Genomic DNA, 53995 nt, shown 5'->3' with positions numbered 1-53995 from the left:
AGGATCTGGTGCGCCCCATGGTCACCGGCTGGAAGCGCCTGCCGGCCGCCATTGCCGCGCCGCGCTTGGCGCCGGTGCCGCTCGCCCTCGTGCTGCTGGCCCTGGCCGCCGCCGGCGTGTTCGCCGTGACCCAGCTGGGTGGCTGACCCACAAAACAAAACCGGGCGCCCCATAAGGAGCGCCCGGCCTTTTCCCAGAGCGTTTCGCAGCGAAGCGGGAACCCGCCTCGCGTGAAGGAAACGCCCAGAACGAATAGACAGGCTGTTTCAGCGTTTCTGTGAAAACTGAGACAGCCTGAGCCTCGACCGACCGCAGCAGCCCGGATCAGCGAGACTTGTAGGTCTGATGGCAGGAACGGCAGTTCTCGGCCACGGCGGCGAAAGCGGTCTTGAAGCCCGCCTCGTCCACCACGCCCTTGGCCGCATTCTCGGCCACGGCCTGATTGAACTTGGTGATGGCGGCATCGAAGCCCGCGCGATCGCTCCACACGGCGGCGGTGGCCTTGGTCTCGCCGGCATCGGAGCCAGGCGGGAACAGCTTCTCGAAGCCGACCATCTTGTCCTTGTAGGTCTGGAAGATCAGCTGGGCCTTGTCGGTGCTGAACGGCACCTTACCCTTCAGGATCGAGGCGCCGATATCGGTCTGCTCGCCGATCGCCTTCATCGCCGCGCGGCGCTGCTGGATGACATTGCCCTGGGCGTAGGCGGCGGTGGCTGCAACAAGGCCACCGACAATGGCGGCGGTCACGAAAAGACGCATCTTCTGCTCCAAATGCGGATTCGGAAGAGGCCACACCCTACAAATATTCCAACCAGACGATACCGCCCAACGCTCACGCTTGCGCGAGGAGAGCGGCGGCCAATTGCCGCTCTCGACTTTCGGCGCAGCTTCCCTTGCGATACCGGCGAAGCAAGCCCAGGGGTTCAGCGGCTTTCCACCGCGGCCGCCACCATGGCCCGCACCTCGTCCGCAACGGCGTCGACCAGCGCAGCTTCGCGCGCACGGACCACAAGATGAGTCTTGAAGCGCCCGTCCTCATCGCGGAATGGATAGGAGCCGATGATGGTATCTGGATGACGTCGCGCGATATCCGCCAGCGGCGCGGCAATATCGCCCTCCTTCGCGTCCGCCAGGACGGTCTGGGAGAGCATGGGCCGGCCCTTGTCCAGATCGGGCAGCACCGCCTCCAGCATGGCCTGCATGATGCGCGGCACGCCGGCCATGACGATCACGTTGCCGATCCGGAACCCGGGCGCCTTGGAAACCGCGTTCACCACCAAAGACGCACCGGCGGGAATCCGGGCCATGCGCAGGCGCGCCTCGTTCAGATCCTTCTCCGCGATATATTCGAGCAACATGGCCCGGGCGCGCGGGTCCACGTCTATGCTGACGCCGAATGCCTTTGCGATCGAATCAGCGGTAATGTCATCGTGGGTGGGGCCGATGCCTCCGGTTGTGAAGACATAGGTGAAGCGATGACGCAGCGCGTTGACCGCGGCAACGATGTCCTCTTCCACATCCGGCACGATGCGGACCTCGCGAAGGTCGATGCCCACCTCCGTCAGCCGCTCGGCGATGTGGCCGATATTTTTGTCCTTGGTGCGCCCCGAGAGAACCTCGTCGCCAATGACGACCAGCCCCGCGGTGACCATTTGCGCGCCGTCTGCCTCGCTCATGACGCATCACCTGCCTTTTTCAGCGGCAACATGCTTCCGTTTGCCCATTTTGCGAACACTCGTAAAACGAGAGCGTCGCTGCAGGGAAGCCTTTTCCCTTTATCACTTCTTTGGCACGATGTTTGTAGTGTTCTGAATCTGAGATCTGCGGACGTGGAGTGACAGTCCCAATGCGGCAAGCGTTCGACGAAATGTCCAGCACGGATGGGCATGTGAGACCGGCCTACGAAACACTGAAGCAGTGGCTCGGCGGCGTTCCTCAAGACGTGCTCAACCACCGCCGCAAGGAAGCGGAATACATCTTTAGGCGGATAGGAATCACCTTTGCCGTCTATGGGGAGCAGAACGCCCAGGAGCGCCTGATTCCCTTCGATATCGTGCCCCGCATCCTCACCAAGGATGAGTGGGGGCGCCTGTCCACCGGCCTGGAACAGCGCGTCAAGGCGCTCAACATGTACATCCGCGACGTTTATTCGAAGCGGGAGATCCTGAAGGCGGGCATCGTGCCCGAGGATCTGGTGTACAAGAATCCGGCCTTCCGCCCCGAGATGAACGGCCAGCGGGTGCCGCACGACCTTTATGTGCACATCGCCGGCATCGACATCGTCCGCACCGACCCCGACACCTTCTACGTGCTGGAAGACAATGCGCGCACGCCGTCCGGCGTCTCCTACATGCTGGAGAACCGGGAGATCATGCTGCGGCTGTTCCCCGAGCTATTCTCCATGCACAAGGTCGCGCCGGTGGAGAATTACGCCGACGACCTCCTGGCCACCCTGCGCTCGCTCTCGCCCCAGAGCGGGCATGAGCCGAACGTGGTGATCCTCACCCCCGGCATCTACAATTCGGCCTATTACGAGCACTCCTTCCTGGCCGACAAGCTGGGCGTGGACCTGGTGGAAGGGCGCGACCTGTTCGTGAAGGACGGCATCGTCTTCATGCGCACCACCGAGGGGCCGAAGCGGGTGGACGTGATCTATCGCCGCCTCGATGACGACTTCCTCGACCCTCTCGCCTTCCGCCCCGACAGCGTGCTGGGCGTGCCCGGCCTGATGAGCGCCTACCAGGCCGGCAACGTGACCCTCACCAATGCGGTGGGCACCGGCGTCGCCGACGACAAGGCGGTCTATTCCTACATGCCGGACATCATCCGCTTCTATCTGGGCGAGGAGCCGCTGCTGCCGAACGTGCCCACCTGGCGCTGCCGCGAGGCCGACCACCTGAAATATGTGCTGGAGCACCTGCCCGAGCTGGTGGTGAAGGAAGTGCACGGCTCCGGCGGCTACGGCATGCTGGTGGGCCCCACCGCGGACAAGGCGCAGATCGAGAAGTTCCGCGAGAAGCTCATCGCCGATCCGGCCAACTTCATCGCCCAGCCGACTCTGGCGCTCTCCACCTGCCCCACGCTGGTGGAAAAGGGCATCGCGCCCCGCCATGTGGACCTGCGGCCCTTTATTCTTTCCGGCTCCGACAAGGTGCGCATCGTGCCGGGCGGGCTCACCCGCGTGGCCATGAAGGAGGGTTCGCTGGTGGTGAATTCCAGCCAGGGCGGCGGCACCAAGGACACCTGGGTGCTCGACGCATGAGCCTGCCGCCCAACGCATGACCGCGGTCGCGGCCCGGCCCCGGCCGTGACCCTTGAACACATCGCCGGCAGGTGCCACGCCACGACGCCTGCCCGCTTCCTCCTCCTCCGGATGGGTTCTCCATGCTCTCCCGCACCGCTGACAATCTCTACTGGCTCAGCCGATACGTTGAACGCGCAGACTGCCTGGCGCGCATCCTCGATGTGTCGCAGCGGCTCGCCTACACCCCCGTCACCTATGGCGGGTCCACCAATGAATGGGGTTCGGCGGTGCTGACCGCCGGGGTCGCCGACCTGTTCACCGAACGCTACGGGCCGCTTGAGGAGGCCAAGGAAGAGCAGGTGGTCTCCTTCCTGGCCTTCGAGGCGGAAAACCCCTCCTCCATCCGCAATTGCTTCGAGGTGGCCCGCACCAATGCGCGCTCCGTGCGCACGGCGCTCACCTCGGAAATGTGGGAGGTGATCAACACCGCCTGGATCGAGCTGCGCAACTTCCCCAACCGCGCGCTCACCCGCGACGAGCTCTCCCGCTTCCTGGCCTTCGTGAAGGAGACCTCGCTGCGGTTCGATGGCGCGACCTTCCGCACCATGCTGCGCAACGACGCCTATTGGTTCTCCCGCTGCGGCGCCCAGCTGGAGCGCTCGGACAACACGGCCCGCATTCTCGACGTGAAGTACCACGTGCTGCTGCCGGAGAAGGAGCATGTGGGCGGGCCGCTCGATTACTTCCAGTGGGCCTCCATCCTGCGTTCGGTCTCGGCGCTCACGGCGTTCCACTGGGTGTATCGCGACAGCGTGAAGCCCTGGCTGGTCGCGGATCTTCTGATCCTGAACCGGCAGATGCCGCGTTCGCTCGCCGCCTGCTACGACAACCTGGCGCGCAACCTCGACGACATCGCCTCCGCCTATGGCCGCCAGGGACCTTCCCAGCGCCTGGCGCGTTCCATGCTGGCGCGGCTCACCAACCGCAACATCGAGGACATCTTCCAGACCGGCTTGCACGAGTTCATCTCGGGCTTCATCTCCGACAACAACAAGCTGGGCGCGGAGATCAAGGAGCAGTACCTGACCTGATGGATGACGAGGGCGCCCGCGGGCGCCTTCCGCCCACCATTCCGCAAAAGTGTTCTGGGTCCGGCAACTTTCAAGGTCCGATCATGCGTGTCCGCATCCGCCACGAGATCACCCAGCGTTTCGAGCCCGGCAGCCGCAACCTGTCGGTCACCGTGCGCCTCACTCCCCGTTCGCACGAGGGCCAGTTCATCCAGCGCTGGACCCTCGATCTCGACAGCGATTGCCGGCTGCATCCGCAGGAAGATGCCTTCGGCAACATCTGCCACGCTTTCAGCGTGGAAGGCCCCACCGATCATGTGACCGTGGTGGCCGAAGGCGAGGTGGAGACGTTCGACACCACCGGCATCGTGCGCGGCTCGGTGGAGCCCTTTCCGCCGGCGCTCTATATGCGCGAGACGACCCTCACCCACCCTGTCGCGAGCCTGATCGCCTTTGCCGACGCCGCAGTGAAGGGCGTGCCCGAGGATCCGCTGACCCGGCTGCACGCCCTCATGGTCCGCGCGCACGAGACCCTGACGGAGGTCGATCCCACCGGCTCCACCATGCCCCTCTCGGCCGAGGCGGTGCTGGAGGCGAAGTCCGCCTGCGCTGGCGGCATTGCTCATGTGTTCATCGGTGCGGCGCGCCATCTGGGCATTCCGGCGCGCCACATTTCCGGCTATCTGGCCCTGGACGACGAAGGCGCGGCCCGCCACTGGGCGGAGGCCTATGTGCCGAAGATCGGCTGGATCGCGTTTGATCCCGGCCGCAATGTCTGCGCCACCGAGAACTACGTGCGGCTGGCGGTGGGCCTCGACGCGTTCGGCGTCGCCCCCATGCGCAGCACGGGCTTTGAATGCCGCGAGAGCGTCTGCGCGGAGGATGGGCGCACGCCGCCCCGCATGGCCCAGGCCCAAAGCCAGGGTCAGAACTGAAAATCGCGCGGCGGGACGGAACAAAGTGCCGCCATGTGCGGCCTCTGTCATAAAGACACGGTGAACGACCTCCATGATGTGATCTTTCAAGACCACACGGAGGGCGCACGCCGTGTCCAAGCACGTTTCAACCGAGGTCGAGGCGAACGCCCACAGCGCCAGCATGCACGCGCCCACCCCCGCGGCGCAGGCCACCGACACCAGCGCCCAATCCGCCCCGCCCGGCACCCCGCCGGTGAAGATCGAGGTCCGCCACCTCGACTATTATTATGGCGAGCGGCGCGCCCTGCATGACGTTTCGGTTCGATTGTACGCCAACCGCATCACTGCGCTGATCGGCCCCTCGGGCTGCGGCAAGTCCACGCTGCTGCGCGTCTTCAACCGCATGTTCGAGCTTTATTCGGACCAGCGGGTGGAAGGCGAGGTGCTGATGGATGGTCGCAGCATCCTGGCGCCGGAAGTGGATGCCGCCGCCCTGCGCGCCCGCGTCGGCATGGTGTTCCAGCGGCCGACGCCCTTCCCCATGTCCATTTTCGACAACGTGGCCATGGGCATCCGCATCAATGAGGCGCCGCCCGAGGATGAGGTTGCGGCACGGGTGGAGGACGCGCTGCGCCACGCCGCCTTGTGGGACGAGGTGAAGGACCAGCTCAAGGCCAGCGGCCTCAGCCTCTCCGGCGGGCAGCAGCAGCGCCTGTGCATTGCCCGCACCATCGCCGTCCGGCCCGAGGTGATCCTTTTGGACGAGCCCTGCTCTGCGCTCGACCCCATCAGCACCGCCAAGATCGAGGAGACGATGCTGGAGCTGCGCGCCCGCTACACGCTCATCATCGTCACCCACAATCTGCAGCAGGCGGCGCGCATCTCCGACTTCACGGGCTTCATGTATCTCGGCGAAATGGTGGAATTCTCCTCCACGGACCACATGTTCACCCGGCCGAAGGACAAGCGCACGCACAACTACATCACCGGCCGCTTCGGCTGAGGATTGTCCCGCATCCGCGAGGCCATGGCGGCTGCCGCAAGGGCGCCCGCGTAAGCGCGGCCGTGATCCACCCCTGCCCCCTTGACCCATTGGCCCACCCCTGCAATGTCCTTGGCTCAAACAGGAGGAAGCCCACAATGTCCCACGCGCCGGCGTATGACCCCGACAACATCTTCGCCAAGATTCTTCGCGGCGAACTGCCGGCGCAGAAGGTCTATGAGGATGATCGGGCGTTCGCGTTTCTCGATATCATGCCGCGCTGCCCCGGACATACGCTGGTGATTCCCAAGACTCCGGCGCGCAACATCCTGGACATCGATCCCGAAGATCTCGCCCATGTGGCGAAGATCGCGAAGAAGATCGCCATCGCCGGTAAGCAGGCCTTCAAGGCGGATGGCGTTACCGTCCAGCAGTTCAACGAGGAAGCGGGCGGCCAGGTGGTGTTCCACCTCCATGTCCACGTCATTCCCCGCCACCTTGGCGTGCCCATGAAGCCGCCGGCGAGCGAAATGGAGAGGCCCGAGGTGCTGGCCGAGCACGCCGCGCTGCTGCGCGCCGCCCTCGGCCAGTGAGCGGCGCGCGCGCGTCCGCGCTGAGCATCAGGGCTCCCGCGCGGCTTCATCTCGGCTTTCTGGACCTTGGCGGCGCACTCGGCCGCCGCTTCGGCAGCCTGGGCATCACCCTCGACCGGCCGGTGACGGCGGTGACGGTGGCCCGCGCCGATGCCGATAGCGCCACCGGCCCCGATGCCGTCCGCGCGGCACAGGTGCGGGACAGGGTGCGGGCCGCTCTCGGCATCGAGGGGGCCTTTGCCGTCAGCGTCGATTCCGCCCTTCCGCCCCATGGCGGGCTTGGTTCGGGAACACAGCTCGCCATCGCGATCGGTATCGCGGTCGCGCGTCTGGGCGGGCACGATTTGGATGCACGGCAGGCGGCCACGCTGCTCGGGCGCGGGCTGCGGTCCGCCATCGGCATGGAAGCCTTTACCCAGGGCGGCGTCATTCTCGACGGTGGCAAGCCCGTCGGCGCCGCCGGGATCGGTTCCGCGCCTCCCCCTTTGCTCTCCCGCCTGCCCTTCCCAGAGGACTGGCGCATTCTCCTGGCATTCGATTCGAGCCGGGAGGGGCTGAGCGGCGACGCCGAAACCCGCGCGATGGCCGAGCTGCCGCCCTTTCCCGAAACCCTGGCGGCGCATCTGTGCCACCTCATCGTGCTGAAAGCACTGCCGGCGCTGGCGGAGGGCGATGCCATGGCCTTCGGTGCCGTCATCGGCGAATGGCAGCGGGCCTTGGGCGACCATTATGCGGCGGCCCAGGGCGGCGGCCGCTTCTGCAGCCAAGATGTAGCCCAAGCCATTGGTTTCGTTGAAGCACAGGGCGTCCCCGGCGTGGGCCAGAGCTCGTGGGGGCCCACGGGTTTCGCCATTGTGGGCAATGCAGCACAGGCGGAAGATCTGCTGCAGGCCTTGCGCCAGCGCTTTGCATCGTCCAAAAATCTCACGTTTGATTGCGTGGCGGGAAACAATAGCGGCGCCGAAATCCGGGCGCTCGGGGCAAGCCTCGCCTGACCGCCGCCACCAACTTCGCGACCGGGCGCAAAGCCGGGTCTTGGACCAGGTCGAAACCGCCCCAGGCTACGGCTGTGCCGAACAAGCGGGCGGGCTCACAAACAGGCAGGCCGACTAGCCATGGATCTTGCTCTCATCGCCCTTTCCGCGCGCCCGCTCGCCGCCGCCGCCGCGCGGGCCGGGTTCGCCGCCCTGGCGCTGGATCTGTTCGCGGATCTCGACACCTGCGCCCATTCCGCGCGCTGCGTGCGCGTGCACAAGCGCAATGGATATGCCTTCGACGGGGACGACCTGATCCAGGCCCTCACCAGCCTTTCCCCCGCCGGCCTGCCGGTGATCCTCGGAAGCGGGCTGGAGGATGATCCGGACCTCATGGCCCGCATCGCGGTGCGCAATCCCATCCTCGGTAATTCGCCGGAAACCGTGCGGGTTCTGAAGGATCCGCTCGCCCTTGCCGGCATTTGCAGCCATCTCGGCGTGCCCTTCCCGGAAGTGACCATCGAGGCCCCGGTTCCGGGCGCGTTCGGCGGTGCGCCCATTCTGGTGAAGAAGATCGGCGGTGCCGGCGGGGGCCACATCCGCCGCCGCGCGCCCGGGGACCTCTCCGCCCCCGCCGCCGGTGACTACCTCCAGCGGGAGGTGAAGGGGGAGCCTTATTCCCTGCTGCTGCTAGCCAATGGCCACAAGGCCGTGGTGGTGGGCGCCTCGCAGCAGTGGCGCGACGATGATTGCGAGCATCCGTTCCGCTATGGCGGTGTCGTCGGCCCCGTCGCCCTGCCGGCGGCCCACGCCGAGGCTATGCGTGAGGGCGCCACGCGCTTGGCCCTTGCCTGTGGGCTGGTGGGCCTGATCTCCATGGACTTCGTGGTGGGCGAGGATGGCTGGTTCCTGGTGGAAGTGAACCCCCGCCTGGGCGCGACCCTCGACATTTTCGATGTGGACCCGCTGCCGCCTTTGCTGGGCCTGCATCTGGCGGCCTGTGGCGGCCGCGTGCCGGCGAGCATCCCGGCCCCCGCCGAGGTTCATGCGAGCCAGGTGCTGTACGCAGAGACGGACCTTCTGGTGCCCAACTGCGCGCTCCCGCAATATGTGGCCGACCGGCCGGCAGCCGGCGCCGCCATTCCGCGCGGCGCACCGGTATGCACCGTGCGCGCCAGCGGACCCACCGCCGAGATCGTGCGGGCCCGCCTTGACGTACTGGTGGCCGAAGTCCGCGCCGAACTCGGCTTCGCTTCCCTGGCCGAGCCGGCGGCCTGACACCCCGAGCTGAGCACGCCCATGCCTGAGCGCGAGATGCCTGAGCGCGAGAGGGCCGAGCACGCCGCCGCCTGCTTCCTGGCGGCGTGCCGAGCGGAGCTGCAGGCGCTCAAGCCCGGCAACGTGCATGTGTTTGCACCCGGACACGGCATGGAAGTGCGTCACTTCGAGCAGGCGGCGCAAGCCGCCGCAGACGTGATCGCGCGGCCGGGCATCCAGGTGGGTGTTCGCATTCGGCGCGCGGTGGACGCCTCGCTGGCCGTGGCCGGGTGCAACACCAATCTGGGCATCATCCTGCTTGCGGCGCCGCTCATCGCGGCGGCGCTGGCTCCGGAGCCGGGTAGCCTGCGCGCCCGTTTGGCGCAGGTGCTGGCGGGCCTGACCCTCGACGATGCAGAGAATGCGTTTCGCGCCATCGCCACGGCCAAGCCCGGCGGCTTGGGGGATGCTGCCGAGGGCGACGTGCATGCCCCAGCGCCATCGGATCTGCGCACGGCCATGAGCCTTGCGGCGCATCGCGACAGCATCGCCCGCCAGTATGCCACCGATTTCGCCGACGTCTTCGCCATTGGCATGCCGGAGCTGGAAGCGGAGCCCTGCGCGCCCTACGGCGTGGAGAATGCCTATCTCGCTTTGCTGTGCGCCTTTCCAGACAGCCACATTGCCCGCAAGTTCGGCAACCAGACCGCGGAAACGGTGCGCGAGGAGGCCCAGCAGCTCCGCCAGGCCGTGGCCGGGGCCGATGAATCGCAGCGGCATGCCCTACTGGCGGAGTTCGATGCCAGCCTGAAGGAGCGGGGCATTAATCCCGGCACCACCGCCGACCTCACCGTCGCCAGCATCCTCGCCGCCCTGCTCGCGGCCTAAGGGCCAGCACGGAGGCGCTTTCGAGCGGAGCCGCAGCGACCCGCAGGGTGAAAACCTGCCACCGCGCCGTGTGCGCGTGCGCCGTGTGGGAGCATTCCCCGCGCCGTGGAACGGGGAATGCTCAAGGCCACCTGCCTGCCATCAAGCCCAGGGTCAGAACTTCACCGACAGCACGCCACGGCCCGCATTGGAGGTGACGCCGTCGCCGAAATTGCCGTCATAAGCGAGCCCCAGCGTCACGCCATTGACAAGGCCGAGGTCCAGCCCACCCGTGACCACCACGCTGTCCGTCGCCACCGGCACGCCTTCCACCAGGAAGGAAGTGCCCAGGCCGATGAAGGTCAGGCTCTCGGTTGGCGTGACATCGCCGAAGGCATGACGCCAGCCGGCGGAGGCATAGGGGGTGAGGCGCATGCCCTCTTGAAGGGTGAAGCTGCCCGCCGCGCGCAGACCCAGGGTGGAATAGGGCGTGCTCATGGTGGCGCCATCCGAGCGCAGGCCGGACACCGGCGCCCCGGTCTCCGAGAAGCTGCCGAAATCCGCATAGCTCCAGGCCATGCCGGCAAACGGCTCCAGCGCGACCGGCCCCATGGTCAACGTGTAGCCCACCTCGCCGAACAGGTTGGCGGACGTCGCGCCGTAATCCGCCTGCGGTCGCTCCCCGGTCAGGGCCACGAAACGGGAGGTGGACAGGCTGCTCCAGCCGATATCCGCACCCGCGCGCAGCTTCCAGGCGTCGAAGCTGGCGCCCGCATAGCCGGCCACGCGCGCCGTATCGGCATCGGACGAGGCATTGGCCACATCCGTGGAGCTCGACGAATAGCCCACCGCGAAGCCGTAGGTGAGGTGACCATCGGTGGCATCCAGACCCACCAGCGCACCGCCGGCCTTGGTGGTCACATCCTGCGCGCCGGCGTTGGAATCCACCCACTGGCCATAGCCCTGCGCCCAGGCGGTGAGCACCGGGCCCGAGGCTTGCGCCTTCGTTGGCATCGCCTTGAACGGCCCGGCCTCAACTTGGCGCGGCTCAGCGTAGGCACTCGCCGGCCCGCCGAAGCCCAGCGCGGCCTGCGCGCCCGAGCTGCCCGCATAGCCCGCCTGACGCAGGCGGCCCAGCAGGGTGTCGTTGACCAGCGTGTTCTCGCTGAAGATCGCCGCGCCCTGAAGGGTCGCGTGGATTCCGCCGGAAAGTTCGGTGAGCGCGGTGCGCACGGTGCCGGCGGAAGTCTGCTGCAGCATCAGATCATAGAGCGCCCCGAAACCCGGAGTAGCTCCGGCGCCGTAGAGATCCAGCGCATTGGCCACCGCCAGCTCGTTCGCCCCCACCGCATAGGCCGAGAACTGCGTGCCGTTGCGATCGAGGCTGAGGATGATGGCATTGGCGTCCGCGCTGAGGTGCGGGGTGAGGAAAAGATAGCCCGCCGTTTCGCTCACGCTGCCGAAATTGCCGGTCACGCCGCCGGTGGCGATCAGAATGGCGTAGTCGGTGCCCCACTCCAGATGTCCGGTCTGGGTGTTGAGCACCACCTGCGCTCCACTGTCGACGCTGGCTGCGCCGCCGGCCGCGATCAGGTCCACCGTCCCGGCCGCCGAGGTCTGCAGCTGGTAGGCGGAACCCGCCTCGAAGGTGACGTTCCCCGCCACAGCCAGGGTGCCCGGAGCCCCGGTGCTGCCGGGCGCGACGAGGCCCCCCGCCCCGACGCTCAGGGAGCCGATGGCGCCGGTGCCCAGCAGGCTGCCCGCGAGCCCGCTCGCCGTGTCGCCGGCAACGCGGACCGAGGCGCCGGACAAGTCGGCACCGGCCAGGCGCAAGGTGGCGCCGACAACGTCCGCCGAACCGGCAAAATCTGTGGCTCCGGAGACCAGCCAGTTTGAGCCGATGGAAAGGCTCAGCCGCTCGAAGCCCTGATAGGTGGCGCCATCGCCCAGCAGGGAGAGATCGAAGGCGCCGTCCACCTCGCCGAGCCGCAGGGTGTCGGTGCCGCCTTCGGCCCGCACCGCGCCGACCACCTGGGAGCCCGCCTCATAGACGAACTGGTCGTCCCCATCCCCCATCGCCACGGCATAGGTGGTACCGGAGATGGTGCCGTAATTGATGATGGTGTTGCCGAAGGTGCCCGCGGTGTTGACAATGCGGATGCCGAACCCATCCTCGCCGCGAATGGTGCCGTAATTGACCACCGAAAGGGCGCTGAAGACGTCGCCATTATTGCTGTCGTCAGCCAGGATGCCGTTATTGGCGCCGGAGATGAGGGCGCTCGTCACCTCAGCATCGCCATTCAGGATCGCGCCGCCGCCGATGGCGATGCCCTCGCTGGTGCTGGGCTTCAGCTCGCCTGGCTTGGTGCCCTTGGAGCCGAGACCGGAGATGGTGCCGTAATTGACGATGGTGCCGGCCTGGTCGAAATCCACGCCGTCGCCATCGCCGAAGCTGGCGGCCGGATCAAAGGTGCCGGTGATCGTTCCGTGATTGACCACGACGCCGCTGCCGTTCGAGTTCACGCCCGAGCCGTTGCGGCCCTCGATGGTGCCGTAATTGCGCACATCGAGAAAGTCCTCGGGGCCGGACGCCTTGATGCCATGATAGGCGCCGGAGATGAGGCCGCCGGCCATGTTGGTGATGGTGGCGCTCATGCCGCCGGCCATCCCCTCGCCATCGATCTTGATGCCGGAATTGTTCTGGGTATCGGCAGTACCGGCCGCGTAATTGGAGATGATGCGCCCGTAATTGGTCACATCCATGCCGCTGGCGCCCTGGATGGCGTCATCATCGGCGGCCGTAATCAGGCCCGTCTCGGAATTGTTGATGGTGATGATGGCGTTCTGCGAGGCGATGCCACCAAGGTCGATCGCCTGGCCATCCACGGTGGAGCGGATGGTCCCCGAATTGGAAATGGAGATGAGGGGCGACGCGGTGCTGGCACCATCGGATGAAAGCTTAATGGCGTCGTCCGTGCCGGAAATGACACCACCTTCCTCATTGGCGATGGTCAGGGCCAGCAGGGTCTCGAAATTGGCGGGCGTATCCATCTTGATGGCGCGCTTGCCGCTGGCCGTGGTCTCCAGGGTCCCCGAATTGGAGATCACCACCACCCCGCCGCCAAGGCGCACCGCATCGCTGCCCTGGGATCGGATGGTGCCGCTGTTGGAGACGAAGACGACCGCGCCGTCGCTATCCGCCTTGTCGAAATCCAGGGCCTGCCCCTCCGCCGAGGAGATGACGCCGCCATTGATGACTTCCAGGAAGCCCCCGTCGAAGGTGCCCTTGATGCGCAAGGCATCGTCGGTGCTGGCCACGGTTCCCGTATTGGTCAGCGTGAAAAAGCCGCTGACATCGGAAGCCGTGTCGATGCCGCGGTCCGTGGAGGTGATGACCCCCGCATTCTGGATATCGACGCCGGTCCCGGTCGCCGGCGCGCTCCAGGTGATGGCGGCATCGGAGCCCCCATCCAGGGTTGCCCCGGCCGCGATGGTGCCCGTATCGGTACCCGAGACGCTCTGCGGACCAGACGCCGGCGGAACGGTGAACGAGCCGGCCAGGGCGGCATTCCCCAACCCCGCGCACACCAAGGCAAGAACGAGCGAGCTGGCGGAGGAGCGCAGAAGATACATTGGCCTGAGGTCCTGGCGGTAAGGGAAGGAGTAGGCCCTTCGTAGGGGCTCCCCTGCGACACTACCATGACACAGCAGGCGGCGTCGTGCGCGGTGCCGCCTTTTGGCCCCAATCGCGGCATTTGCGCCACCGATTCACGGGTGCCACGTTCACTCGATGGGAAAATCGAAGTAGGTGTCGGGAAATGGCTCGTTCGCCAAAGTGAAGTGCCACCACTCCTGCTCTATGGGCTTGAAGCGGTGCGTCTCCATGAGTGTGGCCAGCAATTGCCGATTCGCCTTCTGCTCCGCGCTCACCTCCTTCGAGGCCGGCCAGGACCGCGCGCTGAAGAGATCGAACGGCGTGCCCATGTCGAGCTCAGCGCCGGTGGCGGCGTTCACCAGGGTGAGATCCAGGGTGGAGCCCCGCGAGTGCCCGGAGCGTTCGGCGATATAGCCGAGCGCGAACAATTGGGATTTGTCCACGTCCGGGTAATAGACCGCCTTCGTGCGGGTGTCGGAAAGATCGGCCGCCCAGCGGGCGAAGTGGGCCACGGCGCGCGCTGGCCGGTAGCAATCGAACAGCTTCAGCTTCAAGCCCTTGGCGTGGGCATCCCGCGCCACGCCGGCCAGCGCCTGGGCCGCCGGCCTCGTCAGCAGGCAGCGCGCGGCGCCATAGCCATCAACAGGCGCACCCACGAAATTCTGCGTGCCCGCATAGCGCACATCGAGAACCACGTCGGGCACGATTTGCGTCACGTCCACGAACAGGTCCGGACGTTCCGCCCGGACCTCGGTGGCCAGGCTGAGGCCGGCGATGCCGAGGGCGATCGCGGCGGGTTTCACGAACTTGTCCATCAGGCGGCGGGGCATTCCATCATCCAAAGCAGCGTTTGAATGTAGCGTGCTCCCGCGTCGCAGCAAAGGGAAGGCCGCCGGTGCTCCCGGCGGCCGAACTCCCACCCAGGCTTCAGGAGAAGAAGCTGGTAATGGTCTGCCAGATGCTCTTGCGTGGCGCCGCGGCGAGATCGGCCGCGGCGGGCTTGGCATCGGGGCTCGCAACCTCGGGGCCCGACAGGGACTTTTCAACCGCCGCAGGGGTGATGACCGTTGAGAAGGCCGAAATCTTGGCCAGGGTGACCGGGCCGGCCATGCCGTCCGCATCCAGCCCATTCTTCGCCTGGAATTCGCGCAGCGCCTTTTCCGTCCCGGCGCCGAACACGCCGTCAGCGCCCACGCCCAGAGCGGCCTGCAGCTTCTTCACCGCCTCGCCACGGCTGCCGGTGGCCAGCAGGATGAGCTCGGGCAGCTCCAGGGTCAGGAAGGTGTCCGGGCCCGCCACGCCGTCGACGGCAAGGCCATGGGCCTTCTGGTAGGCCTTCAGGGCCTCCTCGGTCGCCGGGCCGAACTGACCGTCAGCAACCACCCCCAGCTTGGTCTGCAGAATTTTGACCGGCTCTCCAGCCAGTCCGCGCTTCAGCACTGCCATGGTCGCTCCTCCGATGCGATCGGTGCCCGGGATTTTCGGGCCTGCGGAAAGTCCCCAACTGCCTATAACAGAATACCACGGCAGAGGTACATGCGCTCCGACATAAGAAAAATGCCGGGCCCAGTTACGGACCCGGCAAGTATCGCCGCTAAGCGGCGAACCTTCCAGAGGGGAACAGCTGAAGCATCAGTCATGATGCGATCAGCGCATGTGCAAACTGCACGCTCTTTAGGCATAAATCAATGGCAATTGACTGCATGTCAGGCATGCGCCGCACGCGGGCCTATTCCCACCAGCCCTGCGTAAAACGTCACACGAACGATAAACTTCAGTAATTCCAACGCTGTGCCTTGGAGATCAGGAAGTCACGGAAGACCTGGATGCGGGCCACCGAGCGCATTTCCTGCGCATAGGTAAAATAGGCCTCCAGCTTCGGCGTCTCCCGATCCGTGAACAGCTGAACGAGAGAGGTGGCGTCATCGGTCAGATAGTCCGGCAGGGTACCGATGCCGACGCCGCGCTCCACCGCCCGCTTCAGGCCCAGCACACTGTTCACCTCGAAGGCGGGGATGCGCGGCACAGTTCCATCCCGCCCGGCATGCTCAAGCCAATTGAGGCCCTGGAAATAGGAGGGAATCGGCCCACCGAGCAGCAGGATGCGATGGCGGTCCAGCTCGTCCAGAGTGCGCGGCTGCCCATGCCGCTTCAGGTAATCCACCGAGGCATAGGCGTGAAAATGCACGGTGAAGAGCTTGCGCTGCACCAGATCCGGCTGCACCGGCTGGCGCATGCGAATGGCCACGTCCGCCTCACGCATGGCAAGGTCCAGCTCTTCATCGGTCAGAATGAGCTGAATGCGGATATCCGGGAACAGCTCCACGAACTCGCCCACCCGCGCGGTGAGCCAGTGGGTGCCCAGCCCAACCGTGGTGGTCACCCGCAATTCCCCATTGGGCTTCTCGCGGCTGTCGGACAGCTGGGCCCGGGCCGATTCCAGCTTCAGGAACACCTCATGCGCGGTGCGGTAGAGCAGCTCGCCCTGCTCCGTGAGAATGAGGCCGCGGGCATGGCGGTGAAACAGGGGCACCTTCAGCTCGGCTTCCAGTGCTGACACCTGCCGGCTGACCGCCGATTGCGACAGCCCCAGCGTCTCCCCGGCATGGGTAAAGGAGCCCGCTTCAGCAGCGACGTGGAAGACCTTCAGCTTGTCCCAGTCCATTGGGGCCCCGGCATGTGCGGCATCCGGCGGAATGCGGGATGCGTCGAGTGCGATGGTTTGAAATGGAAAGGGCGCCGCACGGCTGCGGCGCCCAAACACCTATTCGGCGGCTTCGGCCATGGCTTGCGCCAGGAAGCGCTCGGCCTCCAGCGCCGCCATGCAGCCCCGGCCGGCGGCGGTCACCGCCTGGCGGTAGACATCGTCCGCCACGTCGCCGGGCGCGAATACGCCGGGCACCGAGGTGGCGGTGGAATCCGGCGCGGTCCAGACATAGCCCGAGGGCTTCAGCTTGAGCTGATCCTTCACCAGCTCGGTCGCCGGCGCGTGGCCGATGGCCACGAACAGGCCGTCGGCCTTGAGTTGGCGGGTCTCGCCAGTCCGCGTGTCACGCAGCGTGACGCCGGTCACGTGGGTGGGCTCGTCGGCGCCCAGCACCTCCGTCACCTCCGCGTTCCACACCACGTCCACCTTCGGGTTGGCGAACAAGCGATCCTGCAGGATCCGCTCGGCGCGGAAGCCCTCGCGCCGGTGGACCACAGTGACCTTAGCCGCGAAATTGGTGAGGAAGAGCGCTTCTTCCACGGCGGTATTGCCGCCGCCCGCCACGATGACGTCCTTGCCACGATAGAAGAAACCGTCACAGGTGGCGCAGGCGGAAACGCCGAATCCGCGATAGGTGTTCTCGCTCTCCAGCCCCAGCCAGCGCGCCTGGGCGCCGGTGGCGAGAATGACCGTGTCCGCCGTGTAGGCCACGCCCGACTCGGTGACGAGCCGGAACGGGCGCTGGGACAGATCGAGGCTGGCCACGTGGTCAGCCACCAGCGTGGTTCCCACATTCTCCGCCTGGGCGCGCATCTGCTCCATCAGCCAGGGCCCCTGCACCGGCTCGGCGAAGCCCGGATAATTCTCCACCTCAGTGGTGATGGTGAGCTGCCCACCGGGCTGGATGCCCTCGAACAGGATGGGCTGGAGCATGGCACGGGCGGCATAGATGGCCGCGGTGAAGCCCGCCGGCCCGGAGCCAATGATCACGACTTTGGTATGCTGGACACTCATAACGTCCTCGACGCGCTCGGCCCCTCGGGGCGAACACGCTGCGGGTGGCGCAGGCGGGGGATCCCCGGCCATGCCCCAGCGCAGCGTAAGCTATGCGCAAATGTAGGGGCTCCACCGCATCGCCACAAGGCATCGCCGCGGTGCCCGCGCCCATCTTTCGAGTCCATTGTGCACTGGATCTGTGGCGAAAGATTATTTCGTTGCGTTGCCGCAATCGCGCACTAAGGTGCCGGTGCGCCGGACATCGGCGACCTGCCCACCGGGAGCACGCCTTGACCGTTCGCCTTGATGCTGTCGATTGGAAGATCCTCGACGAGCTCCAGCGCGACGGGCGCATGACGAATGTGGAGCTTTCCCGCCGGGTCGGCATCTCCGCCCCACCCTGCCTGCGCCGCGTGCGGGCGCTGGAGGATGATGGCATCATCCAGGGCTACCGGGCACTGCTCGACGAAAAGCGCCTCGGCTACGACCTGATGGCCTTCGCCATGGTCCACCTCATCAGCCAAGCGGAAACCGACCTCGCCGCCTTCCAGGAACGCATTGACCAGTGGCCGCTGGTGCGCACGGCCTGGATGCTCTCGGGCGATGTGGACTTCATGATGCTGTGCGTGGCGCCGGACCTGCGCACCTTCCAGAACTTCGTGCTGGAGATCACCGCCACCCCGAATGTGCGCAATGTGAAGACTGCGCTCACCCTGAAGCAGGTGAAGAACGCCCCCGCGGTGCCGCTGGAAGCCGGCCTGCCGCGCCTTTGAGCCCGGGTGCATTTTCCGCGACCCAGAAGCGGTGAACGACTCCAACCTCTTGAGTGCCTGCAGCGCTCGCGCGAAGCGGAATCCGCTCCGCCCGAACATGGCCTAACGCTCCCCCCGCTCGGCGCGCAACCGCGCCCAATAGTCCATGCGCTTCCGGATCTCGCGCTCGAAGCCACGCTCCACCGGGTGGTAGAAGCTCTGGCGGCCCAGCGCCTCGGGGAAGTAATTCTGCCCTGAAAAGGCATCCGGCTCGTCGTGGTCGTAGCGATAGCCCTGGCCGTAGCCTTCCTTTTTCATCAGCTTCGTCGGCGCATTCAGAATATGCTTGGGCGGCGTAAGCGACCCCGCCTCCTTTGCCAGACGCTGGGCCACCTTGAAGGCCATATAGACCGCGTTGGACTTGGGCGCCGTAGCCACGTAGACGACCGCCTGGGCCAAGGCCAGCTCGCCTTCCGGGGAGCCCAGGAAATCGAAGGCATCCTTCGCCGCGCTGGCCACCACCAGAGCCTGCGGATCGGCATTGCCAACATCCTCGATGGCCATGCGCACGATGCGCCGCGCCAGGAAGAGCGGGCTTTCCCCCGCATCCAGCATCCGCGCCAGATAATAAAGCGCAGCGTCGGGGTCGGAACCGCGCACGGATTTGTGCAGCGCGGAAATCAGGTTGTAGTGGCCATCCTCGCTCTTGTCGTAGATGGGCGCGCGGCGCTGCACCACATCCGCAAGGCCGGCCACGTCGAACACCTCGCCGGGCCGCGCGGCGCGCCACACTTCTTCCGTCAAGGTCAGCGACGCGCGGCCGTCACCATCGGCCATGTTCACCAGCGCCAGGCGGGCCTCCGCCGTCAGCGGCAAGGGCTTGTTCTCGATCTCCTCCGCCCGCGCCAACAGGCGGCCGATGGCATCGGCGTCCAGAGCACGAAACACCAGCACCCGCGCCCGCGACAGCAGCGCCGCATTCAGCTCGAACGATGGGTTTTCCGTGGTGGCGCCCACCAGGGTGACGGTGCCATCCTCCATCACCGGCAAGAAGCTGTCTTGCTGCGCGCGGTTGAAGCGATGGATCTCATCCACGAACAGCAGCGTGGATTGCCCCACCCTCCGCCGCGCCCGTGCCTGCTCGAACACCTTCTTCAGGTCCGCGACACCGGAAAAGATGGCGGAGATCTGCTCGAAGTGAAGGTCCGTGGCCGATGCCAAAAGCCGGGCCACGGTGGTCTTGCCCGTGCCCGGCGGCCCCCAAAGGATGAGGGAGCCCAGCGAGCGGCCCTCCAGCATGCGCGTGAGCACCCCATCCGGGCCCACCAGATGGTCCTGGCCCACCACCTCCGCCAGAGTCGTCGGCCGCAGCCGATCCGCCAGGGGGCGAGAGCCGCCCTCCCCCGCGCCGGCAGGCACGCCCGCCGCTTCGAACAGGTCGCTCATTTCACGCCTCAGCCCGGCAGCAGCGCCGAAATCGCGCGGCCGCCGCGAATGACCACAATGCGCCACGCGCGCATGGGGGTCTGGGTCAGCGTCTCAAGCTCGCGCGTGCGGCCGATCTTCTCCCCGTTGACCTCCACGATCACGTCGCCCGGCTTGAAGCCGGCCATCGCCGCCGGCGTGCCATCCGCGATCTCTGCGATCACTACACCCGTCGACGCCCCATCCACCCGCATCTCTTCCGCAACCGCCGGCGAGAGGTTCACAATGGTCGCGCCGCCGAAGGGCGAACGCGAACGCAGCAGCACCTCATCACGAGCCGGCGTTTCCGGCGCACTTTCCAGCACCACGACGACGCTCTCCGGGCGCCCGCCGCGATTGAGGCCCAGCGCAGCGCGGCTGCCGATGGGCCGGGTCGCGAGCCGGTAGTTGAGCGACTCCGGATCATCGATCCCCTGGCCCTCCACGGCAACGATGAGATCACCCACCTTCAGCCCCGCCTTCGCAGCCGGACTACCCGCCGTCACTTCCCGCACAAGGGCGCCCGACGGCCGCGGAAGGTTCAGGCTGTCGGCAATCTCCGGCGTCACGCGCTGCAGTTTGGCGCCGAGCCACGGCCGCCGCACCGCCTTGCCGCCCGACTTCGCCTGCTCCAGCACCACCCGCACCATGTTCACCGGAATGGCAAAGCCGATGCCGATCGAACCGCCCGAGCGGGAATAGATGGCGGTGTTGATGCCCACCAAATGCCCCGACATGTCCACCAGCGCACCACCCGAATTGCCGGGATTGATGGCGGCGTCAGTCTGAATGAAGAACTGATAGTCGGACACACCAACCTGCGTGCGCGCAACCGCGGACACGATGCCCTGCGTCACGGTCTGCCCAACGCCGAAGGGATCGCCGATCGCCAGGACCAGGTCCCCGACCGCGAGCTCGTCCGAATTGCCCAGGTCCAGCGAGGCGAAGCTCTCCTTGCCCTCCGGCTTGATGCGCAGAATGGCAAGGTCGGTCCGCTGATCGCGTAGCAGGACCTCGGCCTCATATTCGCGCTTATCGTTGAGCGCCACGCGGATCTCATCCGCCCCTTCGATCACATGGTAGTTAGTCACCACCAGCCCAGAGGGATCGACGATCACACCTGAGCCCAGCGAACGCTGCATCCGCTCCGGCGCACCCAGGCCGGGAACGCCCCCGGGGGCGCCGAAGAAGCGGCGGAAGAAGGGATCATCGAAGAACGGGTTAGCCCGCTGCTGCGCGGTCTTCATCGCATAGACGTTCACCACAGCCGGAGCCGTGCGCGCAACGACCGGCGCAAACGACAGCTTCACTTCCGCCTGCGAGACCGGCACGCGCTGCGCCTGCGCGGATGCGCTCCCTGCGCCAAACGCCGTCGCCAGCGCCACGGCCCCGGCGGCCAAACAGAGCGAAAGCCGTCTCAGCATCCCGTCACCCTTCTTGCTTACTCATGGTCCCAACGCGCCAGTCCGCACATCTCGCAGATTCGCGCGGCTCGGCCACCTCTGGACGAAAAAAAGGGCGGCCCGAGGACCGCCCTTTTTCAATTCATCGCGTGCGCAAAAAGCTCACGCCGCAGCGGCTTCACCGGCCTCGGCCTCGACGCGGGCGCGATCGGCGGCGCCCTTGGCGTCCTCGTCGCGATCCACGAACTCGATCACGGCAACGGCGGTGTTGTCGCCATAGCGGAAGCCGGCCTTGATGATCCGGGTGTAGCCACCCGGACGCGCCGCATAGCGGGGCGCCAGCACGTCGAAGAGCTTCTTGACGACCGTGAGGTCGCGCAGCTCGGCAACGGCCTGACGACGAGCGTGCAGATCGCCCCGGCGAGCCAGGGTCACCAGCTTCTCGACCACGGGACGCAGGTCCTTGGCCTTCGGCAGGGTGGTGACGATCTGCTCATGGGTGATGAGCGCGCCCGCGAGATTGGAGAACATCGCCTTGCGATGCTCCGCCGTGCGGTTGAATTTGCGGTGTACCTTGCCGTGACGCATGACGGCGAACTCCTGAAAGATGACGGCGGCGAGCCGAAAGGTTGCGCGGCTCGAGCCGCTTATGGGTTCAGTAGTGTTCCTCGAAGCGCTTCGCGAGCTCTTCGATGTTCTCGGGCGGCCAGCCGGGCACTTCCATGCCCAGGTGCAGACCGAGGGAGGCGAGCACTTCCTTGATCTCGTTGAGCGACTTACGGCCGAAATTCGGCGTGCGGAGCATCTCCGTCTCGCTCTTCTGGATCAGGTCGCCGATATAGACGATGTTGTCGTTCTTCAGGCAGTTCGCCGAACGGACGGAGAGCTCGAGCTCGTCCACCTTCTTCAGCAGGGCCGGAGAGAACGGCAGCGTCTGGATCGCGGTCGTCTCGCTCTCGCGCTTGGGCTCTTCGAAGTTCACGAAGATCTCAAGCTGATCCTGCAGGATCCGCGCGGCATAGGCGAGCGCATCCTCCGGAGAGATCGAGCCATTGGTCTCGATCTGCATGGTCAGCTTGTCATAGTCGAGAATCTGGCCCTCACGGGTATTCTCGACCTTGTACGAGACCTTGCGCACCGGCGAATACAGGCTGTCGATCGGAATGAGGCCGATCGGGGCATCCTCGGGACGGTTGCGATCCGCCGCCACATAGCCCTTGCCCGTGTCCACCGTGAACTCGACCCGCAGCTCCGCGCCCTCATCGAGGGTGCAGATCGCAAGGTTCGGGTTCAGAACCTGAACGTCGCCCACGGTCTGGATGTCGCCGGCATAGAGAACGCCGGGACCAGTCTTCTTCGCCACCATGCGCTTGGGGCCATCGCCCTGCATCTTGATGGCGACATCCTTCACATTCAGGATGATGTCGGTCACATCCTCGCGGACGCCGGGGATGGACGAAAACTCGTGCAGCACCCCGTCGATGTGGATGGACGTCACGGCCGCCCCCTGGAGGGACGACAGCAGGATACGCCGCAGAGCATTGCCCAGCGTCATGCCAAAGCCGCGCTCCAGCGGCTCCGCGACAACGGTGGCCAGGCACTTCGGATCGCTACCCGGGCTCACCTGCAGCTTCTCGGGCTTGATCAGCTCTTGCCAGTTCTTCTGAATCACTTGCATCACCTTGCTTTCTCGCCGGGCTGACACGGCTACCGGGGCTTTGAAGACCTCATCCGGAGGTGCAGACCCGTCCCGATCGGGGAGGAGAAACCGGGCAAACGACCCGCAAGCAAAAAAACTCGCGGGACCAAGAGCGGATCAGACGCGGCGGCGCTTGCGCGGACGGCAGCCGTTGTGCGGGATCGGGGTCACGTCACGGATGGAGGTGACGAGGAAGCCCGCTGCCTGCAGCGCGCGCAGCGCGGACTCACGACCCGAACCAGGACCGGACACTTCCACCTCAAGGGTGCGCATGCCGTGCTCCGCAGCCTTGCGGGCGGCGTCTTCCGCCGCAACCTGCGCCGCATACGGCGTAGACTTGCGCGAGCCCTTGAAGCCCATGGCACCTGCGGACGACCAGGAAATGGTGTTGCCCTGAGCGTCGGTGATCGTGATCATGGTGTTGTTGAACGAAGCGTTCACATGAGCCACGCCCGAGGCAATGTTCTTACGCTCGCGACGACGAACGCGGGTAGCTTCCTTAGCCATACTCTTTTTGATCCTTCAAACGCGCCCGTAGCACCAGGCGCTCGGGATGACCCCCTTCGGGGCCGGGAAACGGGCAAGGCCGGCAGCGCCGGCCTCCCCTCATGCAGCCTTGCGGCCGATCACTTCTTCTTGCCAGCGATGGGCTTGGCCGGCCCCTTGCGGGTGCGGGCATTGGTGTGCGTCCGCTGGCCGTGCACGGGCAGGCCACGACGGTGACGCAGACCGCGATAGCAGCCGAGGTCCATCAGGCGCTTGATGTTCATCGCCACTTCACGCCGCAGATCACCTTCCACGATATAGTCGCGGTCGATGGCCTCACGGATCTGCAGCACTTCCTGGTCGGTGAGCTGATTCACCCGGCGCTCAGCCGGAATGCCGACCTTCGTCACGATCTCTTCGGCGTTCTTGGGGCCGATGCCGTGAATGTACTGAAGCGCGATGACAACGCGCTTGTTGGTCGGGATATTGACGCCTGCAATACGAGCCACTGCTCTCTCCATGTACCGTCTGCGATTTTCACGCCGACGGAGGGCACTCCGCGTCCGGTGGAGCCCGGCCCCTGCGGAGACGATTACGCCGCGAATACGACAAAGGTGCCACCACGCCCTGCCCTTCCAGGCGGAGCGCGCAGCACCAACTTCCGAAGCGAGAGAGTGCCCTTAGCGGGAATTAACGAAAGAGTCAATTCCACTCCATGGCACCCGCCCCTGCCCCCGGCTCCCCGTTCTCCTCTTAGGGCCTCCTGCGAGCGCCGACGACGGGAAGCCGCGGGTTGCGCCGAGGCGCCTCTCTTTTGAAAAACAAAAAAGGCTCCTCGCGATCGGCGAGGAGCCTTTCATTCAGCCGGCCCCGTCACGCTGCCTGGCGAAGCACACCATCAATCGCGGCGGTGACCGAATCGATCTCCATCATGCCATCGATCTGCTTCAGCTGACCGCGCGCCTTATAGTAGGGCGCGACTACGGCGGTATCGCGGTTATAGGCCTCAAGCCGGCTCTTGAACACGTCCGGATCATCATCCTTCCGAACGGCTTCGCCCCGTGCCCGGGCCTCCGCTGCGCGGTTGATGATGCGGTCGACCAGCTTTTCCTGGTCCACCACCAATTCGATCACCGCATCGAGCTTGATTCCCTTTTCCGCCAGCATGCGGTCCAGTTCTTCCGCCTGCGCCACGGTCCGCGGGAAGCCGTCGAGGATGAAGCCGTTCTTCGCGTCGGGCTGCGACAGGCGGTCTGCGATGATGCCAATGACAATCTCATCGGACACCAGCCCGCCGGCTTCCATCACCTCTTTGGCCTTCAATCCGATCGGAGTTTCCGCCGCGACGGCTGCGCGCAGCATGTCGCCAGTCGAGAGCTGGACGATACCATGGCGGGTCACCAGGCGCTGCGCCTGGGTTCCCTTCCCCGCGCCCGGCGGGCCAAGCAGAACGAGCCTCATCACTTTCTCCTCCCCCCACGCAGCTTCGCCTTCTTGACCAGTCCTTCGTACTGATGGGCGAGCAGGTGGCCTTGAATTTGCGACACAGTGTCCATCGTCACACTGACAACAATCAAGAGCGACGTTCCGCCGAAATAGAACGGAACTGCCGCATAGGAAATCAGCAGTTCGGGGAAGAGGCAAACGGCGGCGATGTACGCGGCACCCACCACAGTGATGCGGGTCAGCACATAGTCGATGTACTCGGCGGTACGCTCACCCGGACGGATACCCGGGATGAAGCCGCCATGCTTCTTCAGATTATCCGCCGTCTCCACCGGATTAAACACAATCGCGGTGTAGAAAAAGCAGAAGAACACAATCAAAGCCACATACAGCGCCATATACAGCGGGCGCCCATGGCCGAGGAAGGTCGTGACGGTCTGGAGCCATTCCGGCCCCTGGCCCTGCGTGAAGCTCGCAATCGTCGTCGGAATCAGCAGCAGCGACGAAGCGAAAATCGGCGGGATGACGCCCGACGTATTGAGCTTCAGCGGCAGATGCGAGGACTGACCTTCGTAGATCCGATTGCCCACCTGGCGCTTGGGGTACTGGATCAGCAGACGCCGCTGCGCGCGTTCCATGAACACGATGAAGGCGATGACCACCACGGCCATCACAAGCACCGCGAGGATCGCGAGCGTGGAAATGGCGCCCTCGCGGCCGAGCTCCAGCGTCCGCACGAAGGCGCCCGGAAGCTCCGCGACGATACCGCCGAAAATGATCAGCGACGTGCCGTTACCAATGCCGCGCGAGGTGATCTGCTCGCCCAGCCACATCAGGAACATAGTGCCACCGGTGAGCGTGATCACCGTGGAAATGCGGAAGAACCAACCCGGGTCAGCCACAACGCTCCCCGACCCCTCAAGGCCGACCGCAATACCGTAGGCCTGGAACAGTGCCAGAACGACAGTAAGATAGCGTGTATACTGATTGAGCTGCTTGCGGCCCGCCTCACCTTCCTTCTTCAGCGCTTCAAGCGTCGGAGAGACGCTCGTCAGCAGCTGAATGATGATCGAGGCCGAGATGTACGGCATGATGTTCAGGGCGAAAATGGCCATGCGCTCAACAGCGCCGCCCGAGAACATATTGAACAGGCCAATGATGCCCTGGTTCGCGGTCTTGAACACGTCCGCAAGGGCATCGGGATTGATTCCCGGCATGGGAATGTACGTGCCGAGCCGATAGACGATGAGCGCGCCAAGGGTGAACCAAATGCGCTTCTTCAGCTCCTCGGCCTTGCCGAGGGCGCCGAAATTGAGGTTCGCCGCGAGTTGTTCCGCCGCCGAGACCATGCCTTGCTCCGCTGGACGCCACCCCCGAGGGGCGGCCCTGATTATGGGCGGGATTTGCGGTGCCAAGGCGGCGCCGGCGCAACGCCCCTAAAAGCACATACCCGGCGCGGGGCCGGGCTGCCAAGGGCGAATGGCTGCACGAGATGCCGCGCCGCGCACCAAAAGCGGCCGGACTTTAAGCCCGGCCGCCTATTTTCAAACGGTTTCTTCGCCGACGCTCGGCGCAGCAAGGAGGATCACCTTGCCGCCAGCCGCTTCAACGGCCGACTTCACCGAAGCGGTCGCGTACGCGACCTCCAGGGTCACGCCCGTCTTCAGCTCACCGCCGCCCAGCACGCGCACACCGTCCTTCGGACGACGCAGAATGCCAGCCGCCACCAGCGCGAACACCGTGATCGGCTCCGCAGCATTCAGCTTGCCGTCATCGATGGCAACCTGAATCCGACCAATGGCCACTTCGTTGTAGTCGAGGCGGAAGATGTTGTGGAAGCCACGCTTCGGCAGGCGCCGATGCAGCGGCATCTGACCGCCCTCAAACCCCTTCACGGCAACGCCGGTCCGGGACTTCTGGCCCTTCACACCGCGGCCGCCAGTCTTGCCCTTGCCGGAGCCGATACCGCGACCAACGCGGATCCGGCTCTTGCGGGCGCCCGGGTTATCCCGGATCTCATCGAGCTTCATCGTTCAGCTCCTCACTCCCCCTCGACCACGCGGACGAGGTGGGCGACCTTCGCGATCATACCGCGAATGGCCGGAGTATCCTGGAGAGTGGAGCGGCGATGCCGCTTGTTCAACCCGAGGCCCTTGAGGGTCGCTTCCTGGTCAAACGGGCGGCGGATCGGCGAACCGATCTGCTCCACGGTGATGGTCTTGTCGCTCATGGCGCGCTCCTATCCGTCGGTTCGCGCCGCTCAGTCGGTCGCTTCCGCGTCTTCGACGCGGCGGCGAGACTGAAGCTGCGACACCTTGAGGCCACGCCGCGCAGCAACCGAGCGCGGGCTGTCCTGGTTCTTGAGCGCATCGAACGTCGCGCGAACCATGTTGTACGGGTTGGAAGACCCAAAGGACTTCGCCACCACGTCATGCATGCCCAGCGTCTCGAACACGGCGCGCATCGGACCGCCGGCGATGATGCCGGTACCAGCCGGAGCGGCACGCAACACGACCTTGCCGGCACCATGGTGCCCGGCAACGTCGTGATGGAGCGTACGGCCTTCACGCAGCGGCACGCGGATCAGCGCACGCTTGGCGCTTTCGGTCGCCTTGCGGATCGCCTCCGGCACTTCGCGAGCCTTACCGTGACCGAAGCCAACCCGCCCCTTCTGATCGCCGACGACGACCAGAGCGGCGAAGCCAAAGCGCCGGCCACCCTTCACCACCTTCGCGACACGGTTGATGTGGACCAGCTTGTCCACAAACGTGTTGTCGCGATCCTCGCGCTCCTGGCGCGGTTCCCTTTCACGGGCCATTTGCTCGTCCTCGCGTCAGAACTGAAGGCCGCCTTCGCGGGCGCCCTCAGCGAGCGCCTTGACGCGCCCATGATAGATGTATGCGCCACGATCAAACACGACCGCAGTCACGCCCTTGGCCGCCGCGCGCTCCGCCACCAGCTTGCCGATGGTCTTGGCCGCCTCGGTGTCGGCGCCGGTCTTGAGAGAGGAGCGCAGCTCCTTCTCCAGGCTCGACGCAGACGCCAGGGTCTCACCCTTCGCGTCGTCGATGATCTGCGCATAGATGTGCTGCGAGGTGCGGTGCACCGAAAGGCGCGGACGCCCGTTCGCAGCAACTCGAATGGCGCGGCGCACCTTGGCCTTGCGGCGCGCCAGCGCCTCCAAATCCTTAGCCATGGTCCGCCTCCGTTACTTCTTCTTGCCTTCCTTGCGGAAGATGAACTCGCCGGCGTACTTGACGCCCTTGCCCTTATAGGGCTCGGGGCCGCGGAACTCGCGGATCTCAGCCGCCACCTGGCCGACCTGCTGGCGATTGATGCCGCTGATGACCACCTCGGTGGGCTTCGGCGTCACGATCTGGATCCCTTCCGGAATCGCATAGATCACGTCGTGGCTATAGCCGAGCGACAGGTTGAGGCTCTTGCCCTGCACCGCCGCCTTGTAGCCGACGCCCGTGATCTCGAGCTTCTTCTCGAAACCCTTGGTCACGCCTTCCACGAGGTTCGCCACCAGCGTGCGGGACATGCCCCACATCGCCTTATGACGATTGGTCTCGCCGTTCATCGCCAGCTGGATCTCGGAACCCTCGATCTTGGCCGCGATTTCCTCAACAAGAGTCACCTCGAGGGCGCCCTTGGGTCCCTTCACCTTCACCGTCTGGCCGTCCAGCGTGGCGGTCACGCCGGCCGGAATGGCGACGGGAAGCTTGCCGATCTTCGACATGTAATCCTCCCTCGCCTCAGAACACGGTGCAGAGCACTTCACCGCCAACGTTCTTGTCGCGGGCTTCGTGGTCGGCCATCACGCCCTGGGGCGTGGACACGACAGCGATGCCGAGACCGTTAGCGACGCGCGGCAAATTCTTCACCGACGCATAAACCCGGCGACCGGGCTTCGACACACGGGCGATCTCACGAATCACCGGAGTGCCGTCGAAGTACTTGAGCTCGATCTCGAACTCGCTGCGGCCATTGCCATGGTCGGTGGCGGTGTAGCCCCGAATATAGCCTTCGTCGCGCAGCACATCGAGCACCGAGGCCCGCAGACGGGAACCGGGAGAAGAAGTCTTCTCCTTGCGGCGCATCTGGGCGTTACGGATACGGGTGATCAGATCGCCGATGGGATCATTCACAGACATGCGATCCTCCTCACCAGCTCGACTTCACGAGACCGGGGATCATGCCCTGGTTACCAAGCTCGCGCAGCGCAACGCGGCTCACCTTGAGCTTGCGATAGAACGCACGCGGACGGCCCGTCACCTCGCAGCGATTGCGGATGCGGATCTTCGCGCCGTTGCGCGGCATCTCAGCCAGCTTCAAGGTCGCCTGGAAGCGCTCCTCGATCGGCAGGGTCTTGTCATTCACGATCGCCTTCAGACGCGTGCGCTTCGCCGCCTGGCATGCAGCCAGCTTGCGACGGCGCTCGTTCGTCTCGATCGCGCTCTTCTTCGCCATCTCTTGCTCCTGTTCTCCGCGTCTGAGGGCGCTTATCACCCCCTCACGGCCGGAAAAGCATTCGAAACAGTCACTCTGTGAGCCACTCCCCCGAGGAAGCGGCAAGGGGCACTTGCCTTCGGAAGACCGAATCGAAGCGCCCCTTCTAATCGATCACTGGCGGAAGGGGAAGTTGAAGGCCTTGAGCAGAGCCCGGGCCTCGTCGTCCGTCTTCGCGCTGGTGCACACGATGATGTCCATGCCCCAGATCTGCTCGACGCGGTCGTAGTTGATCTCGGGGAACACGATGTGTTCCTTGATGCCCATGGCATAGTTACCACGGCCATCGAAGCTCTTGGGGTTCAGGCCCCGGAAGTCTCGCACGCGCGGCAGCGCCATGTTCACGAGACGGTCCAGGAACTCATACATGCGCACCTTGCGAAGGGTAACCTTCGCGCCGACCGGCTGGTTCTCGCGCAGCTTGAAGTTCGAGATCGCCTTGCGGGCGCGGGTCAGAACCGGCTTCTGGCCGGCGATGAGCGCGAGGTCCGCGGCGGCAGTCGTCGCCTTCTTGGTGTCGGCGGTCGCCTCGCCAACGCCCATGTTGATGACGATCTTCTCGATGACCGGCACTTCCATGGGGTTCTTGTAGCTGAACTGCTCGATCAGCTTGGCGCGCACCACGTCGTCATAATGGGTACGCAGCCGCGGAGTGTAAGCCTCAGCCATCGATCTTCTCCCCGGAGCGCTTGGCCACGCGGACCTTGCTCCCGTCTTCCAGCACCTGGAAACCGACGCGGGACGGCTTGCCATCCTTGGGGTCGGCAATGGCGATGTTCGACAGGTGGATCGGCCCTTCTTTGGAGATGATGCCGCCTTCCTGGTTCGCCGTCTGGCGCTGGTGGCGCTTGACGATATTGACGCCACGGACGAGCGCTCGCTCCTCCTTCGGCATCACCTGAATGACTTCGCCGGTGCGGCCCTTGTCGCGGCCGGCGAGGACGACAACCTTGTCGCCCTTCTTGATCTTCGCGGCCATCACAGCACCTCCGGCGCCAGCGAGATGATCTTCATGTGGTTCTTGGAGCGAAGCTCACGCGGAACCGGGCCGAAGATACGAGTGCCCACCGGCTCCTTATTGTTGTTGATCAGCACGGCCGCATTGCGGTCGAAGCGGATCACGGAACCGTCGCCGCGACGGATGTCCTTGGCGGTACGGACCACCACGGCCTTCATCACGTCGCCCTTCTTCACGCGACCGCGCGGAATGGCCTCCTTGACCGACACCACGATGATGTCGCCCACATGGGCATACTTCCGCTTCGAGCCGCCAAGCACCTTGATGCACATGACGCGACGCGCGCCGGAATTGTCCGCCACGTCGAGATTGGTCTGCATCTGGATCATGACGCACCTGTTCTCGTCATCCGGCGCCACCGGTCACCCGGCGTTGCCTAACCCTTGTTTGCCGTGCCCCGCTCATCGAAACACGGATTGCCGCGATGCGGTCTCCTCTCGCTCCACCGCTGAAGCGGAGCGACGGACCCAGCATCGGGGCCAGTCCCTCACCCGAGCCGAATCACCCGGGTGAGAAAGCTCTCAGTATCAGACTTCCGCCCGCTTCTCACCCTGGATCACGATCCAGTTCTTCAGCTTGGACAGAGGCCGATGCTCCTCGATCCAAACCGTATCCCCCACCTTCCAGGCGTTGGCCTCGTCATGGGCATGATACTTCTTGGACCGACGAACGGTCTTCTTCAGCAGCGGATGGGTGAAGCGCCGCTCCACCCGGACCACCACGGTCTTGTCGGTTTTGTCGCTCACCACGACGCCCTGGAGCACGCGCTTCGGCATCGCTTCCTCACTTAGCCTTCTGCGCCGCAGTGGCGCTCTTCTGATTCTGCACGGTCTTGATCCGCGCGATATCGCGGCGGATCTGCTGGTTCCGTGCAGTATTCTCCAGCTGACCCGTCGCCTTCTGGAAGCGCAGGTTGAACTGTTCCTTCTTCAGCTTCAGCAGCTCATCGGCGAGCTGATCGGGGCTGAGGGCCCGAACGTCCTCGGCTTTCATGAGCCTCTCCTCACTCGGCGATGCGCTGGATGAAGCGCGTCTTGATGGGCAGCTTGGCCGCCGCGAGGGTCAGCGCCTCGCGGGCGATCTCGGCGCTCACGCCGTCGATCTCGAACATGATGCGGCCCGGCTTAATCTTGGCAGCCCAGTATTCCGGAGCGCCCTTGCCCTTACCCATACGCACTTCGGTGGGCTTGGACGACACAGGCACATCCGGGAACACACGGATCCACACACGACCGGCACGCTTCATGTGACGGGTGAGGGCGCGACGGGCCGCCTCGATCTGGCGGGCGGTGACACGCTCCGGCTCCATGGCCTTGAGGCCGAATTCGCCGAAGTTCAGATCCGTACCACCCTTGGCGACGCCGTGAATGCGTCCCTTGAACTGCTTACGGAACTTAGTGCGCTTGGGTTGCAGCATGGCTTAATCGCCTTCTTTCTCGCAGCCGTCAGGCGCGGTCGCCGCGGTCGCCGCGGTCGCGATCGCCACGCTCGCGGTCACCACGCTCACGCCGCTGGGGACGCGAAGAGGGACCAGCTTCCTGCTCGGCCTGGCGCTTGTCCTGCGCCATGGGATCGTGCTCGAGGATCTCGCCCTTGAAGATCCACACCTTGACACCGCAGGTGCCATAGGTGGTGAACGCCGTGGCGGTGCCGTAGTCCACATCCGCACGCAGGGTGTGCAGCGGAACGCGGCCCTCGCGGTACCACTCGAGGCGGGCGATTTCTGCGCCACCCAGACGACCCGAGCAATTGATACGGATGCCTTCCGCGCCCAGACGCATGGCCGACTGGACGGCCCGCTTCATGGCACGACGGAACGCAACACGACGCTCAAGCTGCTGCGCGATGGACTCGGCCACCAAGCGCGCGTCGGTCTCCGGCTTGCGGATCTCGACGATGTTGATGAAGACCTCCGAGTTGGTCATCTCGGCGACCTTCTTGCGCAGCTTGTCGATGTCCGCGCCCTTCTTGCCGATGACCACGCCCGGACGAGCCGAGTAGATGGTCACACGGCACTTCTTGTGCGGACGCTCGATCACCACGCGCGAAACCGCCGCCTGCTTGAGCTGCTTCAGCAGCATCTCGCGGATGCGGAGATCCTCGTGCAGGAGCTTGCCGTATTCACCCTTATTGGCGAACCAGCGGGAATCCCACGTGCGGTTAATGCCGAGCCGGAGCCCGACCGGATTGACCTTCTGACCCATCAGGCCCGCTCCTCGACTTCCCGCACCACGATGGTGATGTGGGAGAAGGGCTTCTCGATCCGCGAGGCGCGACCGCGCGCACGGGGAGAGAACCGCTTCATCACCAGACCCTTGCCCACGTGCGCTTCGGCGACGATCAGATCGTCCACGTCGAGCTCGTGGTTGTTCTCGGCATTGGCAATCGCGCTCTCGAGGCACTTCTTCACATCGCGGGCGATCCGCTTGTGAGAGAACTCGAGATCGGCGAGGGCCGTCGCCACCTTCTTGCCGCGGATCAGGCCCGCGACCAGGTTCAGCTTCTGGGGGGAGACGCGCAGATTGCGCGCCACCGCCTTGGCTTCGTTGTCCGCGAGCGCGCGGGGCTTTGCCTGCTTACTCATGACCGATCACCGCCGCTTCGACTTCTTGTCGGCCGCGTGTCCGTAGTAAGTGCGCGTAGGCGCGAACTCACCGAACTTGTGACCGATCATTTCCTCGGTGACCGACACGGGCACATGCTTCTGCCCGTTATAGACGCCGAAGGTTAAGCCCACGAATTGGGGCAGAATGGTGGAGCGCCGGCTCCAAATCTTGATCACGTCCCGGCGACCCGAACCCGAAGCGGCTTCCGCCTTCTTCAGAAGGTAGCCGTCGACGAACGGGCCTTTCCAAATCGACCTAGTCATCTGTCAGGCCCTCACTTCTTCCGCTTGTGGCGGCTGGACACAATAAACTTGTCCGTCGCCTTGTTGCTGCGGGTCTTCTTGCCCTTCGTCGGCACGCCCCAGGGCGTGACCGGATGACGGCCACCCGAGGTGCGGCCTTCACCGCCGCCGTGCGGGTGATCCACAGGGTTCATGACGACACCGCGGTTGTGGGGGCGCTGACCCAGCCACCGATTCCGCCCGGCCTTACCGAGCGAAGTGTTCATGTGGTCGGGATTCGAAACCGCACCCACGGTAGCATAGCACGCGCCGTGAACCAGACGCTGCTCGCCGGAATTCAGACGCAGGATTACGTAGCCTTCATCGCGGCCCACAATCTGCGCGTAGCTGCCGGCGGAGCGAGCGATCTGCCCACCCTTGCCCTGCTTCAGCTCCACATTGTGCACGATCGTGCCCACGGGAAGCGAAGCCAGCGGCCCGGCGTTGCCCGGCTTCACGTCCACCTGGCTGCCCGCGATCACCTGATCGCCAGCAGCAAGACGCTGCGGAGCCAGGATGTAAGCGAGCTCACCGTCCTCGTACTTGAGGAGCGCGATGAAGGCGGTGCGGTTCGGATCATACTCGATCCGCTCCACGGTGGCCGACATCTCGCGCTTGGTGCGCTTGAAGTCCACCAGGCGATAGGTCTGCTTATGACCGCCGCCACGGAAGCGGACGGTGATGCGACCGTTATTGTTACGTCCGCCCGAGGAGCTCTTGCCCTCGGTCAGGGTCTTTACCGGCTTGCCCTTGTAGAGGCCGGAGCGGTCCACGATCACGAGCTGGCGAAGGCTCGGCGTGACCGGCTTGAAATGCTTCAGCGCCATGGTCTTATCCCGTTCCCCTCAGCTCTTCAGAGGCCCGTGGTGATATCGATCTTCTGACCCTCTTCGAGGGTCACGACGGCCTTCTTGACGTCGCTGCGGACGCCCTTGCGGCCGCGGAAGATCTTCACCTTGCCCTTGCGGACCAGGGTGTTGACGCTCTTGACCTTCACGTCGAAGAGCTTCTCCACCGCTTCCTTGATCGCCGGCTTCGTCGCCGTGCCGGCGACGTCGAAGACGACCTTGTTCTGCTCGCTCGCGTTCGTCGCCTTTTCGGTGATGACCGGAGAGAGGATCACGTCGTAGTGACGCGGCTCGATGTTGCGCGCGGAACTCATTTGAAGCGCGCCTCCAGCGCATCCACGGCGGCCTTCGTCAGCACCAGCGTGTCGCGACGCAGGATGTCGTAGACGTTGATGCCCTGGACCGGGAGCACATCCACGTAGGGCAGGTTGCGGGCGGCCAGCGCCACGTTCTGCTCCACCTGGGCCCCGTCCACGATGAGCACCGACGCCCAGCCGAGCTGCGCGAAACGGTCCTTCAAGGCCTTGGTCTTCGGATCGGCCATCGACACATTGTCGACCACCACGATCTGCTCCGCCTTCAGCTTGGACGACAGAGCGTGCTTCAGCGCGAGGGCGCGAACCTTCTTCGGCAGCTCGAACGCATGAGAGCGAACGACCGGACCGAAGGCGCGGCCACCACCACGGAACTGCGGCGCAGACGCCGCACCGTGACGGGCGTTACCGGTGCCCTTCTGCTTGTACATCTTCTTGGACGTGCGGTTGATCTCCGAACGACCCTTGGTGCGGTGCGTGCCGGCCTGGCGACGGGCGAGCTGCCACGTCACCATGCGGTGCAGGATGTCCGCACGCGGCTCGAGACCGAAGATCTCATCCGACAGCACCACGGACCCGGCGTCAGCGCCGTCGAGCGTCTTGACGGTGAGTTCCATCACGCGCCCTCCTCATTGGTGGCTTCAGCCGCAGGAGCAGCCTCGCCGGCGGTCGCGATCTTGAACGCGCCCGGCTTGGGAGCCTCAGCCGGCAGCTTCTTCTTCACCGCGTCGCGCACGGTGATCCAGCCGCCAGCGTGACCGGGAACCGCACCCTCGACCGCGATCAGGCCGCGCTCGACGTCGGTCATCACGACCTTCAGGTTCTGGGTCGTGACGGTCACGTCACCCATGTGGCCAGGCATCTTCTTGTTCTTGAAGGTCTTACCCGGATCCTGACGGCCGCCGGTCGAACCAATCGAACGATGCGAGATGGACACACCGTGGGAGGCGCGAAGGCCACCGAAGTTGTGCCGCTTCATGCCGCCCGCGAAACCCTTACCAATGGTGGTACCGGTCACGTCGACATACTGACCCACGACGAAGTGATCGACGGTGATCTCGGCTCCAACCGGGATCAGCGCCTCCTCCGGCACGCGGAACTCAGCCATTTTCCGCTTGGGCTCAACCTGAGCCACCGCGAAGTGGCCGCGCTCGGCGCGGGTCACATTCTTGGGCTTGCGCCGGCCAGCACCAAGCTGCACCGCAACATAGCCATTCTGATCGAGCGTACGGTGGGCAACCACCTGGCAGCTCTCGACTTTCAGCACAGTGACCGGAACATGTTCACCGGCATCCGTGAAGATGCGGGTCATGCCGACCTTCTGGGCGATGACGCCTGACCGCATGGTCGTGTCTCCTCGCCTCTCGTTCAGAGCTTGATTTCGACGTCAACGCCGGCGGCGAGGTCGAGCTTCATCAGCGCGTCCACCGTCTGGGGCGTCGGATCGACGATATCGAGCAACCGCTTGTGAGTACGCATCTCAAACTGCTCGCGCGACTTCTTGTCGATGTGCGGAGAGCGATTGACGGTGAACTTCTCGATCCGCGTGGGCAGCGGAATCGGGCCGCGCACCTGCGCACCCGTGCGCTTGGCCGTGGCGACGATCTCTCGCGTCGACGCATCGAGGATGCGGTGATCGAACGCCTTCAGGCGAATTCGAATGTTCTGGCCGTTCATGGCTCAAAGGCTCCGGGAATGAAGGGCACGCGCTCCGCGAACACCGCGCGGCGCGGCGTGCCCCCGTTTCTTTTCGTTTTGGCTCACTCGATGATGGAGGCAACCACGCCGGCGCCGACCGTGCGGCCGCCTTCGCGGATGGCGAAGCGCAGCTTCTCTTCCATGGCGATCGGAACGATCAGCGCCACGTCCATCGACACGTTGTCACCGGGCATCACCATTTCGGTGCCTTCCGGCAGCGTGCACACGCCGGTCACGTCCGTGGTGCGGAAGTAGAACTGCGGGCGATAATTGGTGAAGAACGGAGTGTGACGGCCGCCCTCTTCCTTGGTCAGGATGTAGGCTTCGGCCTTGAACTTGGTGTGGGGCTTCACCGAGCCGGGCTTGCACACGACCTGGCCGCGCTCCACGTCCTCACGCTTGGTGCCGCGCAGCAGGATGCCGACGTTGTCACCAGCCTGACCCTGGTCGAGCAGCTTGCGGAACATTTCGACGCCAGTCACCGTGGTCTTCACGGTCGGACGGATGCCGACGATTTCCACTTCCTCGCCGACCTTGATGATGCCGCGCTCCACGCGACCGGTCACTACGGTGCCGCGGCCGGAGATGGAGAAGACGTCCTCGATGGGCATCAGGAACGGCAGGTCAACCGGACGCTCCGGCTGCGGGATGTAGGCGTCGACCGCCTCCATGAGCTTGAGCACAGCGTCACGGCCGAGAGCCGCATCGCCGTTCTCGAGCGCCACGAGGGCCGAGCCGCGGATGATCGGGATATCGTCGCCGGGGAAGTCGTACTTGGACAGAAGCTCACGCACTTCCATCTCGACGAGCTCGAGCAGCTCCGGATCGTCGACCATGTCGCACTTGTTGAGGAACACCACCAGGGCCGGCACGCCGACCTGACGGGCGAGCAGGATGTGCTCGCGGGTCTGGGGCATCGGGCCGTCAGCAGCGGACACCACCAGGATCGCGCCGTCCATCTGCGCCGCGCCGGTGATCATGTTCTTCACATAGTCGGCGTGCCCGGGGCAGTCGACGTGCGCATAGTGGCGATTGGCAGTCTCATACTCGACGTGAGCGGTCGAGATCGTGATGCCACGGGCCTTCTCTTCCGGCGCCTTGTCGATCTGGTCGTAGGCGGTGAAGGTGGCGCCACCGGCCTCGGCCAGCACCTTGGTGATCGCAGCCGTCAGCGACGTCTTGCCATGGTCGACGTGACCAATGGTGCCGATGTTGCAGTGCGGCTTCGAACGGTTAAACTTTTCTTTGGCCATGGGACGCTCCGTCGGGTCTCTCTGGCGTGATCTTTAAGGGTGAATGGGGCTCAGGCCGACGCTCACGCGTACTTGGCCTGAACCTCCTGAGCCACGTTCGACGGCACCTGCTCGTAGTGGTCGAACTGCATGGTGAAGGTGGCACGGCCCTGGCTGAACGAGCGCAGGGTGTTCACGTAGCCGAACATGTTGGCGAGCGGCACCATCGCGTTGATCACGTTGGCGTTGCCACGCATGTCCTGGCCCTGGATCTGGCCACGACGGGAGTTCAGATCGCCGATGACCGAACCCGTGTAATCCTCGGGGGTCACCACCTCGACCTTCATGATCGGCTCGAGCAGAACCGAGCTGCCCTTCTGGAGGGCTTCACGGAACGCAGCGCGAGACGCGATTTCGAAGGCCAGAGCAGACGAGTCCACTTCGTGGAACGCGCCGTCGATGAGCTGAACCTTGACGTCCACGACCGGGAAGCCCGCCAGCACACCAGCGCCAAGCACGCTCTCGAGGCCCTTCTGGACGCCCGGGATGTACTCCTTCGGCACCGCGCCGCCGACGATCACGCTCTCGAACTGGAAGCCCTTGCCCGCCTCGTTCGGCTCCACCACGAACTTCACCCGAGCGAACTGGCCGGTACCACCGGTCTGTTTCTTGTGGGTGTAGTCCACTTCGGTCTTCTTCGTGAGGGTCTCACGATAGGCGACCTGCGGGGCACCGATGTTGGCGTCCACCTTGTAGGTGCGCTTCAGGATGTCGACCTTGATGTCGAGGTGCAGTTCGCCCATCCCCTTGAGGATGGTCTGGCCGCTCTCGTGGTCGGTCGACACGCGGAAGGACGGATCCTCGGCGGCCAGCTTCGACAGGGCGATGCCCAGCTTCTCCTGGTCGGCCTTGGACTTGGGCTCGATGGCGATCTCGATGACGGGCTCCGGGAACTCCATCTTCTCGAGGATCACCGGCTTTTCGGTCGAGCACAACGTGTCACCGGTGCGGACTTCCTTGAGGCCGGCGAGAGCGACGATGTCGCCCGCATAGGCTTCCTTGATGTCCTCACGGTTGTTGGCGTGCATGAGCAGCATCCGACCCACGCGCTCGCGCTTGTCGCGAGTGGAGTTCAGGAGGCTCATGCCAGCTTCCATCACGCCCGAATAGACGCGGCAGAAGGTAATGGTGCCCACGAAGGGGTCGTCCATGATCTTGAACGCGAGGACAGACAGCGGCTCCGCATCCGAAGGCTTGCGGTCGGTCTCTTCCTCGGTCTTGAAATCGATGCCCTTGATGGCGCCGCGATCAATCGGCGACGGCAGGAAGTCCACCACGGCGTCGAGCAAAGGCTGCACGCCCTTGTTCTTGAACGCGGAGCCGCAGAACACCGGGTTGAACTTGCGCCCAATCACGGCCTTGCGGATGAGGGACTTCAGGGTCGCCTCGTCCGGCTCGGTGCCGTCGAGGTAAGCGGCCATGGCGTCGTCGTCGAGCTCGACAGCGGCTTCCACGAGCTTATTGCGGTACTCAGCGGCCTTGTCGGCGAGATCCGCGGGGATCTCCTCGTCATGGTACTTCGCACCCAGGGCTTCATCTTCCCACACGACCGCCTTCATGCGGACGAGGTCGATGATGCCCTTGAAGTTGCTCTCGGAGCCGATCGGCAGCTGGCAGCACACAGGGTTGCCGGCCACGCGGTCCACGATCATGTCGACGCAGCGGTAGAAGTCGGCACCGATCTTGTCCATCTTGTTGACGAACACGATGCGGGGCACGTTGTACTTGTCCGCCTGGCGCCACACAGTCTCGGTCTGCGGCTCGACGCCCTGGTTGCCGTCAAGCACGCACACGGCGCCGTCGAGCACCCGCAGCGAACGCTCCACCTCGATGGTGAAGTCGACGTGCCCGGGGGTGTCGATGATGTTCAGACGCTTGCCCTGCCAGAAAGCGGTCGTCGCGGCCGACGTAATGGTGATGCCGCGCTCCTGCTCCTGGGTCATCCAGTCCATGGTGGCGGCGCCATCATGGACTTCGCCGATCTTGTGGCTCTTGCCGGTGTAGTAGAGGATCCGCTCAGTGGTCGTGGTCTTGCCGGCATCGATGTGAGCCATGATGCCGAAGTTGCGGTAATCCTCGATCGCGTGAGTACGGGGCATGGGAAGCGTCCTCTCCGATCACCAGCGATAGTGCGAGAACGCCCGGTTGGCCTCGGCCATACGGTGCGTGTCTTCGCGTTTCTTCACGGCAGCGCCGCGATTGTTGGCCGCATCGAGCAGCTCGGCGGAGAGACGCTCCACCATGGTCTTCTCGTTGCGCGCACGGGCGGAAGCGATGAGCCAGCGGATCGCCAGGGTCTGGCGACGCTCGTTCCGCACTTCCACGGGAACCTGGTAGGTGGCACCACCCACGCGGCGGGAGCGAACCTCAACCGCAGGCGCCACGTTCTCGAGGGCCTGGATGAAGACCTCCACCGGATCGTGCTTGGCCTTGACCTCGACCACGTCGAGGGCGCCATACACGATGGACTCGGCCACGGACTTCTTGCCGTCACGCATCACGGAATTCATGAAGCGGGACAGAATGGTGGACCCGAACTTCGGATCCGGGATGACTTCGCGGCGCTCGGCCTTGTGACGACGGGACATTTCTAATTCCTCACTTCAGCCGATCACTTGGGCCGCTTCGCGCCGTACTTCGAACGGCGCTGCTTGCGGTTCTTCACGCCCTGCGTATCGAGCACGCCGCGCAGGATGTGATAGCGCACGCCAGGAAGATCCTTCACGCGGCCACCGCGGATCATGACCACGGAGTGCTCCTGAAGGTTGTGGCCTTCACCGGGGATGTAGCCGATCACTTCGTAGCTGTTGGTGAGCCGCACCTTGGCGACCTTACGAAGGGCCGAGTTCGGCTTCTTCGGGGTCGTGGTGTAGACGCGCGTGCACACGCCGCGCTTCTGGGGGCTCGCCTGGAGCGCCGGCGCCTTGTCCCGCGCCTTCTGCGCTTCCCGCGGCTTACGGATCAGCTGGTTGATCGTCGGCATGTACGCCTTCGCCTCGTCCTGACCTGCGGCCTTGGCCGCAACTTTTAAGTTCGACGGCCTTGCGACCGCCACGGCTGGCCACCTCACGGTGGCCTTACGAAATTCGTTTCAACCGCCGGAGACCGGCTGGCCGCACAACGAACAGAAAAGGCGCCGCTCGCCACCGCACTCGGCAGCGAACACGCCTTGTTCGCGACAGAGGATCACAACGCTCGACCCGGAACCGGTTCGGTTCCGGCGGCGCTGCGATCATGCACCTGAAGTTATCGCAGTGCTGTTCCTGGCAGCGTTTCGGTGCCCTGAAAGACGCTGTGGCCAGTGGGCTTTCGCCGGGGGCCTTTGCTGCGTCTCTCGTTCAGGCACCGACCGCCTGCCGCGAAAGTGGGCTGCTTCTAGCCGCAGAGTCGCTCTGCGTCAAGAGTTTCAACGCTTCGGAGCCGAGAAAAGGGGGCTCGAGGGGCATTTTTGCTCTGCACCCAAGGTCTAGCACCCCCGCCCGGAGGGTTTTATGACAGCGGCAAAGCAAAGGGCGCGGCACCAAGGCGCCGCGCCCCAAGGCAACGTTTTATTAAGGAATCAGCCGAGCAGGGCGGCGACGCCGTCGCGCTCCTCGAGGAGTTCCTTGAGGGTGACGTCGAACTTGGTCTTGGAGAAGTCGTCCATGGGCAGGCCCTTCACGACTTCGTAATCGCCATTGGTGCACACGGCGGGCACGCCGAACACGATTCCCTCCGGCACGCCGTAGGAGCCGTCAGACGCCACGCCCATGGAAACCCAGCCACCATTGGTGCCGTGGATCCAGTCGTGCATGTGGTCAATGGCCGCGTTGGCCGCGGAGGCGGCGGACGACAGGCCACGCGCCTCGATGATGGCGGCGCCGCGCTTGCCCACGGTGGGAATCAGCGTGTCGCGATACCAGGCCTCGTCACCGACGAGCTCCGGCAGCGGCTTGCCCTTGACGGTGGCGAAGCGGTAGTCGGCATACATGGTCGGGGAGTGGTTGCCCCACACGGCCAGCTTCTCGATGTCCTGGCTCAGCACGCCCGCCTTCTTGGCGAACTGCGAGAGCGCGCGGTTGTGGTCGAGACGCAGCATGGCGGTGATGTTGCGGGCCGGCAGGTCCGGAGCGCTCTTGGCGGTGATGTAGGCGTTGGTGTTGGCCGGGTTGCCGACCACCAGCACCTTCACGTCGCGCTTGGCGACCTCGTTGAGGGCCGCGCCCTGCACCTTGAAGATCTCGGCGTTGGCGGAGAGCAGGTCAGCGCGCTCCATGCCCTTCGAGCGCGGACGGGCGCCCACCAGGATGGCGGCGTCGATGTCCTTGAAGGCCACCTTGGGGTCGGAGGTGATGACAACGTCGGCGAGGTTCGGGAACGCGCAATCCTCGAGCTCCATCACCACGCCGCCCACCGCGCCCTGGGCCTGCGGGAGATCGAGAAGCTGCAGAATGACCGGCTGATCCTTGCCGTACAGATCGCCATTGGCGATGCGGAACAGAAGCGAATAACAAATCTGACCGGCGGCGCCCGTAACGGCGACGCGAACGGCGGGTTTGGTCATGGGAAAATGCCCTTTGCCTTGAGTGAGCCCCTCAGGCTCGGGCGCGCAATCTATTCCCACAGGCGGCGAATGCAAAGACGAATGCACACCGAGGTGCACCTCACCCCCCGCTTCCTTCGTCTAGGTGTCCTGCACCCCATGGGGCAAATGCCGATACCGCCGCGCCTTCCCCATCCCGGGCGAGCGCCCGGCCGGGAGGCAAATTGTCGCCGGCCTCGCTCGGATGGCTGCGACCCGCGCGCTTTCCCCGCTCGTCCCCTCGCGCGGGGCAGGTCTGCGCGTGGACGGCGACCACCCGGCTCGCGCGTCGTGGGGACCTGAAATACCTTTCCCAGTCGCCGCGCCACGCATCAGCGCAGCGACTGGCGACCGTGGCACGGGTTCCGTTGTCAGGCAGCCGTCAGATGACCACGACGCGGTCCGAGAGCTCGTTCACGTCGCCGGGCCGCTGCGGCATGGGGCGCGCCAGAAGCTCGCCCGCCCGCCGCACGCCGGAAACGAGGCCCTCGACGAGGCTGCCCTTGCGCGCCTCGCGGGAGATCGAATCGCAAATCTCCGCCCAGGCCACGGGACCCAGGGGCGTGTGCACCCCGTCGTCCGCCACCACCTCGACCAGCCTTTCGCGGGCCGCGACGAAAATGAGAATGCCAGTGCGGCCAGAGGTTTGCGACACGCCATGGGCCAGGAAGGCCTCGATGGCCGCCGAGCGGGCCGCTGCCTTCAGCGCCAGGCGCGGCACCACACGTTCCGTCATCTGCGGCAGCATCAGGATGCCCGCCACCACTAGGAAGATGATGGCCTGGACCTGGAGGATGCTGAGCGCAGACATGGGCCACAGCACCACGATGGCCCACGGCAGCACCAGCGAGACCAGCGACGACCACATCACCGAAAAGAAGGGGTGCTGAACCAGCGACCCGCGGGACACCACCACGCGGATTTCCGCCGAGGTCTGCAGCTCGGCGGCCGCGATCGCCTCATTGACCTCGCGCATGTCCTCGGGCGAAAGCCCGAAGACGACGGTCGCCGGCGGACGGGCGGCGGCGCCCACGTAGCTCATGTCCTGCTTGCGATCGGGCGCGGGGGCGGCCTCCGGCTCCTTGGCCGCAGCCGGCGCCTGAGGCGGCTGCGCGCGCGGCGGGCGGCCCGGCTGAGCCTGGGCAGCGGGGTCGGCGCGCCCTGCGCGCACGGGCCCCTGTCGGCGGTCAGCCACCATGACGGTCTCCAGCACCTGCGACCATTGTCGGACGTCCAGTCTTGTCAGAACGGCTGGTGGAACACCAGCATTGCATCATGCCACATCGCGCGCCGGGGCGCCGCAGCAAATTACCAGCTTCCGGAGGCGCCGCCACCGCCCGATGAGCCCCCTCCCCCGGACCAGCCGCCCGAGTCGCGGTCGCTGCCGCCGCCGCTGCCCCAATCCCAGGTCGTGACCGGGGCCGCCGCCTCGCCCGAGCGTTTCCGGCGCCCCGCCATGCGCGCGCCGCGCCCGCCGGAGCCGGACCGCGCCGCCCGCCAGAAGATGTAGATCCACAGCGCGATCATCAGGATCAGCACGATCACGCCGAGCCAATCCTCCAGGCTGGTTTCCTCCGCCTCGGCGCGGGCACGGGCGCGGGCCTCTTCCGGATCCAGATTGAGGATCTCAATGATGGCGTCCGTGCCCTTCAGGATGCCGTCCGGCATGTCCCCCGCCTTGAAGGCGGGCACGATGGCGTTGCGGATGATGGTGCTGGCCACAGCATCGGTGAGGATGCCCTCCAGGCCATAGCCGACCTCGATGCGCACCTTGCGCTCATTCGGCGCCACCAGCAGCAGCACGCCATTGTTCTTGCCTGCCTGCCCGATGCCCCAGGCGCGGAACAGCTCGTTGGCATAGTCCTCCACCGCGCCGCCCTCCAGCGAGGGAACGGTGGCGACCACCACCTGGTCGGACGCCTTCTCCTCCTGGGCCACCAGGCGCGCTTCCAGTTCGGCGCGGCTGACGGGGTCGAGGATATTCGCGGCATCGACCACGCGGCCCGTCAGCGGCGGGAACGTATAGGCGCGCGCGCCCGTCGAGAAGGCTGCCAGCAGCGCCATAGCGAGGGCCACGGCAAGCCACGCTCTCGCCACCGCAGCCGGCGCCAACGCGCCGGCGAAACCGCCGCGCCCCCAAGCTCGCCCGACGACCCGGCCGCTCACGCCCCGGTCCTCAATTGAACCGGACCTGCGGAGCGCGCGTCTGCTCCTCGGAAATCGTAAAGGTTTCCATGGGCTTGTAGGAGCGATAGAGGGTCGCGGCCCAAAGCACGCCAGGGAAGGTCTTCAGCTCGGTATTGTAGGCCTGAACCGCGCGGATGTAGTCACGCCGCGCCACGGCGATGCGATTTTCCGTTCCCTCGATCTGGGATTGGAGCGCCAGGAAGTTCTGGCTGGACTTCAGGTCCGGATAGGCCTCCGAAACCGCGATAAGCCGCCCCAGCGCCCGCCCCAGCTCGCTCTGTGCCGCCTGGAACTGCTTGAACTTCTCCGGATCGGTGATGGTCGAGGCGTCCACGTTGATAGAGGTCGCCTTGGCCCGCGCCTCGATGACGGAGGTGAGGACGTCACGCTCCTGGGAGGCGTAACCCTTCACCGTCTCCACCAGATTGGGAATGAGATCGGAGCGGCGCTGATACTGGTTCAGCACCTCGCTCCACATGGCCTTGGCGTGCTCCTCCGAAGTGGGAATCACATTGATTCCACAGCCCGCGAGCAGGAGCGAGACCATGACCGCGAACAGCGGGGCCCTCAGCCCCGAAAGCCGCGCCGCGAACGAACCACCCATCGCTTCTCTCCCTCGCTCAATCCTGGACGCTGTTACCGCACCGCGTGCGCCTTGACCATGCGGCAGTCTCTAGGCCGAGCCCAGATAGCCGGGCAGGTCCTGTGCCTCGTCCAGGCGCGAGACCTTGATGGCCAGCTCTTCCGCCAGCTCCAGATCCACTTCCAGCAGCCGGTTGCTCATGAAGGAGCGATAGTAATTGCCCCACATGAATTCCTGAAACGGCGTGTCCTCGTTGGAATAGGCCCGGCCGCGCACGCCGCGGGCCAGCGTGCGCCATGGATTGTCGGTGAGATCCTTCACGTTCTGGGGAATCTTCACGCACGGCCGGCGATTGCCATCCATATCGATGGGCCAGCACAGGCTTTCCCGCTCCATCCGCTGCCAGAAGCCGTGCAGATCGAGATCCGACCAGTCCGCCACCCGGGTGCCGAGCACCGCCTTGTTCTCGTCGATCCGCTGCAGGGCCCGGCACAGATGGTGGTGATCCACCATGTAGATTCGCCCGCCCGGCCCAAGCACATGGGGAATCGCCTTGGCGGCGACCAGCGCCTTCAGCTCGCTTTTCGAAAGGGCGTCCATGGCCTTGGCCCGACGCTTCACCTCGCTGAGGCCCAAGGTGAGCTGCGTGGGATGCAGCAGGTCGATCCGGATCTCTTCACCTTCGCGTGGCTGTCCCATGCACACCCCCGGTTCACTGGCGCCGCCGGCCTGCGCACCTTAATGCGGCGAACGGCCGAAGTGGAGCGCCCCGAGCCTCCATCGAACGGCCAACCGCCCCCCGACACAAAAACGGCGCCCCGAAGGGCGCCGCTTCCGCTTTTCCGATGCAACCGGAGACTCAGCTCGGGGAGATCATCTTCTCGGGACGAACAATAGCGTCGAACTCCTCGTTCGTCACATAGCCGCCGCCCACGGCCTCGTCGCGCAGGGTGGTGCCCTTCTTGTGCGCGGTCTTGGCAATCTTGGCGGCGTTGTCGTAGCCGATCTTCGGGGCGAGCGCGGTCACCAGCATCAAGGAGCGCTCCAGGCCCGCCTTGATGTTGTCCTCGCGCGGCTCGATGCCGACCACGCAATGCTCGGTAAAGCTCAGCGCCGCATCCGACATGAGGCGCACGGACTGCAGGAAGTTGTAAGCCATCACCGGGTTGTAAACATTGAGCTCGAAGTGGCCCTGGCTGTCGGCGAAGGTCAGCGTGGCATGGTTGCCGAAGATCTGCGCGCAGACCTGCGTCATCGCCTCGCACTGGGTGGGGTTCACCTTGCCGGGCATGATGGACGAGCCGGGCTCGTTCTCCGGCAGCGCCAGCTCGCCGAGACCAGAGCGCGGGCCCGAGCCCAACAGGCGGATGTCGTTGGCGATCTTGAACAGAGAGGCCGCAACGGTGTTGATGGCGCCGTGCGTGAACACCATGGCGTCGTGAGCCGCCAGCGCCTCGAACTTGTTCGGCGCGGAGGTGAACTCAAGGCCGGTGATCTCGGCAATCTTGGCCGCCACCTTCTCGGCGAAGCCGATGGGCGCGTTGAGGCCGGTGCCCACCGCGGTGCCGCCCTGTGCCAGCTGCATCAGGCCCGGCAGGGTCATCTCGATGCGCTTGATGCCGTTGGCCACCTGCTGGGTATAGCCGGAGAACTCCTGGCCCAGGGTCAGCGGGGTCGCGTCCTGGGTGTGGGTGCGGCCAATCTTGATGATGTGCTCCCACGCCTTGGACTTGGTCGCCAGGGCGTCGTGAAGGGTCTTCAGGGCCGGCAGCAGGCGATGCACCACTTCCTCCGCGGCGGCCACATGCATGGCAGTCGGGAAGGTGTCGTTGGACGACTGGCTCATATTGACGTGGTCATTGGGGTGCACGGGCTTCTTGGAGCCCTTCTCCCCGCCAAGCATTTCAATGGCCCGGTTGGAAATGACCTCGTTGGCGTTCATGTTGGACTGCGTGCCCGAGCCGGTCTGCCAGACCACCAGGGGGAAGTGCTCGTCCAGCTTGCCGTCCATCACCTCCTGGGCGGCGGACATGATGGCCTCGGCCAGCTTGGGATCGAGCCGGCCCAGATCGCGGTTCACCTCTGCGGCCGCGCGCTTGACGATTCCCAGCGCCCGCACCACGGGCAGCGGCTGCTTTTCCCAGCCGATCTTGAAATTGCCCAGAGAGCGCTGCGCCTGCGCGCCCCAATAGCGGTCGGAAGGAACCTCGATCGGACCGAAGGTATCGGTCTCCGTACGCGTGTTCATGGGTATACCCTCTCTCCTGGAGCGCCTCGAGCGACAGGATTTCCCCGCGCCTCGAAGGAAGCTTGCCGGTTCAGTGAGCTGCCGAATTCTCGGGCGAAGTGGCTCTGCGTCCGCGTGAAGAAAGCACTTGATGTGGAGGACCCGGTGCGCGCCCCGCCTGCCGGCCGGGCGCGCTGCGGATCGCGCGGCGGCCTCATAGCACGGTCCCGAAGCCACGGGGAGACAGCCTTCCGCCGCATTCCTCCGGCCGCCCACGGCGCTGCAACTCGTAAGTGTGCCGTACTTTTCTGTTAAATTTATTGTCGAATGGTAGCCCGTGGAGGCGGCGAAACCTGGATTTCGCCATATCTTCACCACTCTCTCAGAGGTAATCTAATCTCAGTGCCTTGCTTGTGTTTCGACGCAGTCCGTCACGCACGAGTTGAGCATGAAGTCGACTGGTTTTTGGGGGAGCCAGCCGAACCTGTGAGGGTAAAAGTTGGGCGACGTGGTGAATCTTCATCGTGAGCGCAAGGCGAAGGCTCGCCGCGCGGCTCAAGCGCAGGCCGAGGAAAACCGCATCCGATTCGGGCGGACCAAGGCTGACCGCGAGGCCGTCGCGCAGGAGCTCGAGCGTCGGCGTCTGCGCCATGAAGGCCATGCGCTGACCGAGAGGGAAGAACATGAAGAGCCCCGTGGTTAAGAGGTCCATTGTCATCGCCGGTCACAAGACCAGCGTGAGCCTCGAGGACGCTTTTTGGGAGGCGCTGAAGGAGATCGCCACGAGCCGCCGGCTCACCTTGTCCGATCTTGTAGCGACCATTGATTCCGCGCGGACGCAGGGCAATCTGTCCTCCGCTATCCGCCTGTTCGTGCTTGACCATTATCGCGGTGCCGCGCAGACCGCGCGCTCGGTCGGCACCAGCGACCGCATGGGTGTGACCGCACCTCCCGTTGCGTAATGCGCAGCGGGACCTTATCTGCTTCCCTGGAGGACGGTGCGCCGCGTTGAAACGCGGCGCACGGTTTTCTATAACCGCACCGCTTGGGCGAATGGTGCTCCATTCCCGCCCGTGCGGGTTTACGCCCGTCAGGCGGCCACGCGAGCGGGCCGCAGGGCGCGGGGAAGCGGGCGGGCCTTCCGCCCCGTGCCGCCCCGCGCGGTGCTTCGGGCAAGACACGGTGTGACGCGGGCGCCCTTTCGCGGCACCGCCGACGGGAGACGACGGATGTCGTGGAAGAATCAGAGTGGCGGCCCATGGGGAAACGGGCCGCGCGGTCCTTGGAGTTCCGGACCGCAATCCTCGGGACCCACGCCTCCGGACATTGAAGACCTGATCCGCCGCAGCCAGGACCGGCTGCGCACCATGATGCCGGATGCCTTCGGCTTCAAAGGCGCCATCCTGCTGGTGGCGCTGGTCATCGGCGGCTGGCTTCTTTCGGGCTTCTACCGGGTGGAGCCGGACGAGCAGGGTGTGGTGCTGCGCTTCGGCAAGTTCGTGGGCCTCACCCAGCCAGGCCTCAATTATCACTGGCCCTACCCCATCGAGACGGTGCTCACCCCCAAGGTGACGCGCGTCAACCGCATCGACGTCGGCATCCGCGTGGCAGACGACGGACGCCGCCCCAGCGCGATGGCCCGTGACGTTCCGGAAGAAAGCCTGATGCTCACGGGCGACGAGAACATCGTGGACGTGGACTTTTCCGTGTTCTGGGTGATCTCCAACGCCGAGCAATACCTCTTCAACGTGCAGAACAACGAGGGGACCATCAAGGCCGTGGCCGAAAGCGCCATGCGCGAGGTCATCGGCCGCACGGACATTCAGCCCATCCTCACCGGCGCGCGCCAGAATATCGAGACCGCCGTGCAGGAGCTGATGCAGCACACCCTCGACCAGTACAAAGCCGGTGTGCGTATCACCCAGGTCCAGCTTCAGAAGGTGGATCCGCCGGCCCAGGTCATCGACGCCTTCCGCGACGTGCAGGCCGCCCGCGCCGACGCCGAGCGTTCCCAGAACGAAGCCCAGACCTACGCAAACCGGGTGCTGCCCGAGGCGCGAGGCGAGGCATCGCGCATCGAGAACTCGGCCCAGGCCTATCGCGAGCGCACCGTGGTGGAAGCCCGCGGCCAGGCGGCGCGCTTCCTCAAGGTCTATGACGAGTATCAGAAGGCCAAGGACGTGACGCGCGAGCGCATGTACCTGGAAACCATGGAGCGCGTGCTCGGCAGCGTGGACAAGGTACTGGTGGATCCCGGCGTGGCATCGACCTCCGGCCCCGGAGGGAGCGCGGGCGTGGTGCCCGTTCTGCCGCTCAACGACATGATGCGCCGGCCCACGGCGCCCGCCACCAGCCAGACCCAGGGAGCCACGCGATGAGGAATCACGTTTTCGGCGGCGTGCTCGCCATCCTCGCGGTGATCGCCCTGGTGGTGGTCTACTCGTCCGCCTTCATCGTCAACCAGACCCAGCAGGCCCTGGTGCTGCGCCTCGGCGAGCCGCTGGAGCCCGTCACCACGCCAGGCCTGCACTGGAAGGCGCCGTTCATCGACAGCGTCGTCTATCTCGACAACCGTATCCTGGACCTGGAAAATCCCTCCCAGGAAGTGATCGCCTCGGACCAGAAGCGCATCGTGGTGGACGCGTTCGCGCGCTACCGCATCACCAATCCGCTGCGCTTCTATCAGGCTGCGGGCTCCATCCAGGCCGCCAATTCGCGCCTTGCGACGGTGCTCAACTCGGCCCTGCGCCGGGTGCTGGGCGAGAACACATTCATCGCCGTGGTGCGTGACCAGCGCGAGGACCTCATGCGCCAGATCGGCGAGCAGGTGAATCGCGAGGCCGCCGGCTTCGGCATCACCGTGGTCGATGTCCGCATCCGCCGCGCCGACCTGCCGGAAGCCAACAGCCAGGCCGTGTTCCAGCGGATGCAGACCGAGCGCCAGCGCGAGGCCGCCGAGATCCGCGCACAGGGTAACGAGGCCGCCCAGCGCCTGCGCGCCCGCGCCGATCGCGAAGCCGCCATCGTCCTGGCCGAGGCCAATTCGAAGGGCGAGCAACTCCGCGGCGAAGGCGATGCGGAACGCAACCGCATCTTCGCCGACGCGTTCGGCCGCGATCCGGACTTCTTCACCTTCTACCGCTCCATGCAGGCCTATGAGGCCAGCATGAAGGCGTCGGATACCCGGTTGGTGGTGAGCCCGGATTCCAGCTTCTTCCGCTATTTCCGCGATCCTTTCGGCGGCGCTGCGGCGAAGCCGGGCGCGAACTGACCAGATCCGGGGCGGCATGACCGACCTGCTTGCCGCCCTGGGCCTTATGCTCGCCATCGAGGGACTCTGCCTCGCGGCGTTCCCCCATGCCTGGCGCCGCGCGATGCTCGCGGTGCTCCACGCCCCCGAGGGCCCGATGCGCATCGCCGGGCTCGCGGTCGGCGCGGCCGGGGTGCTTGTCGTTTTCCTGGTGCGCACAGGGGCGCATTGAAACGACCCTAAGGCCATGCGCGGGGCGCGCGCTCCTGGCGATCCCCCTGGCTCTCTTTTTCGATTCCTTGCCGCGTCTCGGTTTCTTCGGTCGGCCCGATGCTGCCGATCGCCCTCGCTCCCGCGCCCGGGGAAAGGATGTGAAGCGGCTTCGCGCATTTGCCCTTGCGCCCTGGCTGCACCCGGCGCAGCCTCCGCAGGTCGCTGAAGCTTCGAGGAGACCGATGCCCTTGTCCCGCCGCTTCCTTCGTCGCCGGCCGCTCGTCGCCGCTGCCCTGGCCCTGTCCCTGGTCCTGCCCGTGCTGGCAGGTGGCCCCGTGGCCGCGGCGTCCGGCAAGGGCCCGGACACCGTCGCGGACGTGGCCGAGCGTGTCATGGACGCGGTGGTGAACATCTCCACCTCGCAAACGGTCGCCGCCTCCCGCAGCGTGCCCACCCCGCAGCTACCCCCCGGATCGCCTTTCGAGGATTTCTTCGACGAATTCTTCAAGCATCGGCAGGAAGACGGCGGAGAGGGCCGCTCCCGGCGGGTGTCCTCCCTCGGCTCGGGCTTCGTGATCGACCCTTCGGGCCTGATCGTGACCAACAACCACGTCATCGCCGATGCCGACGAGATCTACGCCAACTTTAATGATGGCTCGAAGCTGAAAGCGGAACTGATCGGCCGCGATATCAAGACCGACCTCGCCCTCCTGAAGGTGAAACCGGACAAGCCGCTCACCGCCGTGAAGTTCGGCAATTCAGACAAGCTGCGCGTGGGCGACTGGGTGATGGCCATCGGCAATCCGTTTGGTCTCGGCGGAACCCTGACCGTGGGCGTGGTTTCGGCCCGCAACCGCGACATCAATTCCGGCCCCTACGACAACTTCATCCAGACCGATGCCGCCATTAATCGTGGCAATTCGGGCGGGCCCCTGTTCAACATGGAAGGCGAGGTGGTGGGCATCAACACCGCGATCATCTCTCCGTCCGGCGGGTCCATCGGCATCGGCTTCGCGGTGCCCTCCGCCACCGCGCAGCCGGTGATCGCCCAGCTTGAGCAGTTCAAAGAGGTGCGGCGCGGCTGGATTGGCGTGCGCATCCAGGCCGTTACTGACGAGCTCGCCGAGAGCCTCGGCATGGGCAAGCCGCGCGGCGCGCTGGTGGGCGTGGTGAGCGAGGGCGGCCCGGCAGCCAAAGCGGGGCTGAAGCCCGGCGACGTCATCGTCAAGTTCGACGGGCGCGACATCAAGACCATTCGCGACCTCACCCGCACCGTCGCGGACACCATGGCCGAGCGCGAGGTGGACGTGGTGGTGATCCGCAAGGGCAAAGAGGAAAGCCTGCGCCTCAAGGTCGCCCGCATGCCCGAGGACGACAAGCTGGAGGCCGGCAAGGCTGGGGAGGACCAGAAGGCCGCCCCCAAGCGCGCCCTGGGCCTGGACCTTGCGCCCATGAGCGAAGAGCTGCGCAAGCGCTACAATATCAAGACGGAGATCAAGGGCGCCGTCATCACCGCCGTCGAGGCGGGCACCGATGCCGCGGACAAGGGGTTGCGCGCCGGTCAGGTCATCGTGCAGGTGGGCCAGGAGCCTGTTTCCACCCCCGCCGATGTGCAAAAGCAGATCGAAGCGTTGCGCAAGGCCAAGAAGAAGTCGGCGCTGTTGCTGGTTTCCGATGGTGAAGGCCAGCAGGAATTCGTCACCCTGCCCCTCAACTGAGGCAGGCCCGCCGCGCCACGAGCTGAGTGGCGCGGCCCATTTTCAGAGCGGGTGGAATTCCTCGCGCGTATAGCCCTGCATGTAGAGCAGCGCGCTGAGGTCGCCATGGTCGATGCGGGCATGGGCGGCGGCCGCCACCTGAGGCTTGGCGTGGAAGGCGACGCCCAACCCGGCTTCCGCCAGCATGGCGAGATCATTGGCGCCATCGCCCACCGCCAGGGTTTCGGAGGGGGCGAGATGGAAGCGGTCGCGCAGCTCCACCAGGGTCGCGAACTTGGCGTCGCGGCCCAAAATGGGCTCGGCCACCGCGCCCACGAACTCGCCGCCATCCACCAGCAAGGTGTTGGCGCGATGCTCGTCGAAGCCCACCCGCGCCGCGATGGCCGAAGTGAACAGGGTGAAGCCGCCGGAAACGAGGGCCGTATAGGCCCCGTTCGCCCGCATGGTGCCCACCAGTTCCTGTCCGCCGGGCGTGAGATGGATGCGATCGCGCAGCACCTCGTCCACCACGGAGGCGGAAAGACCCCGCAGCAGCGCCACGCGCTCGCGCAAAGCGGGCTCGAACTCGATCTCGCCGCGCATGGCGCGCTCGGTGATGGCAGCCACATGGGCCTTCACCCCCACCACGTCCGCCAGCTCGTCGATGCATTCCTGGCGGATCATGGTGGAATCCATGTCGGCAAGGAACAAACGCTTGCGCCGGCCGGCCTCCAGTTGCACCACCACGTCGATGGGCGCGCCCTTCAGGGCGGCGCGCACCTTGTCGGCGATGGCGCGGGAATCGGCGCCGAGCGTGGGCGCGAAGTGGATGTCGGCGGCCACATCGGGGGCGAGGATCACCGGTTCCTGGGCATGGGGCAGCACGGCGCGCGCGTCGTGGATTGCCTCACGGGTCAAAGCCGGGGCAGATGGATTCGAAATCAGCGTTGCAACGTAGGCCATGGAAGAACCGGAAACAGGACAGAAGGGGACGGCGGTGCTCATCGCAGGTCCCACCGCCAGCGGCAAGTCGGCGCTCGCCCTCGCGCTCGCGGAGCGCACGGGAGGAATCGTGCTGAATGCAGATTCCATGCAAGTCTATGGCGATCTTGCTGTGCTCACGGCGCGGCCGAGCGACGCGGACCTTAGGCGTGCACCGCATCATCTTTATGGCCATGTGGACGCGGATGCGGAATATTCTGTCGGCCATTGGCTGCGCGACGCCCAGGCGGCGCTGGCCAGCGCATGGGCCACGGGGCGGCTACCGATTCTCGTCGGCGGCACCGGGCTCTATTTTCGTGCATTGACGCAAGGGCTTGTGGAGGTCCCCCCGATCCCCGAGGCGGTTCGTGCGGCCGTACGCGGCGCGGCGGAGGGGATGGAGAATGCCGCCCTGCACGCCCGCCTGCAGCAGGTGGACCCACCAGCCGCCACGCGCATCGGCGCCAATGACCGCCAGCGCATCCTGCGCGCGCTCGAGGTCGCGGAAGCCACCGGCCGCCCCATTTCGCAGTGGCAAGGCGCGGCTCAGCCCCCCTTTCTTGCGCCTGAGTCGTGCGTTCGCCTGGTGCTGGAGGTCGATCCCGAAATCCTGCGCCGGCGCATCGATGAGCGTTTCCTGTCGATGCTGGATCAGGGGGCCCTGGAGGAAGTGCGCCGGCTCGTCGCCCGGCGGCTTGATCCCGCGCGCACAGCCCTCAAGGCCCATGGCGCCCCGGCCCTGACCCGCCATCTGGCCGGCGACATGAGCCTTGCGGAGGCCATCGCCGAAGGCCAGGGCGACACGCGGCGCTATGCCAAGCGCCAACGCACCTTCTTCCGCCATCAGATGGCCGATTGGCCGCGCGCACGCCCTGAGGACGCGCTGGAACAGCTGCTGGCCGCCCTGCCCCCTCAGCTCGGCTGAGGGCGGGCACGGCCGGCACGGCGGGGCGGCACCATCCAACGTTGACGCAAGGCCGCGAGCACGGCCACCACAAGCCCGCCGGCAAGCACCCACCAGGCCGGCCGCGGGCCGATGTCGAATGTCAGATTCGCCTGCGCCACCAGCCACGGATCCACGCGTGTGGCGAGGCCATACCAAGCCACCTCCACGCCCGCCGTCAGCCCGGCAGCCAGCACGGACAGCAGGGCGAGAAGACCCGGCGTCACCTGCCCCCTCAGCCAGAACGTCACGCGGTAGAGGCCCAGCAGCAG

At 65.5% G+C, this 53995-nt stretch carries 65 protein-coding genes (2 of these 65 cut by a window edge); 17 read left to right on the top strand and 48 right to left on the bottom strand.

Translation table 11 applies throughout. The annotated features are described in order from the left end of the window. On the top strand, positions 1-146 hold the final stretch of the coding sequence (locus L0966_RS01370; protein WP_234050053.1) for a cytochrome b/b6 domain-containing protein. 583 nt of this gene lie to the left of the window's left edge; 146 of the gene's 729 nt are visible here — the last part of the coding sequence; its start codon lies beyond the left edge, outside the window; its stop codon occupies positions 144-146. A 178-nt stretch (positions 147-324) separates the two neighbouring features. On the opposite strand, the gene L0966_RS01365 is transcribed toward L0966_RS01370, so the two are convergent. Further along, positions 325-759 carry a cytochrome c gene (locus L0966_RS01365; protein WP_234050052.1) on the bottom strand — a complete coding sequence of 145 codons (435 nt, stop codon included), beginning with the start codon at positions 757-759 and terminating at the stop codon, positions 325-327. 164 nt (positions 760-923) lie between these two features. Then, positions 924-1676: a molybdopterin-binding protein gene (locus L0966_RS01360; RefSeq protein ID WP_234050051.1), complete on the bottom strand. Its 753-nt coding sequence runs from the start codon at positions 1674-1676 to the stop codon at positions 924-926. A gap of 170 nt (positions 1677-1846) precedes the next feature. On the opposite strand from L0966_RS01360, the gene L0966_RS01355 reads away from it, so the two are divergent. From L0966_RS01355 to L0966_RS01320, 8 genes are all read left to right on the top strand, one after another. After that, positions 1847-3262, top strand: coding sequence for a circularly permuted type 2 ATP-grasp protein (locus L0966_RS01355; protein WP_234050050.1), 1416 nt, complete (start codon positions 1847-1849; stop codon positions 3260-3262). Positions 3263-3384: 122 nt separating this feature from the next. Then, the gene (locus tag L0966_RS01350) at positions 3385-4335 is read left to right on the top strand and encodes an alpha-E domain-containing protein (RefSeq protein WP_234050049.1); all 951 of its coding nucleotides are present in this window, start codon (positions 3385-3387) and stop codon (positions 4333-4335) included. Between the two features lie 83 nt (positions 4336-4418). After that, positions 4419-5249: a transglutaminase family protein gene (locus tag L0966_RS01345; protein ID WP_234050048.1), complete on the top strand. Its 831-nt coding sequence runs from the start codon at positions 4419-4421 to the stop codon at positions 5247-5249. Between the two features lie 163 nt (positions 5250-5412). Further along, a complete protein-coding gene (pstB, locus tag L0966_RS01340) occupies positions 5413-6234 on the top strand; it encodes a phosphate ABC transporter ATP-binding protein PstB (RefSeq protein ID WP_255683915.1) in 822 nt (273 codons plus the stop codon). Positions 6235-6371: 137 nt separating this feature from the next. Further along, complete coding sequence (locus L0966_RS01335; RefSeq protein WP_234050046.1) at positions 6372-6806, top strand: HIT family protein; 435 nt, start codon at positions 6372-6374, stop codon at positions 6804-6806. After that, a complete protein-coding gene (locus tag L0966_RS01330; RefSeq protein WP_234050045.1) occupies positions 6803-7801 on the top strand; it encodes a beta-ribofuranosylaminobenzene 5'-phosphate synthase family protein in 999 nt (332 codons plus the stop codon). Before L0966_RS01335 ends, L0966_RS01330 begins: the two co-directional genes overlap by 4 nt. A 120-nt stretch (positions 7802-7921) precedes the next feature. Next, positions 7922-9058, top strand: a complete 1137-nt coding sequence (locus L0966_RS01325; protein ID WP_234050044.1) for an ATP-grasp domain-containing protein — start codon at positions 7922-7924, stop codon at positions 9056-9058. A gap of 21 nt (positions 9059-9079) precedes the next feature. Beyond that, positions 9080-9925, top strand: a complete 846-nt coding sequence (locus tag L0966_RS01320; RefSeq protein WP_234050043.1) for a triphosphoribosyl-dephospho-CoA synthase — start codon at positions 9080-9082, stop codon at positions 9923-9925. A 153-nt stretch (positions 9926-10078) separates the two neighbouring features. On the opposite strand, the gene L0966_RS01315 is transcribed toward L0966_RS01320, so the two are convergent. From L0966_RS01315 to trxB, 5 genes are all read right to left on the bottom strand, one after another. Beyond that, a complete protein-coding gene (locus tag L0966_RS01315; RefSeq protein ID WP_234050042.1) occupies positions 10079-13537 on the bottom strand; it encodes an autotransporter domain-containing protein in 3459 nt (1152 codons plus the stop codon). A 150-nt stretch (positions 13538-13687) separates the two neighbouring features. Beyond that, positions 13688-14389: a M15 family metallopeptidase gene (locus tag L0966_RS01310; protein ID WP_234050041.1), complete on the bottom strand. Its 702-nt coding sequence runs from the start codon at positions 14387-14389 to the stop codon at positions 13688-13690. A 97-nt stretch (positions 14390-14486) separates the two neighbouring features. Continuing rightward, positions 14487-15005 carry a peptidoglycan-binding protein gene (locus L0966_RS01305; protein WP_234050040.1) on the bottom strand — a complete coding sequence of 173 codons (519 nt, stop codon included), beginning with the start codon at positions 15003-15005 and terminating at the stop codon, positions 14487-14489. Positions 15006-15333: 328 nt separating this feature from the next. Next, positions 15334-16224 (bottom strand): LysR family transcriptional regulator, encoded by an 891-nt coding sequence (locus L0966_RS01300; RefSeq protein WP_234050039.1) that lies wholly within the window; start codon positions 16222-16224, stop codon positions 15334-15336. A gap of 99 nt (positions 16225-16323) precedes the next feature. Continuing rightward, the gene (trxB, locus tag L0966_RS01295) at positions 16324-17280 is read right to left on the bottom strand and encodes a thioredoxin-disulfide reductase (protein WP_234050038.1); all 957 of its coding nucleotides are present in this window, start codon (positions 17278-17280) and stop codon (positions 16324-16326) included. A gap of 272 nt (positions 17281-17552) precedes the next feature. Here trxB and L0966_RS01290 point away from each other — a divergent pair, with 272 nt between their 5' ends. Continuing rightward, entirely contained in the window at positions 17553-18035 is a 483-nt protein-coding gene (locus L0966_RS01290; protein ID WP_234050037.1) for an Lrp/AsnC family transcriptional regulator, read from the top strand. Positions 18036-18137: 102 nt separating this feature from the next. Here L0966_RS01290 and L0966_RS01285 read toward each other — a convergent pair whose 3' ends face one another. From L0966_RS01285 to fumC, 39 genes are all read right to left on the bottom strand, one after another. Then, the gene (locus L0966_RS01285; RefSeq protein ID WP_234050036.1) at positions 18138-19460 is read right to left on the bottom strand and encodes a replication-associated recombination protein A; all 1323 of its coding nucleotides are present in this window, start codon (positions 19458-19460) and stop codon (positions 18138-18140) included. 8 nt (positions 19461-19468) lie between these two features. Further along, positions 19469-20902 (bottom strand): DegQ family serine endoprotease, encoded by a 1434-nt coding sequence (locus L0966_RS01280; RefSeq protein WP_234050035.1) that lies wholly within the window; start codon positions 20900-20902, stop codon positions 19469-19471. A 141-nt stretch (positions 20903-21043) separates the two neighbouring features. Beyond that, positions 21044-21469, bottom strand: coding sequence for a 50S ribosomal protein L17 (gene rplQ, locus L0966_RS01275; RefSeq protein ID WP_234050034.1), 426 nt, complete (start codon positions 21467-21469; stop codon positions 21044-21046). A 67-nt stretch (positions 21470-21536) separates the two neighbouring features. Further along, on the bottom strand, positions 21537-22559 hold the full coding sequence (locus tag L0966_RS01270; RefSeq protein WP_234050033.1) for a DNA-directed RNA polymerase subunit alpha: 1023 nt from the start codon (positions 22557-22559) through the stop codon (positions 21537-21539). 138 nt (positions 22560-22697) lie between these two features. Further along, positions 22698-23087: a 30S ribosomal protein S11 gene (rpsK, locus tag L0966_RS01265; RefSeq protein ID WP_234050032.1), complete on the bottom strand. Its 390-nt coding sequence runs from the start codon at positions 23085-23087 to the stop codon at positions 22698-22700. 119 nt (positions 23088-23206) lie between these two features. Beyond that, positions 23207-23575: a 30S ribosomal protein S13 gene (rpsM, locus tag L0966_RS01260; RefSeq protein WP_234050031.1), complete on the bottom strand. Its 369-nt coding sequence runs from the start codon at positions 23573-23575 to the stop codon at positions 23207-23209. Positions 23576-23939: 364 nt separating this feature from the next. After that, positions 23940-24527, bottom strand: a complete 588-nt coding sequence (locus L0966_RS01255) for an adenylate kinase (RefSeq protein WP_234050030.1) — start codon at positions 24525-24527, stop codon at positions 23940-23942. After that, positions 24527-25861: a preprotein translocase subunit SecY gene (gene secY / locus L0966_RS01250; RefSeq protein ID WP_234050029.1), complete on the bottom strand. Its 1335-nt coding sequence runs from the start codon at positions 25859-25861 to the stop codon at positions 24527-24529. Before secY ends, L0966_RS01255 begins: the two co-directional genes overlap by 1 nt. Before the next feature lie 195 nt (positions 25862-26056). Next, positions 26057-26542, bottom strand: a complete 486-nt coding sequence (gene rplO, locus L0966_RS01245; RefSeq protein ID WP_234050028.1) for a 50S ribosomal protein L15 — start codon at positions 26540-26542, stop codon at positions 26057-26059. An 11-nt stretch (positions 26543-26553) separates the two neighbouring features. Further along, a complete protein-coding gene (gene rpmD / locus L0966_RS01240; RefSeq protein WP_234050027.1) occupies positions 26554-26742 on the bottom strand; it encodes a 50S ribosomal protein L30 in 189 nt (62 codons plus the stop codon). A 30-nt stretch (positions 26743-26772) separates the two neighbouring features. Beyond that, positions 26773-27330: a 30S ribosomal protein S5 gene (gene rpsE / locus L0966_RS01235; protein ID WP_234050026.1), complete on the bottom strand. Its 558-nt coding sequence runs from the start codon at positions 27328-27330 to the stop codon at positions 26773-26775. Positions 27331-27345: 15 nt separating this feature from the next. After that, complete coding sequence (rplR, locus tag L0966_RS01230) at positions 27346-27708, bottom strand: 50S ribosomal protein L18 (RefSeq protein WP_234050025.1); 363 nt, start codon at positions 27706-27708, stop codon at positions 27346-27348. Between the two features lie 12 nt (positions 27709-27720). After that, positions 27721-28254, bottom strand: coding sequence for a 50S ribosomal protein L6 (gene rplF, locus L0966_RS01225; protein ID WP_234050024.1), 534 nt, complete (start codon positions 28252-28254; stop codon positions 27721-27723). A 16-nt stretch (positions 28255-28270) separates the two neighbouring features. Next, positions 28271-28669, bottom strand: coding sequence for a 30S ribosomal protein S8 (gene rpsH, locus L0966_RS01220; protein WP_234050023.1), 399 nt, complete (start codon positions 28667-28669; stop codon positions 28271-28273). A gap of 10 nt (positions 28670-28679) precedes the next feature. Beyond that, positions 28680-28985 (bottom strand): 30S ribosomal protein S14, encoded by a 306-nt coding sequence (gene rpsN / locus L0966_RS01215; protein ID WP_234050022.1) that lies wholly within the window; start codon positions 28983-28985, stop codon positions 28680-28682. Positions 28986-29138: 153 nt separating this feature from the next. Further along, complete coding sequence (gene rplE / locus L0966_RS01210; RefSeq protein ID WP_234050021.1) at positions 29139-29693, bottom strand: 50S ribosomal protein L5; 555 nt, start codon at positions 29691-29693, stop codon at positions 29139-29141. Then, positions 29686-30003: a 50S ribosomal protein L24 gene (gene rplX / locus L0966_RS01205; RefSeq protein WP_234050020.1), complete on the bottom strand. Its 318-nt coding sequence runs from the start codon at positions 30001-30003 to the stop codon at positions 29686-29688. The genes rplE and rplX overlap by 8 nt, the downstream gene beginning before the upstream one ends. After that, a complete protein-coding gene (gene rplN, locus L0966_RS01200; protein ID WP_234050019.1) occupies positions 30003-30371 on the bottom strand; it encodes a 50S ribosomal protein L14 in 369 nt (122 codons plus the stop codon). The genes rplX and rplN overlap by 1 nt, the downstream gene beginning before the upstream one ends. 198 nt (positions 30372-30569) lie before the next feature. Next, a complete protein-coding gene (gene rpsQ, locus L0966_RS01195; protein WP_234050018.1) occupies positions 30570-30818 on the bottom strand; it encodes a 30S ribosomal protein S17 in 249 nt (82 codons plus the stop codon). A gap of 7 nt (positions 30819-30825) precedes the next feature. Beyond that, complete coding sequence (gene rpmC / locus L0966_RS01190) at positions 30826-31035, bottom strand: 50S ribosomal protein L29 (protein WP_234050017.1); 210 nt, start codon at positions 31033-31035, stop codon at positions 30826-30828. Between the two features lie 10 nt (positions 31036-31045). After that, on the bottom strand, positions 31046-31459 hold the full coding sequence (rplP, locus tag L0966_RS01185) for a 50S ribosomal protein L16 (protein ID WP_234050016.1): 414 nt from the start codon (positions 31457-31459) through the stop codon (positions 31046-31048). Between the two features lie 28 nt (positions 31460-31487). After that, entirely contained in the window at positions 31488-32246 is a 759-nt protein-coding gene (gene rpsC, locus L0966_RS01180) for a 30S ribosomal protein S3 (RefSeq protein WP_234050015.1), read from the bottom strand. After that, positions 32246-32626, bottom strand: a complete 381-nt coding sequence (rplV, locus tag L0966_RS01175; RefSeq protein ID WP_234050014.1) for a 50S ribosomal protein L22 — start codon at positions 32624-32626, stop codon at positions 32246-32248. Before rplV ends, rpsC begins: the two co-directional genes overlap by 1 nt. Before the next feature lie 6 nt (positions 32627-32632). Beyond that, complete coding sequence (gene rpsS, locus L0966_RS01170; protein WP_234050013.1) at positions 32633-32911, bottom strand: 30S ribosomal protein S19; 279 nt, start codon at positions 32909-32911, stop codon at positions 32633-32635. Between the two features lie 11 nt (positions 32912-32922). Then, the gene (gene rplB / locus L0966_RS01165) at positions 32923-33756 is read right to left on the bottom strand and encodes a 50S ribosomal protein L2 (protein WP_234050012.1); all 834 of its coding nucleotides are present in this window, start codon (positions 33754-33756) and stop codon (positions 32923-32925) included. Between the two features lie 26 nt (positions 33757-33782). Then, positions 33783-34091, bottom strand: coding sequence for a 50S ribosomal protein L23 (locus tag L0966_RS01160; RefSeq protein WP_234050011.1), 309 nt, complete (start codon positions 34089-34091; stop codon positions 33783-33785). Next, complete coding sequence (gene rplD, locus L0966_RS01155) at positions 34088-34708, bottom strand: 50S ribosomal protein L4 (protein ID WP_234050010.1); 621 nt, start codon at positions 34706-34708, stop codon at positions 34088-34090. Before rplD ends, L0966_RS01160 begins: the two co-directional genes overlap by 4 nt. Beyond that, positions 34708-35436 (bottom strand): 50S ribosomal protein L3, encoded by a 729-nt coding sequence (gene rplC, locus L0966_RS01150; protein WP_234050009.1) that lies wholly within the window; start codon positions 35434-35436, stop codon positions 34708-34710. The genes rplD and rplC overlap by 1 nt, the downstream gene beginning before the upstream one ends. A 23-nt stretch (positions 35437-35459) precedes the next feature. Next, complete coding sequence (gene rpsJ, locus L0966_RS01145) at positions 35460-35768, bottom strand: 30S ribosomal protein S10 (RefSeq protein ID WP_012113701.1); 309 nt, start codon at positions 35766-35768, stop codon at positions 35460-35462. Positions 35769-35851: 83 nt separating this feature from the next. Beyond that, positions 35852-37042 (bottom strand): elongation factor Tu, encoded by a 1191-nt coding sequence (tuf, locus tag L0966_RS01140; RefSeq protein ID WP_234050008.1) that lies wholly within the window; start codon positions 37040-37042, stop codon positions 35852-35854. A gap of 62 nt (positions 37043-37104) precedes the next feature. Next, positions 37105-39180, bottom strand: a complete 2076-nt coding sequence (fusA, locus tag L0966_RS01135; protein WP_234050007.1) for an elongation factor G — start codon at positions 39178-39180, stop codon at positions 37105-37107. An 18-nt stretch (positions 39181-39198) separates the two neighbouring features. Continuing rightward, positions 39199-39669 (bottom strand): 30S ribosomal protein S7, encoded by a 471-nt coding sequence (gene rpsG, locus L0966_RS01130; protein ID WP_234050006.1) that lies wholly within the window; start codon positions 39667-39669, stop codon positions 39199-39201. Positions 39670-39692: 23 nt separating this feature from the next. After that, positions 39693-40064, bottom strand: coding sequence for a 30S ribosomal protein S12 (gene rpsL, locus L0966_RS01125; protein ID WP_012113697.1), 372 nt, complete (start codon positions 40062-40064; stop codon positions 39693-39695). A 576-nt stretch (positions 40065-40640) separates the two neighbouring features. After that, a complete protein-coding gene (locus L0966_RS01120; protein ID WP_234050005.1) occupies positions 40641-41624 on the bottom strand; it encodes a malate dehydrogenase in 984 nt (327 codons plus the stop codon). 400 nt (positions 41625-42024) lie between these two features. Then, a complete protein-coding gene (locus tag L0966_RS01115) occupies positions 42025-42840 on the bottom strand; it encodes a TPM domain-containing protein (RefSeq protein ID WP_234050004.1) in 816 nt (271 codons plus the stop codon). Positions 42841-42950: 110 nt separating this feature from the next. Continuing rightward, positions 42951-43808, bottom strand: coding sequence for a YgcG family protein (locus tag L0966_RS01110; protein ID WP_370640591.1), 858 nt, complete (start codon positions 43806-43808; stop codon positions 42951-42953). 10 nt (positions 43809-43818) lie between these two features. Further along, positions 43819-44376 (bottom strand): LemA family protein, encoded by a 558-nt coding sequence (locus L0966_RS01105; protein WP_370640629.1) that lies wholly within the window; start codon positions 44374-44376, stop codon positions 43819-43821. Positions 44377-44502: 126 nt separating this feature from the next. Further along, the gene (locus L0966_RS01100; RefSeq protein WP_234050002.1) at positions 44503-45111 is read right to left on the bottom strand and encodes a ParB-like protein; all 609 of its coding nucleotides are present in this window, start codon (positions 45109-45111) and stop codon (positions 44503-44505) included. A gap of 160 nt (positions 45112-45271) precedes the next feature. Further along, positions 45272-46660: a class II fumarate hydratase gene (gene fumC / locus L0966_RS01095; RefSeq protein ID WP_234050001.1), complete on the bottom strand. Its 1389-nt coding sequence runs from the start codon at positions 46658-46660 to the stop codon at positions 45272-45274. A 487-nt stretch (positions 46661-47147) separates the two neighbouring features. On the opposite strand from fumC, the gene L0966_RS01090 reads away from it, so the two are divergent. From L0966_RS01090 to L0966_RS01065, 6 genes are all read left to right on the top strand, one after another. Continuing rightward, complete coding sequence (locus L0966_RS01090; protein ID WP_370640628.1) at positions 47148-47342, top strand: DUF4169 family protein; 195 nt, start codon at positions 47148-47150, stop codon at positions 47340-47342. Then, the gene (locus L0966_RS01085) at positions 47323-47601 is read left to right on the top strand and encodes a ribbon-helix-helix domain-containing protein (protein WP_234050000.1); all 279 of its coding nucleotides are present in this window, start codon (positions 47323-47325) and stop codon (positions 47599-47601) included. Before L0966_RS01090 ends, L0966_RS01085 begins: the two co-directional genes overlap by 20 nt. A 267-nt stretch (positions 47602-47868) precedes the next feature. Then, positions 47869-49017 (top strand): FtsH protease activity modulator HflK, encoded by a 1149-nt coding sequence (hflK, locus tag L0966_RS01080; protein ID WP_234049999.1) that lies wholly within the window; start codon positions 47869-47871, stop codon positions 49015-49017. Beyond that, positions 49014-49910 carry a protease modulator HflC gene (hflC, locus tag L0966_RS01075; RefSeq protein WP_234049998.1) on the top strand — a complete coding sequence of 299 codons (897 nt, stop codon included), beginning with the start codon at positions 49014-49016 and terminating at the stop codon, positions 49908-49910. The genes hflK and hflC overlap by 4 nt, the downstream gene beginning before the upstream one ends. Positions 49911-49926: 16 nt before the next feature. Further along, entirely contained in the window at positions 49927-50121 is a 195-nt protein-coding gene (locus L0966_RS01070; RefSeq protein ID WP_234049997.1) for a DUF2065 domain-containing protein, read from the top strand. 223 nt (positions 50122-50344) lie between these two features. Continuing rightward, positions 50345-51820, top strand: a complete 1476-nt coding sequence (locus L0966_RS01065) for a DegQ family serine endoprotease (RefSeq protein WP_234049996.1) — start codon at positions 50345-50347, stop codon at positions 51818-51820. Between the two features lie 42 nt (positions 51821-51862). Here the strand turns inward: L0966_RS01065 and serB are convergent, their stop codons facing one another. Continuing rightward, a complete protein-coding gene (serB, locus tag L0966_RS01060; RefSeq protein WP_234049995.1) occupies positions 51863-52762 on the bottom strand; it encodes a phosphoserine phosphatase SerB in 900 nt (299 codons plus the stop codon). Between serB and miaA the strand changes: the two genes are divergently transcribed. Continuing rightward, complete coding sequence (gene miaA / locus L0966_RS01055) at positions 52761-53705, top strand: tRNA (adenosine(37)-N6)-dimethylallyltransferase MiaA (protein ID WP_234049994.1); 945 nt, start codon at positions 52761-52763, stop codon at positions 53703-53705. The two genes, serB and miaA, sit on opposite strands and share 2 nt — an antisense overlap. Here miaA and L0966_RS01050 read toward each other — a convergent pair. After that, positions 53693-53995 carry the final stretch of a sulfite oxidase heme-binding subunit YedZ gene (locus L0966_RS01050; protein WP_234049993.1) on the bottom strand. Its footprint extends 549 nt past the window's final position, so the window shows 303 of its 852 coding nt (coding positions 550-852); its start codon lies off the right edge, out of view; it ends in the stop codon at positions 53693-53695. The two genes, miaA and L0966_RS01050, sit on opposite strands and share 13 nt — an antisense overlap.

This window comes from Xanthobacter sp. NM-59 (assembly GCF_021401125.1).
Lineage (GTDB): Bacteria > Pseudomonadota > Alphaproteobacteria > Rhizobiales > Xanthobacteraceae > Xanthobacter.
Note: the sequence above shows the minus strand (reverse complement) of the source record. Positions and strands in the feature narration are given on the sequence as shown.

Excerpts from the sequence above, each read along its gene's own strand:
- L0966_RS01365 (WP_234050052.1), bottom strand. The coding sequence starts at position 759 with ATGCGTCTTTTCGTGACCGCCGCCATTGTCGGTGGCCTTGTTGCAGCC.
- L0966_RS01360 (WP_234050051.1), bottom strand. The coding sequence starts at position 1,676 with ATGAGCGAGGCAGACGGCGCGCAAATGGTCACCGCGGGGCTGGTCGTC.
- L0966_RS01355 (WP_234050050.1), top strand. The coding sequence starts at position 1,847 with ATGCGGCAAGCGTTCGACGAAATGTCCAGCACGGATGGGCATGTGAGA.
- L0966_RS01350 (WP_234050049.1), top strand. The coding sequence starts at position 3,385 with ATGCTCTCCCGCACCGCTGACAATCTCTACTGGCTCAGCCGATACGTT.
- L0966_RS01345 (WP_234050048.1), top strand. The coding sequence starts at position 4,419 with ATGCGTGTCCGCATCCGCCACGAGATCACCCAGCGTTTCGAGCCCGGC.
- pstB (WP_255683915.1), top strand. The coding sequence starts at position 5,413 with ATGCACGCGCCCACCCCCGCGGCGCAGGCCACCGACACCAGCGCCCAA.
- L0966_RS01335 (WP_234050046.1), top strand. The coding sequence starts at position 6,372 with ATGTCCCACGCGCCGGCGTATGACCCCGACAACATCTTCGCCAAGATT.
- L0966_RS01325 (WP_234050044.1), top strand. The coding sequence starts at position 7,922 with ATGGATCTTGCTCTCATCGCCCTTTCCGCGCGCCCGCTCGCCGCCGCC.
- L0966_RS01320 (WP_234050043.1), top strand. The coding sequence starts at position 9,080 with ATGCCTGAGCGCGAGATGCCTGAGCGCGAGAGGGCCGAGCACGCCGCC.
- L0966_RS01315 (WP_234050042.1), bottom strand. The coding sequence starts at position 13,537 with ATGTATCTTCTGCGCTCCTCCGCCAGCTCGCTCGTTCTTGCCTTGGTG.
- L0966_RS01310 (WP_234050041.1), bottom strand. The coding sequence starts at position 14,389 with ATGCCCCGCCGCCTGATGGACAAGTTCGTGAAACCCGCCGCGATCGCC.
- L0966_RS01305 (WP_234050040.1), bottom strand. The coding sequence starts at position 15,005 with ATGGCAGTGCTGAAGCGCGGACTGGCTGGAGAGCCGGTCAAAATTCTG.
- L0966_RS01300 (WP_234050039.1), bottom strand. The coding sequence starts at position 16,224 with ATGGACTGGGACAAGCTGAAGGTCTTCCACGTCGCTGCTGAAGCGGGC.
- trxB (WP_234050038.1), bottom strand. The coding sequence starts at position 17,280 with ATGAGTGTCCAGCATACCAAAGTCGTGATCATTGGCTCCGGGCCGGCG.
- L0966_RS01285 (WP_234050036.1), bottom strand. The coding sequence starts at position 19,460 with ATGAGCGACCTGTTCGAAGCGGCGGGCGTGCCTGCCGGCGCGGGGGAG.
- L0966_RS01280 (WP_234050035.1), bottom strand. The coding sequence starts at position 20,902 with ATGCTGAGACGGCTTTCGCTCTGTTTGGCCGCCGGGGCCGTGGCGCTG.
- rplQ (WP_234050034.1), bottom strand. The coding sequence starts at position 21,469 with ATGCGTCACGGCAAGGTACACCGCAAATTCAACCGCACGGCGGAGCAT.
- L0966_RS01270 (WP_234050033.1), bottom strand. The coding sequence starts at position 22,559 with ATGCAAGTGATTCAGAAGAACTGGCAAGAGCTGATCAAGCCCGAGAAG.
- rpsK (WP_234050032.1), bottom strand. The coding sequence starts at position 23,087 with ATGGCTAAGGAAGCTACCCGCGTTCGTCGTCGCGAGCGTAAGAACATT.
- L0966_RS01255 (WP_234050030.1), bottom strand. The coding sequence starts at position 24,527 with ATGAGGCTCGTTCTGCTTGGCCCGCCGGGCGCGGGGAAGGGAACCCAG.
- secY (WP_234050029.1), bottom strand. The coding sequence starts at position 25,861 with ATGGTCTCGGCGGCGGAACAACTCGCGGCGAACCTCAATTTCGGCGCC.
- rplO (WP_234050028.1), bottom strand. The coding sequence starts at position 26,542 with ATGAAGCTCGATGAGATCCGGGATAACCCGGGCGCCCGCAAGAGCCGG.
- rpmD (WP_234050027.1), bottom strand. The coding sequence starts at position 26,742 with ATGAGCGACAAGACCATCACCGTGGAGCAGATCGGTTCGCCGATCCGC.
- rpsE (WP_234050026.1), bottom strand. The coding sequence starts at position 27,330 with ATGGCCCGTGAAAGGGAACCGCGCCAGGAGCGCGAGGATCGCGACAAC.
- rplR (WP_234050025.1), bottom strand. The coding sequence starts at position 27,708 with ATGGCTAAGGATTTGGAGGCGCTGGCGCGCCGCAAGGCCAAGGTGCGC.
- rplF (WP_234050024.1), bottom strand. The coding sequence starts at position 28,254 with ATGTCGAAGATCGGCAAGCTTCCCGTCGCCATTCCGGCCGGCGTGACC.
- rpsH (WP_234050023.1), bottom strand. The coding sequence starts at position 28,669 with ATGTCTGTGAATGATCCCATCGGCGATCTGATCACCCGTATCCGTAAC.
- rpsN (WP_234050022.1), bottom strand. The coding sequence starts at position 28,985 with ATGGCGAAGAAGAGCGCGATCGAGACGAACGAGCGCCGTCGCAAGCTG.
- rplE (WP_234050021.1), bottom strand. The coding sequence starts at position 29,693 with ATGGCTGAGGCTTACACTCCGCGGCTGCGTACCCATTATGACGACGTG.
- rplX (WP_234050020.1), bottom strand. The coding sequence starts at position 30,003 with ATGGCCGCGAAGATCAAGAAGGGCGACAAGGTTGTCGTCCTCGCCGGC.
- rplN (WP_234050019.1), bottom strand. The coding sequence starts at position 30,371 with ATGATCCAGATGCAGACCAATCTCGACGTGGCGGACAATTCCGGCGCG.
- rpsQ (WP_234050018.1), bottom strand. The coding sequence starts at position 30,818 with ATGCCGAAGCGCGTGCTCCAGGGCGTCGTGGTGAGCGACAAAACCGAC.
- rpmC (WP_234050017.1), bottom strand. The coding sequence starts at position 31,035 with ATGAAAGCCGAGGACGTTCGGGCCCTCAGCCCCGATCAGCTCGCCGAT.
- rplP (WP_234050016.1), bottom strand. The coding sequence starts at position 31,459 with ATGCTGCAACCCAAGCGCACTAAGTTCCGTAAGCAGTTCAAGGGACGC.
- rpsC (WP_234050015.1), bottom strand. The coding sequence starts at position 32,246 with ATGGGTCAGAAGGTCAATCCGGTCGGGCTCCGGCTCGGCATTAACCGC.
- rplV (WP_234050014.1), bottom strand. The coding sequence starts at position 32,626 with ATGAGTAAGCAGGCAAAGCCCCGCGCGCTCGCGGACAACGAAGCCAAG.
- rpsS (WP_234050013.1), bottom strand. The coding sequence starts at position 32,911 with ATGACTAGGTCGATTTGGAAAGGCCCGTTCGTCGACGGCTACCTTCTG.
- rplB (WP_234050012.1), bottom strand. The coding sequence starts at position 33,756 with ATGGCGCTGAAGCATTTCAAGCCGGTCACGCCGAGCCTTCGCCAGCTC.
- L0966_RS01160 (WP_234050011.1), bottom strand. The coding sequence starts at position 34,091 with ATGAGTTCCGCGCGCAACATCGAGCCGCGTCACTACGACGTGATCCTC.
- rplD (WP_234050010.1), bottom strand. The coding sequence starts at position 34,708 with ATGGAACTCACCGTCAAGACGCTCGACGGCGCTGACGCCGGGTCCGTG.
- rplC (WP_234050009.1), bottom strand. The coding sequence starts at position 35,436 with ATGCGGTCAGGCGTCATCGCCCAGAAGGTCGGCATGACCCGCATCTTC.
- rpsJ (WP_012113701.1), bottom strand. The coding sequence starts at position 35,768 with ATGAACGGCCAGAACATTCGAATTCGCCTGAAGGCGTTCGATCACCGC.
- tuf (WP_234050008.1), bottom strand. The coding sequence starts at position 37,042 with ATGGCCAAAGAAAAGTTTAACCGTTCGAAGCCGCACTGCAACATCGGC.
- fusA (WP_234050007.1), bottom strand. The coding sequence starts at position 39,180 with ATGCCCCGTACTCACGCGATCGAGGATTACCGCAACTTCGGCATCATG.
- rpsG (WP_234050006.1), bottom strand. The coding sequence starts at position 39,669 with ATGTCCCGTCGTCACAAGGCCGAGCGCCGCGAAGTCATCCCGGATCCG.
- rpsL (WP_012113697.1), bottom strand. The coding sequence starts at position 40,064 with ATGCCGACGATCAACCAGCTGATCCGTAAGCCGCGGGAAGCGCAGAAG.
- L0966_RS01120 (WP_234050005.1), bottom strand. The coding sequence starts at position 41,624 with ATGACCAAACCCGCCGTTCGCGTCGCCGTTACGGGCGCCGCCGGTCAG.
- L0966_RS01115 (WP_234050004.1), bottom strand. The coding sequence starts at position 42,840 with ATGGTGGCTGACCGCCGACAGGGGCCCGTGCGCGCAGGGCGCGCCGAC.
- L0966_RS01105 (WP_370640629.1), bottom strand. The coding sequence starts at position 44,376 with ATGGTCTCGCTCCTGCTCGCGGGCTGTGGAATCAATGTGATTCCCACT.
- L0966_RS01100 (WP_234050002.1), bottom strand. The coding sequence starts at position 45,111 with ATGGGACAGCCACGCGAAGGTGAAGAGATCCGGATCGACCTGCTGCAT.
- fumC (WP_234050001.1), bottom strand. The coding sequence starts at position 46,660 with ATGAACACGCGTACGGAGACCGATACCTTCGGTCCGATCGAGGTTCCT.
- L0966_RS01085 (WP_234050000.1), top strand. The coding sequence starts at position 47,323 with ATGAAGAGCCCCGTGGTTAAGAGGTCCATTGTCATCGCCGGTCACAAG.
- hflK (WP_234049999.1), top strand. The coding sequence starts at position 47,869 with ATGTCGTGGAAGAATCAGAGTGGCGGCCCATGGGGAAACGGGCCGCGC.
- hflC (WP_234049998.1), top strand. The coding sequence starts at position 49,014 with ATGAGGAATCACGTTTTCGGCGGCGTGCTCGCCATCCTCGCGGTGATC.
- L0966_RS01070 (WP_234049997.1), top strand. The coding sequence starts at position 49,927 with ATGACCGACCTGCTTGCCGCCCTGGGCCTTATGCTCGCCATCGAGGGA.
- L0966_RS01065 (WP_234049996.1), top strand. The coding sequence starts at position 50,345 with ATGCCCTTGTCCCGCCGCTTCCTTCGTCGCCGGCCGCTCGTCGCCGCT.
- miaA (WP_234049994.1), top strand. The coding sequence starts at position 52,761 with ATGGAAGAACCGGAAACAGGACAGAAGGGGACGGCGGTGCTCATCGCA.
- serB (WP_234049995.1), bottom strand. The coding sequence starts at position 52,762 with ATGGCCTACGTTGCAACGCTGATTTCGAATCCATCTGCCCCGGCTTTG.